48 protein-coding genes and 2 pseudogenes are annotated in these 49,736 nt (G+C 64.0%); 33 read left to right on the top strand and 17 right to left on the bottom strand.

The features are described 5' to 3' along the window. Positions 1-187 precede the first annotated feature (187 nt). Positions 188-655, bottom strand: coding sequence for a YaiI/YqxD family protein (locus M3I53_RS33485; protein ID WP_254320078.1), 468 nt, complete (start codon positions 653-655; stop codon positions 188-190). Between the two features lie 186 nt (positions 656-841). Between M3I53_RS33485 and arcD the strand changes: the two genes are divergently transcribed. Then, complete coding sequence (gene arcD, locus M3I53_RS33480; RefSeq protein ID WP_254320077.1) at positions 842-2,305, top strand: arginine-ornithine antiporter; 1,464 nt, start codon at positions 842-844, stop codon at positions 2,303-2,305. Between the two features lie 184 nt (positions 2,306-2,489). Here the strand turns inward: arcD and fghA are convergent, their stop codons facing one another. The 3 genes from fghA to frmR all read right to left on the bottom strand — a co-directional run bounded on the left by fghA (position 2,490) and on the right by frmR (position 4,936). After that, a complete protein-coding gene (gene fghA, locus M3I53_RS33475; RefSeq protein WP_254320076.1) occupies positions 2,490-3,320 on the bottom strand; it encodes an S-formylglutathione hydrolase in 831 nt (276 codons plus the stop codon). Between the two features lie 176 nt (positions 3,321-3,496). Continuing rightward, the gene (locus M3I53_RS33470; RefSeq protein WP_254320075.1) at positions 3,497-4,606 is read right to left on the bottom strand and encodes an S-(hydroxymethyl)glutathione dehydrogenase/class III alcohol dehydrogenase; all 1,110 of its coding nucleotides are present in this window, start codon (positions 4,604-4,606) and stop codon (positions 3,497-3,499) included. Positions 4,607-4,663: 57 nt separating this feature from the next. Then, positions 4,664-4,936, bottom strand: coding sequence for a formaldehyde-responsive transcriptional repressor FrmR (frmR, locus tag M3I53_RS33465; protein ID WP_028203886.1), 273 nt, complete (start codon positions 4,934-4,936; stop codon positions 4,664-4,666). Positions 4,937-5,186: 250 nt separating this feature from the next. On the opposite strand from frmR, the gene M3I53_RS33460 reads away from it, so the two are divergent. Together M3I53_RS33460 and M3I53_RS33455 are read left to right on the top strand one after the other, a co-directional pair. Further along, positions 5,187-5,810, top strand: a complete 624-nt coding sequence (locus M3I53_RS33460; RefSeq protein ID WP_254320074.1) for a hypothetical protein — start codon at positions 5,187-5,189, stop codon at positions 5,808-5,810. A gap of 173 nt (positions 5,811-5,983) precedes the next feature. After that, positions 5,984-6,280 (top strand): hypothetical protein, encoded by a 297-nt coding sequence (locus M3I53_RS33455; RefSeq protein ID WP_254320073.1) that lies wholly within the window; start codon positions 5,984-5,986, stop codon positions 6,278-6,280. Here M3I53_RS33455 and M3I53_RS33450 read toward each other — a convergent pair whose 3' ends face one another. After that, positions 6,281-8,143 carry a PAS domain S-box protein gene (locus tag M3I53_RS33450; RefSeq protein ID WP_254320072.1) on the bottom strand — a complete coding sequence of 621 codons (1,863 nt, stop codon included), beginning with the start codon at positions 8,141-8,143 and terminating at the stop codon, positions 6,281-6,283. Next, on the bottom strand, positions 8,143-9,264 hold the full coding sequence (locus M3I53_RS33445; protein ID WP_254320071.1) for an ABC transporter substrate-binding protein: 1,122 nt from the start codon (positions 9,262-9,264) through the stop codon (positions 8,143-8,145). The genes M3I53_RS33450 and M3I53_RS33445 overlap by 1 nt, the downstream gene beginning before the upstream one ends. Positions 9,265-9,550: 286 nt before the next feature. On the opposite strand from M3I53_RS33445, the gene M3I53_RS33440 reads away from it, so the two are divergent. The 5 genes from M3I53_RS33440 (at position 9,551) to M3I53_RS33420 (ending at position 12,735) form a co-directional block, all read left to right on the top strand. Further along, the gene (locus M3I53_RS33440) at positions 9,551-9,859 is read left to right on the top strand and encodes a hypothetical protein (protein ID WP_254320070.1); all 309 of its coding nucleotides are present in this window, start codon (positions 9,551-9,553) and stop codon (positions 9,857-9,859) included. Between the two features lie 136 nt (positions 9,860-9,995). Then, positions 9,996-11,501: an ATP-binding protein gene (locus M3I53_RS33435; protein ID WP_254320069.1), complete on the top strand. Its 1,506-nt coding sequence runs from the start codon at positions 9,996-9,998 to the stop codon at positions 11,499-11,501. Next, positions 11,476-12,108 carry a response regulator transcription factor gene (locus M3I53_RS33430; RefSeq protein ID WP_069263858.1) on the top strand — a complete coding sequence of 211 codons (633 nt, stop codon included), beginning with the start codon at positions 11,476-11,478 and terminating at the stop codon, positions 12,106-12,108. The genes M3I53_RS33435 and M3I53_RS33430 overlap by 26 nt, the downstream gene beginning before the upstream one ends. Before the next feature lie 105 nt (positions 12,109-12,213). After that, positions 12,214-12,492, top strand: coding sequence for a hypothetical protein (locus M3I53_RS33425; protein ID WP_254320068.1), 279 nt, complete (start codon positions 12,214-12,216; stop codon positions 12,490-12,492). A 30-nt stretch (positions 12,493-12,522) separates the two neighbouring features. Further along, positions 12,523-12,735, top strand: coding sequence for a hypothetical protein (locus M3I53_RS33420; RefSeq protein ID WP_028203895.1), 213 nt, complete (start codon positions 12,523-12,525; stop codon positions 12,733-12,735). A 30-nt stretch (positions 12,736-12,765) separates the two neighbouring features. Here M3I53_RS33420 and M3I53_RS33415 read toward each other — a convergent pair whose 3' ends face one another. The 3 genes from M3I53_RS33415 to M3I53_RS33405 form a co-directional block, all read right to left on the bottom strand. Further along, positions 12,766-13,101 (bottom strand): hypothetical protein, encoded by a 336-nt coding sequence (locus M3I53_RS33415; RefSeq protein WP_254320067.1) that lies wholly within the window; start codon positions 13,099-13,101, stop codon positions 12,766-12,768. Positions 13,102-13,360: 259 nt separating this feature from the next. After that, positions 13,361-15,676, bottom strand: a complete 2,316-nt coding sequence (locus M3I53_RS33410) for a sigma-54 dependent transcriptional regulator (RefSeq protein WP_254320066.1) — start codon at positions 15,674-15,676, stop codon at positions 13,361-13,363. A gap of 141 nt (positions 15,677-15,817) precedes the next feature. Further along, positions 15,818-16,849 carry an AraC family transcriptional regulator gene (locus M3I53_RS33405; protein WP_254320065.1) on the bottom strand — a complete coding sequence of 344 codons (1,032 nt, stop codon included), beginning with the start codon at positions 16,847-16,849 and terminating at the stop codon, positions 15,818-15,820. A gap of 205 nt (positions 16,850-17,054) precedes the next feature. Between M3I53_RS33405 and M3I53_RS33400 the strand changes: the two are divergent. Then, positions 17,055-18,986: pseudogene (locus tag M3I53_RS33400) on the top strand (beta-glucosidase); the annotation flags it as partial. Positions 18,987-19,159: 173 nt separating this feature from the next. Here the strand turns inward: M3I53_RS33400 and M3I53_RS33395 are convergent. Continuing rightward, complete coding sequence (locus tag M3I53_RS33395; RefSeq protein ID WP_254320063.1) at positions 19,160-19,747, bottom strand: N-acetyltransferase; 588 nt, start codon at positions 19,745-19,747, stop codon at positions 19,160-19,162. 237 nt (positions 19,748-19,984) lie between these two features. Here M3I53_RS33395 and M3I53_RS33390 point away from each other — a divergent pair, with 237 nt between their 5' ends. The 4 genes from M3I53_RS33390 to M3I53_RS38330 are packed head-to-tail and all read left to right on the top strand — an operon-like array spanning position 19,985 to position 23,018. Next, entirely contained in the window at positions 19,985-20,806 is an 822-nt protein-coding gene (locus M3I53_RS33390) for an ATP-binding cassette domain-containing protein (RefSeq protein WP_254320062.1), read from the top strand. After that, positions 20,803-21,843: an ABC transporter permease gene (locus M3I53_RS33385; protein WP_254320061.1), complete on the top strand. Its 1,041-nt coding sequence runs from the start codon at positions 20,803-20,805 to the stop codon at positions 21,841-21,843. The genes M3I53_RS33390 and M3I53_RS33385 overlap by 4 nt, the downstream gene beginning before the upstream one ends. Before the next feature lie 29 nt (positions 21,844-21,872). Further along, a complete protein-coding gene (locus M3I53_RS33380; protein WP_254320060.1) occupies positions 21,873-22,877 on the top strand; it encodes a substrate-binding domain-containing protein in 1,005 nt (334 codons plus the stop codon). Positions 22,878-22,892: 15 nt separating this feature from the next. Then, positions 22,893-23,018 carry a hypothetical protein gene (locus M3I53_RS38330; RefSeq protein WP_302057946.1) on the top strand — a complete coding sequence of 42 codons (126 nt, stop codon included), beginning with the start codon at positions 22,893-22,895 and terminating at the stop codon, positions 23,016-23,018. Positions 23,019-23,095: 77 nt separating this feature from the next. Here the strand turns inward: M3I53_RS38330 and M3I53_RS33375 are convergent, their stop codons facing one another. From M3I53_RS33375 to M3I53_RS33365, 3 genes are all read right to left on the bottom strand, one after another. Next, positions 23,096-23,416: a hypothetical protein gene (locus M3I53_RS33375; RefSeq protein WP_254320059.1), complete on the bottom strand. Its 321-nt coding sequence runs from the start codon at positions 23,414-23,416 to the stop codon at positions 23,096-23,098. 212 nt (positions 23,417-23,628) lie between these two features. Further along, positions 23,629-23,808: a hypothetical protein gene (locus M3I53_RS33370; protein ID WP_254320058.1), complete on the bottom strand. Its 180-nt coding sequence runs from the start codon at positions 23,806-23,808 to the stop codon at positions 23,629-23,631. Positions 23,809-24,180: 372 nt separating this feature from the next. Next, positions 24,181-24,729, bottom strand: coding sequence for a carboxymuconolactone decarboxylase family protein (locus tag M3I53_RS33365; RefSeq protein WP_254320057.1), 549 nt, complete (start codon positions 24,727-24,729; stop codon positions 24,181-24,183). 379 nt (positions 24,730-25,108) lie between these two features. On the opposite strand from M3I53_RS33365, the gene M3I53_RS38530 reads away from it, so the two are divergent. Next, positions 25,109-25,492, top strand: coding sequence for a BON domain-containing protein (locus M3I53_RS38530; protein WP_309249563.1), 384 nt, complete (start codon positions 25,109-25,111; stop codon positions 25,490-25,492). 104 nt (positions 25,493-25,596) lie between these two features. On the opposite strand, the gene M3I53_RS33355 is transcribed toward M3I53_RS38530, so the two are convergent. Then, on the bottom strand, positions 25,597-26,493 hold the full coding sequence (locus tag M3I53_RS33355; protein WP_254320055.1) for a LysR family transcriptional regulator: 897 nt from the start codon (positions 26,491-26,493) through the stop codon (positions 25,597-25,599). A gap of 98 nt (positions 26,494-26,591) precedes the next feature. On the opposite strand from M3I53_RS33355, the gene M3I53_RS33350 reads away from it, so the two are divergent. The 12 genes from M3I53_RS33350 to denD all read left to right on the top strand — a co-directional run bounded on the left by M3I53_RS33350 (position 26,592) and on the right by denD (position 38,261). After that, on the top strand, positions 26,592-27,896 hold the full coding sequence (locus M3I53_RS33350; protein WP_254320054.1) for a CitMHS family transporter: 1,305 nt from the start codon (positions 26,592-26,594) through the stop codon (positions 27,894-27,896). A gap of 18 nt (positions 27,897-27,914) precedes the next feature. After that, complete coding sequence (locus M3I53_RS33345) at positions 27,915-29,288, top strand: acyclic terpene utilization AtuA family protein (protein WP_254320053.1); 1,374 nt, start codon at positions 27,915-27,917, stop codon at positions 29,286-29,288. Beyond that, positions 29,275-29,589: a hypothetical protein gene (locus M3I53_RS33340; RefSeq protein ID WP_254320052.1), complete on the top strand. Its 315-nt coding sequence runs from the start codon at positions 29,275-29,277 to the stop codon at positions 29,587-29,589. Before M3I53_RS33345 ends, M3I53_RS33340 begins: the two co-directional genes overlap by 14 nt. 396 nt (positions 29,590-29,985) lie before the next feature. Then, a complete protein-coding gene (locus M3I53_RS33335) occupies positions 29,986-31,416 on the top strand; it encodes a cytochrome ubiquinol oxidase subunit I (protein ID WP_254320051.1) in 1,431 nt (476 codons plus the stop codon). A 28-nt stretch (positions 31,417-31,444) separates the two neighbouring features. Continuing rightward, positions 31,445-32,452: a cytochrome d ubiquinol oxidase subunit II gene (cydB, locus tag M3I53_RS33330; protein WP_254320050.1), complete on the top strand. Its 1,008-nt coding sequence runs from the start codon at positions 31,445-31,447 to the stop codon at positions 32,450-32,452. A gap of 8 nt (positions 32,453-32,460) precedes the next feature. After that, complete coding sequence (locus M3I53_RS33325) at positions 32,461-32,625, top strand: DUF2474 family protein (RefSeq protein WP_254320049.1); 165 nt, start codon at positions 32,461-32,463, stop codon at positions 32,623-32,625. A gap of 96 nt (positions 32,626-32,721) precedes the next feature. Continuing rightward, the gene (locus tag M3I53_RS33320) at positions 32,722-33,426 is read left to right on the top strand and encodes a FadR/GntR family transcriptional regulator (protein ID WP_254320048.1); all 705 of its coding nucleotides are present in this window, start codon (positions 32,722-32,724) and stop codon (positions 33,424-33,426) included. A 61-nt stretch (positions 33,427-33,487) separates the two neighbouring features. Then, positions 33,488-34,378 carry an L-threonate dehydrogenase gene (gene ltnD, locus M3I53_RS33315; RefSeq protein WP_254320047.1) on the top strand — a complete coding sequence of 297 codons (891 nt, stop codon included), beginning with the start codon at positions 33,488-33,490 and terminating at the stop codon, positions 34,376-34,378. 19 nt (positions 34,379-34,397) lie between these two features. After that, entirely contained in the window at positions 34,398-35,723 is a 1,326-nt protein-coding gene (gene otnK / locus M3I53_RS33310) for a 3-oxo-tetronate kinase (RefSeq protein WP_254320046.1), read from the top strand. Further along, a complete protein-coding gene (locus M3I53_RS33305; protein ID WP_254320045.1) occupies positions 35,720-36,382 on the top strand; it encodes an aldolase in 663 nt (220 codons plus the stop codon). Before otnK ends, M3I53_RS33305 begins: the two co-directional genes overlap by 4 nt. 22 nt (positions 36,383-36,404) lie before the next feature. Beyond that, a complete protein-coding gene (gene otnI / locus M3I53_RS33300) occupies positions 36,405-37,193 on the top strand; it encodes a 2-oxo-tetronate isomerase (protein WP_254320044.1) in 789 nt (262 codons plus the stop codon). Positions 37,194-37,271: 78 nt separating this feature from the next. Continuing rightward, on the top strand, positions 37,272-38,261 hold the full coding sequence (gene denD / locus M3I53_RS33295) for a D-erythronate dehydrogenase (RefSeq protein ID WP_254320043.1): 990 nt from the start codon (positions 37,272-37,274) through the stop codon (positions 38,259-38,261). A gap of 101 nt (positions 38,262-38,362) precedes the next feature. Here denD and M3I53_RS33290 read toward each other — a convergent pair whose 3' ends face one another. Then, a complete protein-coding gene (locus M3I53_RS33290) occupies positions 38,363-40,096 on the bottom strand; it encodes an alpha-keto acid decarboxylase family protein (protein ID WP_254320042.1) in 1,734 nt (577 codons plus the stop codon). Between the two features lie 320 nt (positions 40,097-40,416). Here M3I53_RS33290 and M3I53_RS33285 point away from each other — a divergent pair, with 320 nt between their 5' ends. The 6 genes from M3I53_RS33285 (at position 40,417) to M3I53_RS33260 (ending at position 47,573) form a co-directional block, all read left to right on the top strand. Continuing rightward, positions 40,417-41,094: a heavy metal response regulator transcription factor gene (locus M3I53_RS33285; protein WP_254320041.1), complete on the top strand. Its 678-nt coding sequence runs from the start codon at positions 40,417-40,419 to the stop codon at positions 41,092-41,094. Beyond that, entirely contained in the window at positions 41,091-42,497 is a 1,407-nt protein-coding gene (locus tag M3I53_RS33280) for a heavy metal sensor histidine kinase (protein ID WP_254320040.1), read from the top strand. The genes M3I53_RS33285 and M3I53_RS33280 overlap by 4 nt, the downstream gene beginning before the upstream one ends. 147 nt (positions 42,498-42,644) lie before the next feature. Continuing rightward, the gene (locus tag M3I53_RS33275; RefSeq protein WP_254320039.1) at positions 42,645-42,932 is read left to right on the top strand and encodes a hypothetical protein; all 288 of its coding nucleotides are present in this window, start codon (positions 42,645-42,647) and stop codon (positions 42,930-42,932) included. 1 nt (position 42,933) lies between these two features. Further along, positions 42,934-43,986: a multidrug transporter subunit MdtN gene (mdtN, locus tag M3I53_RS33270; protein ID WP_254320038.1), complete on the top strand. Its 1,053-nt coding sequence runs from the start codon at positions 42,934-42,936 to the stop codon at positions 43,984-43,986. Then, the gene (locus tag M3I53_RS33265) at positions 43,967-46,003 is read left to right on the top strand and encodes an FUSC family protein (protein ID WP_254320037.1); all 2,037 of its coding nucleotides are present in this window, start codon (positions 43,967-43,969) and stop codon (positions 46,001-46,003) included. The genes mdtN and M3I53_RS33265 overlap by 20 nt, the downstream gene beginning before the upstream one ends. Next, positions 45,990-47,573, top strand: coding sequence for a TolC family protein (locus tag M3I53_RS33260; protein ID WP_254320036.1), 1,584 nt, complete (start codon positions 45,990-45,992; stop codon positions 47,571-47,573). The genes M3I53_RS33265 and M3I53_RS33260 overlap by 14 nt, the downstream gene beginning before the upstream one ends. Positions 47,574-47,603: 30 nt before the next feature. Here M3I53_RS33260 and M3I53_RS33255 read toward each other — a convergent pair whose 3' ends face one another. After that, positions 47,604-47,957 (bottom strand): DUF4148 domain-containing protein, encoded by a 354-nt coding sequence (locus tag M3I53_RS33255; RefSeq protein WP_254320035.1) that lies wholly within the window; start codon positions 47,955-47,957, stop codon positions 47,604-47,606. Between the two features lie 344 nt (positions 47,958-48,301). Between M3I53_RS33255 and M3I53_RS33250 the strand changes: the two genes are divergently transcribed. Continuing rightward, the gene (locus M3I53_RS33250; protein ID WP_254320034.1) at positions 48,302-49,081 is read left to right on the top strand and encodes an alpha/beta hydrolase; all 780 of its coding nucleotides are present in this window, start codon (positions 48,302-48,304) and stop codon (positions 49,079-49,081) included. Between the two features lie 170 nt (positions 49,082-49,251). Here the strand turns inward: M3I53_RS33250 and M3I53_RS33245 are convergent. Beyond that, positions 49,252-49,410, bottom strand: a pseudogene (locus M3I53_RS33245) (IS110 family transposase); the annotation flags it as partial. Positions 49,411-49,736: the final 326 nt, after the last annotated feature.

The following is a 49,736-nucleotide window of genomic DNA, read 5'->3' as shown; positions in this document are numbered from 1 at the left end:
GCGGCGGGGGGCGCGGTCACGCGGCCCCATTTTTGGCTTCAAATCACCCGACGAAAACCCTGCTCTGTGCAGGGGTTAGCGGCGCGCTGGGAGTTTTTCGGCTCTAATCGCGCGCGGTTCGCGCCTGCGGGGCCACGGCTTGGGGCAGTCAGGACGGACGATCCCAAACGTCTCGCGCCTTCCATCATCACTCAGTCTTGCGCGGCGGCGGGCTATGCCGCGCGAGAAATCGATCGAGTTGACCGGCGAACGTCTTGCTGTCACGCGCGCTGAATGGCGCCGGACCGCCCGTTTCGATGCCTGCATTGCGCAGTTGATCCATCACGTCGCGCATCGTCAGCCGTTCCTGAATATTTTCGCGCGTGAACCAGTTGCCGCGCGGATCGAGCGCCTGCGCGTTCTTTTCGAGCACGGCGGCGGCAAGCGGTATGTCGGCGGTAATCACGAGGTCGCCCGCCTCGACCAGTTCGACGATGCGGGCGTCAGCCGCGTCGAATCCCGCCGGCACCTGAATCGACTTGATGAAGGGCGACGGCGGTGTGCGCAGATATTGGTTTGCCACCAGCGTCACCTGGACCTCGGCACGCCGCGCGGCCCGAAACAACATGTCCTTGATGACGGCGGGGCAGGCGTCAGCGTCGACCAGCACTTGCATGTAGGGAATTCCGGCACAGTAAAGCGCGATCATATCGCAATGCCGGCGATGCGCCGCGCATTGCCCGACGTTTCCTGTCGTTTCCTGTCGCACTGCGTTCTCCTTGCATTTGCCTGCATACCTGCCAACATTGATTTCGCAACGGAGCCGGATACCCCGACCTGACACTGCGAAGACGGAGCGGATATGAGCGACGCCACCCACGGGTTCGATGCAGCCGGGGAACACAGGGAGGCAAACGGGCTGCGGCTGGGCGCGCTCGTTGCCCTCGTCGTGGGCTCGATGATCGGCGGCGGCATCTTTTCGTTGCCGCAGAATATGGCCGCTTCCGCGGGTGTGGGCGCCGTGCTGATTGGCTGGGTCATTACGGCCTTCGGCATGCTCGCGCTCGCGCTGGTATTTCAGGCACTCGCGAATCGCAAGCCGAATCTCGATGGAGGCGTCTACGCTTACGCCAAGGCCGGCTTCGGCAATTACATGGGTTTCGCCTCGGCTTGGGGTTACTGGATCAGCGCGTGGCTCGGCAACGTCGGATATTACGTGCTGCTATTCAGTACGCTCGGTTATTTTTTTCCCATCTTCGGCGAAGGCAATACCTTACCCGCAATCGCCTGCTCCTCGGCGCTGCTGTGGAGCGTGCATTTTCTGGTGCTGCGCGGCATAAAAGAAGCGAGCTTCATCAATCAGATCACGACGATTGCGAAGATCGTTCCGCTCGTCCTGTTCATTCTTATCTGCATGCTCGCGTTTCGGCTCGATGTCTTCTCGGTCGATATCTGGGCACGCTCGAATCCGGCGCTCGGCGGTGTGCTCGATCAGGTCCGGAACATGATGCTCGTCACGGTCTGGGTGTTTGTCGGCATAGAAGGGGCGACCGTTTTCTCGGCACGCGCAGCGGATCGCAAGAGCGTCGGCAAGGCCACGGTGATCGGTTTTTTCGTCGTGCTTCTCGTGCTGGTGCTCGTCAACGTGCTGGCGCTCGGCATCATGACGCAGCGTCAACTCGCCGGGCTGAAGAATCCCTCGATGGCAGGCGTGCTCGAACACGTTATCGGACATTGGGGCGTGGTGCTGGTGAGCGTGGGGCTCGCCATTTCGCTGGCTGGCGCACTGCTTTCGTGGGTCATGCTATGTGCAGAGATTCTGTTCTCTGCGGCGCGTGACCGCACGATGCCCGCGTTCCTGCGCAAGGAAAACGCGAGACAGGTGCCGGCCAACGCGCTATGGCTGACCAACGGCATGGTGCAGCTGTTTCTGCTCATCACGCTGGTGTCGAAAGGCACCTACCTCTCGCTCATCTATCTCGCCACCTCGATGATTCTCGTGCCTTACTTCTGGTCGGCGACCTATGCGTTACTGCTTGCCATTCGCGGCGAGACTTACGAACTGTCGCAAAAGGAGCGCCGCAGGGATTTGCTGATTGCTGCGGTTTCCGTGCTCTACGCGGTCTGGCTGCTTTACGCGGGCGGCGTGAAATACCTTCTTCTTTCGTCTGTGCTTTATGCGCCGGGCGTCGTCCTGTTCGCCAAGGCGCGGCGCGAGGCCGGGCAGCAGGTGTTTACGCATCTGGAGAAATTCGTGTTCGCAGCCGTACTCGTTGCCGCGATTGTGGCGGGCTACGGCTTGTATCGTGGGCTGCTGAGCCTTTGAATGACCGGCGGGCAGCCGATATGCGCGCTCATGCCAGCAGACACCACAGCGCGAGGAGCGGAATGGCGCCCGAGCGTATGGCGTGCATGCTGTTGGGCGGATCGCGAGCAGCGAAAATCCGAGTTGCAAGTCATAGGAAAGCGCGCCCGTCCGCCGAAACCAGCGGACGGGCGCCGGGCGCGTGTCAAGCCAGCGCTTTGGCGTGAAAGGCCAAGTGCTCGCCGATAAAGCTGGCGATGAAGTAATAGCTATGGTCGTAGCCTTCGCGAACGTTGAGCGTCAGCGGTTGTCCCGCCTCTGCGCAGGCCGCCTGCAGCAATTCCGGCCGTAGCTGCGTCTCGAGGAATTCGTCGCCGCCACCTTGTTCGACGAGTAGCGGCAAGCGTTCGCTCGCGTTGCCGACCAGCTCCACGGCGTCATACTGCTTCCACGCCTCGCGGTCGTCGCCGAGGTAGGCGGTGAGCGCCTTCTCGCCCCACGGCACCTGGCTCGGTGCGACGATCGGCGAGAATGCGGAGACGCTGCGATACCGGCCCGGATTGCGCAGTGCAACGACCAGCGCGCCGTGCCCGCCCATCGAATGTCCGCTGATCGAGCGCGCCTCGCTCGCGGCAAACCCGGCCTCGACGAGGGCGGGCAATTCGGAGACCACGTAGTCGTACATGCGGAAATGCTTCGCCCACGGTTCCCGCGTGGCGTTCACGTAGAAGCCCGCGCCCTGGCCGAGATCGTAGTCGGGCGAATTGGGCACATCGCTGCCACGCGGACTGGTGTCCGGCGCGACGACGATGATCCCGTGCTCCGCCGCATAGCGTTGCACGCCCGCCTTGGTGATGAAATTCTGCTCGGTGCAGGTCAGGCCCGAAAGCCAGTACAGCACGGGACATTTCTGCCCGCGCAGCGCGGCCTCGGGCAGATAGATGCCAAACTTCATGTCGCCGCCAACGGTGGAAGAGGCGTGCTTCCAGACCTCCTGGCTTCCGCCGTGGCTCACGTGTCGTTCGATGCGCTCCATAAGCGTTTCAGGCCTCCCTATAAGTGCCTTTGGCTTCGCAGCCTGGGTGGAGAGAATGTCCATTGAGCGCGGGGCTCAGGCAGTCGTACGGATCGAGGCGCTTGTCGCGCTGCGTCTGTGCACGTCGGCCGTGCTGGGATGAATGGCTGAGGCCATGCTCTCTCTCCTTCCGCGTATCAGTAGTGAACGACGGTCCGGATCGATTTGCCCTCGTGCATCAAGTCGAACGCTTCGTTGATGCCCGAGAGCGGCTTCGTGTGGGTAACGAACGGCGCGAGCTGGATCTTGCCCTCCATCGCGTCTTCGACCATGCCCGGCAATTGCGAGCGGCCCTTCACGCCGCCGAAGGCCGTGCCGAGCCAGCGGCGGCCGGTCACGAGCTGGAAGGGGCGCGTGGAGATCTCCTGACCCGCGCCGGCCACGCCGATAACGACCGACTGGCCCCAGCCGCGGTGCGCGCATTCGAGCGCCGCACGCATCACGTTGACGTTGCCGATGCATTCGAAGCTGTGATCCACGCCCCAGCCCGTCATGTCGACGATCACCTGCTGAATGGGCTTTTCGTGATCCTTGGGGTTCACGCAGTCAGTCGCGCCAAAGGCGCGCGCCAGATCGAACTTGCCCGGATTGGTGTCGATGGCGATGATGCGGCCGGCCTTGGCAAGCTTCGCGCCCTGGATCACAGCAAGTCCGATGCCGCCCAGGCCGAACACGGCGACGCTATCGCCTTCCTGCACCTTGGCGGTGTTCTTCACCGCGCCAAGACCCGTGGTCACGCCGCATCCCAGCAGGCAGACCTGCTCGGGATTGGCTTGCGGATTGATCTTCGCGAGCGAGACTTCGGCCACCACGGTGTACTCGCTGAACGTGGAGCAGCCCATGTAGTGATAGAGGGGCTCGCCGTTGTAGCTGAAACGGGAGGTGCCGTCGGGCATCACGCCCTTGCCCTGGGTCGCGCGCACGGACACGCACAGATTGGTCTTCCCGCTCTTGCAGAACAGACACTCGCCGCATTCGGCGGTGTAGAGCGGGATGACGTGATCGCCGGGCTTCACGCTGGTCACGCCTTCACCCACTTCCACGACGATCCCGGCGCCCTCGTGGCCGAGCACGACGGGGAAGAGGCCTTCGGGGTCGTCGCCGGAGAGCGTGAAGGCATCGGTGTGACAAACGCCGGTATGCGTGATCTTGACCAGCACCTCGCCCTTGCGAGGCGGTTCGACGTCGATCTCGACGATCTCGAGGGGCTTGCCCGGCGCAAACGCAACTGCAGCACGCGATTTCATAGTTGTCCTGTAAAAAAATAGAGTCGGCCAAATCGGCGCGGGAATCCCGAGGTGCGCTTAGCGCAAATAGGTGCGAACGAGGGTCACGACATCGTCGATCGATCCCGGGGACTCCGCTGATCCCGCAAGGTGGGTAAATTCTTCGCGCAGGTGGCTTTCGAGTACACCGGCCATCACGCCGTTGATCGCGCCGCGAATCGCCGCCAGTTGCTGGAGCACCGGCGCGCAGTCCGCGCCTTCCTCCAGCGCGCGCTCGAGCGCGTCCAGCTGGCCGCGAACCTTGCGCACGCGGGTCAGCACGCGCTTCTTTTCTTCGGGGGAATGAGGCATGACAGCATCGATGGAGGATACTGTGGGGCAGTATAGGCGAATACTAGACGGGAGTATACGTTTGCATCGATGTCGCCAGCGTGACGCCAGCTGAATAGCGGGCTGTTCCCTCAGCGCATGCGGCGCATAATGAGCCGATGTCAGCGGGATCAGTTTCAACTCGTCGCTCATGCGCGAAATGCGCGCGATTGCGTTTCGTCACCGAGTCGATCCAGGCATTCGAGCACCGCGCAGTGCGCAAAGGAGCAGGGTGAACCGCACGCAGGGACGCTTCGTCGAGCTATGGTCGCGCAGCGGGGGCGCGCGCGCAGAGACCGTCTATGCCGATCTCGAGCGCCGCTATGGCGAAGCGGGGCGGCACTACCACACGCTGCGCCACGTGCGCCGCTGCCTGCGCGATTTCGACCGGGCGCGCGAGACCATTGCGCACGGCGATCTCGTGGAGCTTGCGTTATGGTGCCACGACGTGATCTATGTTCCGGGCGCCCAGGACAATGAGGAGCGCAGCGCGCAGTGGTTGCGGCGCTGCGCAGACGATCGTATCGCGGCTTGCGAGCGCATTTGCGAAGCGATTCTCGCGACCCGGCACACCCGCGCCCCGGATGAACTGGTTGCGCGCTTCACTTGTGACATCGATCTCGCGTCACTCGGCGCACCGCGCCGCCAGTTTCAGGACAACGGCCTGCGCCTGAGAGCCGAACGCCCGGACCTCGACGATCACGCCTACGCCATGCACGAGCGGCGGATTCTGGAAGCCCTGCTCGCACGGCCCCGCATCTACCTGACCGATTACTTTCATTCGCATTGCGAGGCGGCGGCACGCGCCAATCTCGCGTGGCGGCTCGCGCAGCCGGCGCCGCGCGCCGGGACATGAGACCTGGCGGGCAATTGAGGATTTCCTGACGATAGATTCAGCAAACCCGCACGCAAATTCGCGGCTTAATCGCATGTAGCCGTGTCGTACCCATGCCGTTATGCCGGTCATGACGCAGACGAGCGGGAGAGGCGAATGCGTACCCATTCCACGAATCTGGAGCACGCGTGATCATGACCGATAGCAAAGACCTGCTCAGCGTGCTCAAGTCACAGGTGGCGGAAACGACCATCAAGATTTCGCACCTCGCGGCGAGGTCGCTCGTCATGCAGAAGTTCATCGAGCTGGCGTTGCCGAAACTGACACCGGCGCAATGCGGCGAAATGCATGGATCGCTCAGGCAGGTGCTAAAAGACGTCATGTCGGTCATGGACGACGTCACGCTGCCTGCCGCCTACCACGCCGCGTTTCTCGACAAGACCAACGAGATGCTGCGTGCGCTCGAAAAGCGCCAGGCGGATGAGGCATGACTACCGGAGTTCGTTGGCGGCGGGCAGGGCCCGATTGACGTTTTCCGTCGTCTCGTTGAAGACGATGTGTACCGTCGATCCCGGCCCGTCGCGGCTTTCAATGTGAAACTGTGCGCCGATCATCCGTGCGCGCTCCTGCATGCCCTGCAGTCCGTACGAATCGCCACGGATTGCTTTCGCCACGTCGAATCCTTTGCCGTCGTCATGGACCTCGAGTTCGAAATGGTTGTGGATGCAGCGCAGGACGACCTCCGCATGCGAGGCCTGCGCGTGCCGGCTGACGTTGGTGAGCGCCTCCTGGACGATGCGGAACACCGCCGTCGCGCGGTCGTCGCTCAATGACGGTTCGCGGCCTTCGAGCCGGAACGTGCAGACGGTTGCGCTGTGGCGCGCGAAGTCCTGAACCAGCCATTCGAGCGCCGAAAGGAGGCCGAAGTTCAGCGCGGCCGGCCGCAGGTGGCTCGCGACGTTGCGCACGATGTCGATGGTGCGTTCAGCCAGCCCGCCGATGTCGCCCACCTTTTGTTGCCACTCGGCGCCCTGGCTCAGCGCGAGCTTGAGCAGCGACACGTTGATCTTGATCGCGGTGAGCAACTGGCCCAGTTCGTCGTGGATCGTCATGGCGATCTGCCGCCGCTCCTCTTCGCGGATCGACTCCTGATGGGACGAAAGCTGGCGCAACTGTTCGCGCGAGTGCCGAAGCAGCTGCTCGGTTCGCGTGCGTTCGCGCACTTCCTCCTCGAGCTGATCGCGATGGCGTGTGAGGATTTCCATCGCCTGCTTGCGGCCGGAGATATCGGTCAACTGTCCTTCGATGCATTGGGGTCCCTCGACGTCGTAACGTATGCCGCGGGCATTGAGCTGACACCACACCGCGGTGCCGTCGGCGCGGGTCAGCTCGATTTCCAGCCCCCCGATCTTGCCGGTCAGTTGCAGCATCGCAAAGAGTTGGGCGGTTTTGCCGCTGGTGAACGGCTGTAGCGGAGCATGAACTACGCTCGCGTCGTTGCCTCGCGCCGTCATCATGCCCCGAACGTCGCGATAGCCGAGCAGTTGCGCCATCGCGGGATTGGCGTCGCAGAGCTTGCCGTTGCGATCGAGGACGAAAAACCCTTCGAGTGAGTTCTCGATGATGCTGCGGTACTTGCGCTCGCTCTCCCTGAGCGATGCCGTCGACTCGCGCAGCCGCTCCGCCATCACGTTCACGCGCGCGGCGAGCCGGCCCAGTTCTACACTGGATTCGATGGCGCAGCGGCTATCAAGATCGCCGCACGCGATGCGGTCGACCATTTCCTCCAGGCGCCGGATGGGCTCGCGCACCAGGTGTTTGATGAGCAGAAAGGTCGTGACGTACACCACGGCGAGCACGAGCGCGACTGTTGCCAGCACCGCCGCGCGCGCGGCCTCGAAACCGCGATCGGCGGCGGCACTCGTCAATATCACGCGTACCTCGCCGATCTTTTCGGGCGGCGCGGCGCCGGGCGGCGTGTATTCTATCGGCCGCACCCGAATCACGCGCTCCTGCGGGGCAGGCATCGGCGCGTTGTTCGCGTCGGCGAGCACGCCATAATTGGTCGCGGTCACGGTGAAGCTCACCACCTCCGGATTCGGTTTGAGCACATTCAACTGCCGCGCGATCGCCTCGCGGTCGACATTCCAGAGCGGCTGCGCAAGCGACTGACTGAGGAGGTCGGCAATGCGGTTCGCACGCTCGTCGAGTTCCGCGATCCGGCGTTCGCGCGCATGCTCCAGCAGGAAGAAAGCCGACGTGCCCGCCACCAGCGTACAGAGCACCAGCAGCGAGAGGATGAGCTGCGCATGCAGGCTGCGTGGGAAGCGTGCACGCAAAAGGGTTTGCAGCATCACGCGGCCTTTGAAGCGGAATTGAGCAGGGTGTCGAGATCGAACGCGTATGCGCCGGCACGCCCGCTTTGAATGCGTGAGAAGCCGCTGAAGTCGGGGGACGTGCGGCCTTGAAAGGAAATCTCGGCGTAGCGCCCGGCGTCGCTGCTGTCGAGCACTTTCAAATAGTCGAGCCGCTGACGCGGACCGCCCACTTGCGCAAAGTCCGCGCCGTAATGGTAGTCGTGAATGAGGACCATCGCGCAGGCGCCGATGAACTGGTCGCCTGCAACGATCGCGGCCAGCTCGCCGCGAATCACCGCAGCCACGGCTTCGGGCAGCGCACCGAGGCCGCCGACGATGGTGGACAGATGCCGTTCCTGCACCGCACTCAATGCGCCAAGCGTCATCGTATCGTTGGCAGCCCAAAGGATATTGGCATCGGGGTAGCGCGAGAGCAGCACGCGCGCCTTGTTGCGGCCGTCGGAGAAACTCCAGTCGCCATAGACGAGCTGATCGATGCGGTCCTGCGGCCGGCGCGTCAGCGCGGCTTGCACTCCGGCGGCGCGTTCAGCGGAGACCGGCGTGGCGGGGTCGCCGGTGATGCCGATCACGCGGGCGGGCCCGCTGCCGTTCAAACGGATCAGGTAATCCATGAGGCGAAAACTGCCGTGGCCGGCATCGGCGATAACGGTACCGATCCAGTTCGCGATCCGTTCGCGCTCGTTGCCAGTCTGGGCGCGCTGGGCTTCGGTCAGATCGTTGTGGATCAACAGCACTTTGGCGGCCGAGCGCGCCAGCGTTTTCAGCATCTGGGGCGCGGCCATCTTTTCGTTGACGATCACCACATAGTCGGGCGCCGCTGCACGCGCCGCTATTGACTCGGCCTGGCGCAGCATCAGCAGATGATCGCGCTCCGCGTAAAGCACTTCCAGCTGCATGCCGAAACGTCTTGCAGTCGCTGCCATGAAGCGCGAGACGAGTTGCCAGTGCTGGCCCGTATCGTGTTCCACGCTTTCGCCGGGATTCAGGAATACGACGCTTGCTGGCGCTCGGCTGACCGGCAACGCCATGGTCGCCCGCATCGTTATGAGGCTCACGCCTGTACCGACGCATTGCGCGATCATCTGTCTTCTGTTCATACGAAATCAGCGTATGCCATGCGCGGCATTGTGTGGAACCGAAGCGGCAGTCGCGCAGCATAACGCGACGTAATCTCGCCGACAATCCGCTTTACTTCGGGCGAGGAGCGTAATGCGCGGCGGACATTCAAGGGTGCGCTTGCCGGTCGAAGTCCGCCATTCAGGATTTCCTGACGCGAAATTCAGGAATCCCCTTTACCGTTTGCAGTCGAAGACGACTGCACGCGATCATTGGCGGGCTCATCATGAGGTCAGCATAATTTCGAAGCTGCAGAGGCGATGCGCGATGATTTCCGAGTGGGGCGACCGTAAGGCGCGGGTGCAGGACGTGAACTCGATCTGCATGCGCCTGTTCGATACGTGGTGCGAATCCCGCAATCTCATGCCGCTGGCTTATCTGATGCACTGCTGGCCGTTGCCGGACAGCCGCGCGGACTCGATACGGCGATTGCAGGAAAGCATGAAAGACTTGCGCCGCAACCATGCGGAGAAACTCGATCTATACGCATTATCGGCGCTCGGCGAACTCGCACGCAGTCTCGACGAACTGATCGACCGTGCGGAAATTTCCGCGGGGCATTCGTTCGCTACGTAGGGCACCTGGAGCATGGAGGGCTAACCGGGCGCGCAATCCGTATTACCTGCATACGTGATAGCGGGTTGCCGAAGGGCCATGGCTTTGGCGACGAGGACAAAACTAAGTAACCAGGGCCGGAGCAACGGTGGGCAAGATGACTGACTCGCAGGCCACGAACCCCTGCACGATATTGGTCGCGGGCGGTACGCCGAACGAGACCCGTTTGATCTCCGATCACCTCGTATGGGAGGGTTTCGAGGTGCTCGCCGCGAACAGCGGCCTCGAGGTAGTGGAGCGTTCGAGCGTCTCCCAGCCCGAACTGATTCTGCTCGATTCAGAGGCCGCCAGCGTGGGGGCCCTGGCCACCTGCCGCAGTCTGAAGTCGGACGCGCGCACGCGCGATATTCCCGTGGTCCTCATGGTGCCGGCAGGCCATCATCGAAACCTGGCCGATGGCCTCAGCGCCGGCGCAGCCGACCATGTTCGCAAGCCTGTGCAAGTCGAGGAACTGATGGCCAGGGTCCGCACCCACATCGCGTTGCGTTCGGCCCACCGGCAACTCGTCATGCAGCAGCGCGGCCTCAACGCGTGCGAAACGCGCTTTCGCGCGATCGTCGAATCGGGCCCGGTGGCCATGGGCATTACCTCGATGCCCGACGGCCATCTGCTCTATGCCAACGCCCAGTTTCGCGAACTGCTGCGCCTCGATGAGGCGGCCCGCGCGAACGTCAATATCGTCGACTTCTACGTCGATCCGCTGGAGCGCGAAAGACTGCTGCGCTGTCTCGCGGCCCAAGGCAGCTTCGGCGACGCGGAAGTGAAACTGCGCCGGCCGGACGGGACGCAGTTCTGGGCCATGGCGACGGCACGGCTGTCGAACTACGATGGCGCACCGGCCATTTACGTGGGCCTGCACGATATTTCCGGACGCAAGCGCGTGGAGGACGAACTCGTGCGCTCGCGCGAGCAGCAGCGGGCGCTGTCGGCTTATCTGGAGGGGATTCGGGAAGACGAGCGCAAGCGCAGTGCACTGGAGATTCAGGACGAACTCGGGCAGTTGCTGACCGCGCTGAAAATGGATGTCTCGCTGCTGCGGATGCGGCTCACTGACGACCCCGAGGCCGTCGGCCGGGCCGACGACATGCGCGAACTGGTCGAAGGCACGATCTGGATGGTCCGCAACGTGGCAAGCCACTTGCGGCCCGCTGCGCTCAACTTCGGCCTCGTTTCGGCGCTCGAATGGCTGACCAGCCAATGGAGCCGGCACAACGCGACCCCGTGCGAGCTGCACATGACAAGCGGCGAGCCCGTCTTGTCGGACATGCAGGCCACGGCGCTCTTCCGGATCGTCGAGGCGGCGCTGGCGAACGTCGCGCGCCACGCGGCGGCGCAGCGCGTCGAGGTCACGCTCACCACCGGGCCAGGCTCGCTCGACTTGCGTGTGCGCGACGACGGCCGCGGCTTCGACGTCGCCGCCGCGTATGCGAGGTACGCATACGGTCTACTTGGCATGACTGAGCGCGCGAGGCTGATTGGTGGTACGTTGAGCATCGACAGTCAGCCCTGCAAAGACCTGACCATAGGCATTGCGACGGGCACCACGATTTCGATCCACGTTCCGCTTGAAGACCCCCATGATCAGAATACTCATCGCCGATGACCATGCCATCGTGCGTGGCGGACTCAAGCAGATCCTCGCGACGACGGCCGACATGGTCGTGACGGCGGAGGCCGGGCAGGGTTCGGAGGTGATCGAAAAGCTGCGGACCTGCGAAGTCGATCTCTTGCTGCTGGACATGACGATGCCTGGCATCAGCGGCGTCGATCTGATCCGCCGCGTGCGCGCCGAGGAACCTGCGTTGCCGGTGCTCGTGCTCAGCATCCACAACGAAGCCCAGGTGGCGTCGCGAGCGCTGCGGGCCGGCGCGACAGGCTATGTGACGAAGGATAGCGATCCTGAAGTGCTGCTGGCCGCGATTCGCAAGCTCGCGGACGGCGGGCGCTTCATCGACCCAAAACTCGTCGACGCCATGGTGTTCGAGAAGCATTCGGGCGACGTGCCGCCGCACGAGGTGCTCTCGGACCGCGAGTTCCAGGTGCTGCAGATGCTGGCGTCGGGCAAGAGCATCAACGATATCGCCGACGCGTGCGCGCTCAGCGCCAAGACGATCAGCACGCACAAGATGCGGCTGATGCAAAAGCTCGGGCTGGGCAACAACGCGGAGGTGATCCGTTATGCGATCCGGCATGGGCTGGTCGGCGAGTGACGCGCGGCCACGCACGGCGAGAAGGAAATCCTGACAAACGAAACAGACAATCCCGAGGGATCTATCTACCCGTCCCGATGGCGGCCGGTTTAACGGCTGTCTACGATGATTTCACATGAAGGGGGGACGGCGATGGCGGTGCGGCAGTCGTTGGGGGCAGCAGTCGTGAAGTGGCTGAACCCCACCAGCAGGCAGACAGTGCGGGTCGTGACGGTGCATCGTTCGCAGTCCGGGCGGATCGCGAGCGTGTTCATCGAGGCGCAGACAGCGGACGGACCGCGCGCGCTGTTTTTCTTCCGCCATCCCGACCGTGGATGGCAAGTGTTTCCACCCGATATCCTGCGTCCTTCGATGGGCGCAGCACGTGTCGCCACAAGAATATAGCGGCAGGCAGGCCGCGAGCGGAGATTGCGCATGGAAGAGATCGCGCCAGACGAATTGCCGTCCCCCTATGAAACGAAGCTGCGCGAGTGGATGAGCCGGTGGTACGACCACGCCATTGCGCAAGGGCTCGTGCGTCCGCCGTTCCTGCTCGACGACGCCAAGGCCGAGCGCCTCGAAGGCTATTTCGCCGCCGGACTGACCCCATCGGAAGGTGCGCAGGCCTTCTTCGGACCTGCCCATTGACTGACGCCTGCGTCAGGGTGGTTCGGGCGCTCATGCGTGCTCGAGCTGATCCAGCAAGTGCCGAAGCCGCCGGGCCTGGGCGGGCATGATCTCCGGTGTGGACGCAATGCGCTGGACGCGATCGAGCCAGTAGCGACGGCCGAACACGGCGATGTTGCCGTCGAAGGCGATGGCGATTTCAAGATGCGTGATGGCGCCGTCGAGATTTTTCGCCGTATACGGACTGTCTGGCTGTGCCCCGTTTTTCGCGTCCTCGCGTGTGGTCACACGCATCGTATTTTGACTGGCGGACTGCGGATGCTGCGATGTTTCCTGTTCAATTGCAGGTGTCATTGTTTTTGCCTTGCCGTCGAATTTATTCGCCATCCACGCGGATTGCGTACTGCGCTCCACAGCGCCACCCCGGCGTGATTTGATGAGCGCGTCGGCGTTCTTTCTGGTCCCGAATGTTCGACTGCAAGCAACGATCGCGCCAACGCTGCGCGGCCCCGTCGTGACGGCTCAGGGCTGCGCGCAACAGGGCGGCACAGGACGATTTCGACCGCGTAAATCGCCGGGAATGGACGATTCCGTCCAGTTCCCGGGGTGGCTTGGCTTCGGTCAGGTCGTGGCGCGACTTGCGGGCTTAGCGGGCTGCAGCGGGCCCGTGGTCGCCCGGGCCCGAAAACGCTTCATGGCGCAGTTCGGCCAGCAACGCGATAGCGTCCGCGACGCGGCGGGTCGAATCGGCCGATTGATCGCGCAACGCGCGGGCGAGCGTGTCAATCGCTTCGCTCGTGCGACCCGTGGCGCGCAGGAGGTCGGCGAGATAGCGCGCGGCGTCCACGCGCGCGGGCACCGAACCGAACGCGAGCGCCGTCGAAAGGGCGGTGCGCAATCCCTGCTCGGCAGACGTCAGATCGCCGAGCGCCCACTGCGCCCGCGCGCGGGTGACCAGCAGCTCGCCAAGGTGGGCGCGCTCCTGGCGCGCGAGGATTTCGTCGACTGCGGCGGCCAGCATCGTTTCGCATTGCTTCGCGCGGCCGGATCGCAGCAGCAGTTCGCCGTGCTGCCACATCTTGAAGGAATGGAACAGCGCGCCGCCGTTGCAGACCATGTGGTTGTCGTAACCGTCGAGCATCACGGCTTCGGCTTCCGCGTTCAAGCCTTGCGCGCTGAGATCGACGCCGCGCAGGATCTGACCCATGCCCCGATAGAAAGGGAAGCCGTTGGCGATCGACACCGATTCGAGTTCGCTCGCGAGCGGCCGCCGCCGCTGATCGTCGAACAGGGAAGCCAGCCACGCGGCGCCCTGCAGGTTGAGAACGTGCGCCAATGCGTGCGCGCCCGGCTCGCCCGCGCGCAGGATCAGCATATCCATCGCGCGCCGGGCTTGCCCGAACTCGCCGATCTGGTAGGCGGCCAGCCCCTCGAATGTCAACGCGAGGCTTGCCAGATCGATGCTCTGCGAACCCGTGCGCACATCGTCTCGCGTCACGTTGAGCAGATTGCCGCGCGCGAGGCAGGCAAGGGCTTCTTCGCTGTCGCCTAGCCAGTAGAGCGTGTTGGCCATGGCGACGTGCGCTTCGTCGAGCGACACGCGGTGCCCGCTGTTCTGGGCCCGCTGCAGCATCTCCTGTGCGCTCGCTCGCGCCTGCTTGAGCTGGAGCGTCGTCAACTGGGTGGTCCAGACGCCGAACTGGATTGCCGCGATTTCGCCCGGCTCGCAGATCCCTTCTCCGACCTCTAGCGCCGCCGCGTAGCAGGCCGAGGCTTCTGCGTACAACCAGCCGTGCACGCTGCGCAGGCAAATGCCGAGCAGCCGGTAGGCATCGAACTGGGCGCGGCGCGCGCCGGCCTCTTCACGGCTCGTCCGCAGCACGTCGAGGCAACGCCGCAAATGAGGAATAGCCTCGGCGAAGCGCGCGGCATCGACCAGCGCCATCGCATGTTCGAGACTCTTGTGCGCTTCGCGGTGGTGTTCCTCGCGCGACTTCAGGCGGCGCTCGACCGTCTTGCGGCCCACCCCGAGCAAGGTCGCGGCGGCGCTCTTGTTCCCCGTGGTCCGCTCCAGCGCGCGGTCGATGAGGAGGTCTTCGGCGGCGGCGAGTTTGTCGCCTCCCTCGAGTTGCAGCAGCATGTCCGCGAGCGCGGCGCGCGAAACCGATCCGGCCGTTTCGCTGAGCAGAAACGGTTCGAGCGTGTCTTCCTCGATCAGCGGCTTTTCGGCAAGCACGCTCAACTGGCTGACCAGGTTGCGCAATTGCCGGATGTGGCCTGGCCAGACGTGCCGGCCGAGCCGCCGCAGCGCAGCCGGCGAAAACTCGATGCGGCGCTCCTGTTGCGAGGCGAAATGGGCGGCGAGCGCAGGAATGTCCTCGACGCGCTGGTCGAGCCCGGGCACGGCCAGCACGAACACCGCGAGCCGGTAGAACAGGTCCTCCCGAAACAGCCCCTGGCGGGCCAGTTCGCGCAGATCGCGGTGCGTCGAGGCGACCACGCGCCCCTCGAAACGCACGCTCGACGAGGCGCCGACCGGGCGGAACGTCCGCGTTTCCAGCGCCCGCAGCAGCTTGGGCTGCAGCGCGAGCGGCAGCTCGCCGATTTCGTCGAGCAGCAGCGTGCCTTTGCCGACCTGCTGCAAGAGTCCGGAACGACTCTCGCCCGCGCCGGTGAAAGCGCCTTTGACGTGCCCGAACAGTTCCGCTTCGACGAGGTGCTCGGGAATCGCCCCGCAGTTGACGTCAACGAACGGTTGATCGCGGCGCAGGCTGCGCGCGTGCACGCGCCGCGCGACCAGTTCCTTGCCCGAGCCCGTCGGCCCGATGATGAGCAAGGCGTGATCGGTGGGCGCGACGCGATCGATCATCCTGACCAGTTGGCGAAACACCGGCGCCTCGCCAATGAACGCGTCGCAGTCCGCTTTTTCTCCCGAAAGGGGGACGAAGGGAAAAGTACTCATTGCCTCGTGGACTCCAGATTGACGCGTGGCATGCTTTTATGTTTGTCCCGGAGACCGCAGCCGGTGACCGCGCATCGATCCCGCCCATCGCCTTTCGGTTCGATGGCGGGCAGCGCAGGCGCAGTCTGTCCAGAAAGCTCACTAGAACCTGCAGTTTTCCAACTTGTAGCGCGAAGGAGACTTGCCGCTGTTCTCGAGAAAGAAACGTGAGAACGCGGAGGGAGAAGAGAAGCCGAGAAGATCGCTCACCGCGGCAACCGAATAATCGGCCAGCGGCAGCAACCGCCTTGCCTCCTCGAGCCGCGCATGGGACAGGATCGCCTGGAAGTTCGTCCCTTCACCCTGCAAGCGCCGGTGCAGGGTCGAGCGTGAAATGCCGAGGCGGCCGCAGACTTCCTCCATGGGGTTCGCAAACGGCAGGCCGGCATGCGCCTCGCGAATCATCTTCGTCACGAAATCTTCAATTCTCGAAGAAAACGAATGGCCCACAACGAAGCGTCGGATATCGGCATCGGCCTGCCCGCAGAGAATGTTTTCGGTGATCTCGTTGTACTTGCGATACGGGAGGTCCGCCACCCCGGTTTTCATCAGCATGCGGTTGCGGCTCTGCCTGAATTTCACCGTCGCGCCACACAGGTGCGAGAGTTGGGAGACGGGCGCAAACGCGTCGCCAGTCAGCTCGATCTGAATGGGATAAGGCTCGTCGTCGTTGTACTGCTCGGCGAGGCGAATGAGCAGCAGAAAATTGTAGAAGGCGCTGGATGAGCTTTTGCGGGGGCCGTCCAGGACGTACTCGAATTCGAACGTGTGGCCTGACCGCTTGACCTTCACGGTATCGACATTTCCGATCAACACCCGGTAGCGCAGAAACTGTTCGAAAGCTTTCATCAACGTGGGGCTGTTCGTGACGATGGCCAATAACGTGCTGATAGGGGCGCGAAAGGAATAACTGGAAAAAATTTCGAGCCGCTCCGAAGCCTGGTAGCCAGGCTCCAGCAGATTGAGCATCGCAATGTGCTTGTGAGCGGGGATGCGCCCGTCCGGATGGGCAAGTTCGGCCTCGGTGATGCCGGTGAGGCGCGTGAAATCGTGCGGCGACATGCCGTGTTCAACGGCGGATTTGAGCGAGAGTTGGGCAAGGACGTTTGAAACGGTCTTTTGATCGGTCGTCATGGGAGACACCATGGAACGGAGAAACGTCGCCTAGGCTAACCGCTGGTAGCTGGTGACTTTAGCATCCTTGCTGCAATCCTCAAACGGCCCGGTGGGGCCGGATAGCGAATCGGCATGAAGCGCTGCCCGGGCGACGTGAGCCGGCGCGAAGATTCGTAAACTGCCTGCAAGGTAACGGCGAAACGGCACTCGGCGCAGGGCTAAGGCAAACCCCACGGCGTTTCCCGCACCGATCGGGCTCGCCTCGAGTTGGGACGCGTCGCGCTCGCGGGGGCCTACGGGGCGCGCATTGCCCGCGAACTGCGGGTGCTCGGCTATGCGGAAGGACTGGGTGGCGGCGTCAATCTGGCGCGTGAACCGCGCGACGGCCGCACGTTCGAGTACATGGGCGAAGACCCGGTCCTGACCGGCACGATGAGCGCCGCGCGCACCCATGGGCACGCAGTCGCAGAACGTGATCGCAACGGTGAAGCACTACGCGATGAACGATCAGGAAACGAACCGGATGACGAGCAATTCGGTGGTCGACGAAAGGACGATGCGGGAAACGGAGCTGCTCGCCTTCGAGATTGCCGTGCGCGAGGGGCATCCTGGCAACGTGATGTGCTCGTACAACCTGGTCAACGGCGTGTATGCCTGCCAGAACCCGGAACTCCTCACGACCATCCTGAAGCAGGAGTGGGGATTCAAGGGCAAAGTCCAGTCGGACTGGACGGCGAACCATAGTACTGTCGCGTCCGCTATGGCGGGTCTCGACGAAGAGCAGCCAGGCGATCTCGGCACGGCTGGGGCGGGCTTCGGCATTCAGTCGTATTTCAGCAGCGCGCTCAAGGCCGCGGTCCAGGCCGGTACCGTTCCGGTCGCTCGTCTCAATGACATGGTCTTTCGCAAACTGCGCACCATGATCGCCCTCGGTGTGATGGACAATCCGCCCACCCCCGGCGGCTCGGTCGACCAGACGGCAGGCAATCGTGATTCCCTGGCGGTGGCGCACGAGTCCATCGTTCTACTGAAGAATGGCACGGCATCCGGCAGCAACCAGCCGGTCCTTCCGCTCGCCGCTGGCGGCCTCCACTCGATCGTGGTGATCGGGGGCCATGCCGATGTCGGCGTGATGTCCGGAGGCGGGTCGGGAGGCGTGCCCGCGGCCGACGGCAATGCCGTGTCGGGGTGCCAGTCCGGCAATCCGCTGCTTTCGAGCTGCGCGACCTGGTACAAGTCTTCGCCGTACAACGCGATCAAGGCCAAGGCGCCTCAGGCCACGGTGACGTATTTCGACGGCACGAACGCCTCCGCCGCGGCCGGCGCGGCCGCCAGCGCCGATGTCGCGATCGTGTTCGCCACGCAGTGGGAAAGCGAGGGCACGGATCTGGCGAACCTGTCCTTGCCGGACAACAAGGCGGACCCGAGCAATCAGCTTTACGACCAGAATGCGCTGATCAACGCGGTGGCTGCGAAGGCCAAACGGATCATCGTCGTGCTGGAGAATGGCAGCCCCGTCACGATGCCGTGGCTCGGTAGCGTTCACGGCGTCGTGGAAGCGTGGTATCCCGGTGTGCAAGGCGGCCAGGCGATCGCGGACATTCTGTTCGGCGACGTGAATCCGTCCGCGAAGCTGCCGATCACGTTCCCGCGCCAGGAAGCCGATCTGCCGCAGCCGACCATCGACCCCAACAACCTGAACGTCGTCTATAGCGAAGGACTCCTGATGGGATACCGTTGGTACGATGCGAAAACCATCGATCCGCTGTTCCCGTTTGGCTATGGTCTTTCCTATACGACTTACTCGTACTCGGGGCTCAGGACGCGTACCGATCAGGGCGGCAACGTGATCGCCACGTTCACCGTCGCCAACACGGGCTCGCGTGCCGGCGCCGAAGTCGCCCAGGTGTACGCCACGCTGCCGCCGGGACTCGGCGAGCCGCCGCAGCGCCTCGTGGGATGGACGAAGGTCGCCTTGCGGCCTGGGCAATCGCAACAGGTGAGCGTCGTCGTCCCGGCGCAGCGCCTCGCGACCTGGAACGTCACGACACACTCGTGGCAGGTGCATGGCGGAAGCTACGAGATCCGCGCCGCGTCGTCGTCGCGCGATACGAACGCGTTGTCGGCACGTGTTGCCGTTGGCGATATGCACTGAAGTGGGGGCGGCCTGGGCGGGCTTGGGGCCCAGGCCATGTGGACACTGCCGGCTTGCGCCCGATACCTTCGGCCGGCAACCGACCGCATCGCAGGTGCTCTCGGCACGCGACCGCCATCGGCCTGTCGGGGCGACGCTGCAGGAAGCGGACGCAAGTGCCTCTTTGGGCGGCGTTACCGCCGCCTCATCTGCAACGACGTGTCAGTCGCATCGACCACCTGAAACCCGAAGCGCTGGTAAAGGCTTATCGCCCGATTTCCCTTCAGAACGCTGAGCTTGACGGGTACGCGAGCGTCGTCCGCCTGCCGTAGAAAATCACCGAGCAGATGGGCCGCGATACCGCGACCCTGATGTTCGGGGAGGATCTGGATTTGCACGATGGTCCATGCGTCCGGGTCGCGAAAGAATTTGAAGAGTCCGAGTTTTTCCGACCCGCAACAGATGACATAAGCGTCGTTGTAGCGGTAGCGCAGACGCTCCCAATGCGCGTGCTCGTCGGTGGATTCCCCAGCACGTTTCAGGTGCTCGGTCATCGTTGCCCTGCGCAATTCGAACAGAAAAGGCTCGTCGGCGGGCGTCGCTGCGCGAAGCGTGAAGTCAGGTTGATTCATTCGTGGCGGTGGAAACTGGCATAGGCGGCCCCGGTGATTGTTGACCATCTCAAACTCGTTGTCGACCTCGATGCCGATGTAGCGAACGGTGCTGTCGTGCCTCCTGCACCAGCCGCCGTATCGAATCGCATGCGCGAAGTTTGCTATCAATCGTGGGCGTGCCTGAATCCCTTACATTCCGCTCATTGGATGCCCAGGACTAGTAATTTCCCGATGAAATAAGCGGTCTCGCGAGGCGATTCTTGAACTAGACTTTGACTGTTAGTCTTACTATATTCCAGAGACTTTCCAATGTAAGTTGATGCGGCGATCGATAAGCAAAGGGGAAAGTTTTATGGCTATCGTCGTACACAACATCCCGGTGGATCGTTCGCGCTGGAGCGTAGCGTGACAGCGAGCGATGCCGCGCGCGCTGCGAGCGACTGGCGGCATATCGTACGCGCGCAGGGCATCAGCCTGTCCTACGGCAAGATACGCGCGCTTTCCGGCATCGACCTCGCCATCGGCCGCAATGAGATCGTCGGCCTGATCGGCGATAACGGCGCGGGTAAATCGACGCTCATCAAGGTACTGACCGGTGTCGTGCGGCCGAGCACGGGAAAGCTGTTCATCCGCGACGAGGAGGTCGACTGGAGCCGCTTTTCCGTGCGCGAGGCGCATCGGTTGCGCTTCGAGACGGTCTATCAGGAGAAGTCGCTCGGCGAGAAGCAGCCGCTGTGGCGTAATTTTTTTGTCGGCCGCCAGATCACCAACCGGTTCGGATTTATCAATGTCGCCGAAGAACGGCGCATCGCCAACGATATTCTCAAGCAACAGCTCGGTTTTCGCGGCGTCGGGATCGATGCGGATTCGTTGATTGCGAAACTTTCGGGTGGCGAGCGCCAGGGCATCGCGATCGGACGGGCGATGTATTTCGACAGCGATCTCATCATTCTCGATGAACCTACGGTGGCGCTTGCCATCAGCGAGGTGCGCAAGGTTCTCGACTTCGTGCGCTTCATTAAGGAGTCCGGCCGCGCCTGCATCTACATTGAACACAACCTGGCCCATGTGCATGAGCTTGCCGATCGGCTGGTCGTGCTCGATCGTGGCCGGATCGTCGCGGATATCAAATCAGGCGAGATGAGCCTCGAAGCCCTCACGCGATTCCTGATTTCGCTACAGCAAAGCGGGCACGGACCGGCGCCGGTTGCGGGGACAAGGACGTGAGCGATCCGGTCAAGGAAAAGCGCGCGGTGCGCCTGGTGGGTTTGCGCCTGCCGGGTTTTGCGCGCATGGAGGGATTGCCGAGCCTCGTCGTGTTCGCGCTGGTGGTCGGTCTGTTCATGGCGACTGCACCGCGCGTGTTCTTGGGCTGGCCAATCTACTTCTCCTTCCTGACCACCGTGCCGCCGCTGGCGGTGCTGGCGATCGGGTTGACGCTGGTGATTGCTGCGGGCGAGATCGATCTGTCTTTCCCCTCAGTGATGGCATTTTCGGGCTTTCTGTTCGCCTGGTGCGTGAACACCACCGGATCCGCCTGGCTCGCCATTATTGCGGCGTTGGCGGGTGGCGCGCTCGTCGGCGTGGTGAACGGGGTGTTGGTCGCGGTGGTCGGCATGCCGTCCATCATCGTGACGATCGGCACGCAGTTCCTCTGGGCCGGTGTGGCGTCGATCCTTTCCGGCGGGCTCTCCTATGCGCTGCAGCAGCTCGCCAGCGGTTCAGCCTATGCCGTATTCACGGGCACGCTGTTCGGTTTGATCCCGATGCAAGCGCTCTGGGCACTCGGCCTCGCCGTATTCATGTGGTTCATCCTCAATCGCCACCGTTTCGGCGAGCACGTGCTGTTCATCGGAGACAACCGCAACGTGGCGAAGGTCGTGGGCATCAACGTGCTGCGCGAGACGGTGAAACTGTTCACGCTGATGGGGGTGCTGGCCGGTTTCGCCACGGTCCTGCTCACGCTCGAGAATCTGAACTACTTCTCGACTCAGGGGCAAGGCTACCTGCTGCCGGCGCTGGCCGGTGTGTTCATCGGCGGAACCTCGGTGTTCGGCGGCACGGCGACGATCGTGGGGACTTTCTTCGGCACGTTCGTGATTGGCATGCTGGAGGCAGGAATCGTTGCGACAGGTATCGCCGGTTTCTGGGTTCAGGCGATCGAAGGGGTGGTGTTCATCGTCGCCGTGATCCTGCATCTGTTGGTCGAGAATCCCGCCAGGCTGCGCGCATTGCGCGAAAGATTGAGGCTTGGGCGGCGCTAAAGCCGTTAAATCAGGAGATAGGAGCGGAAATGAACAAGATCATGACTGGGTTCCTCCTGGGGGCGAGCGTGCTTGCGTTCGGCCTCGCGCCGACTGCCCGTGCCACTGAACCGACCACGCCGGGCCAGCTCGGCGCCGGTATGACGATGTATATGCAGATGGGCGGAAATCCCGGCGACGGCGCGACGCTGCCGCGTCAGACCGGGGCTGCCGATGCGGGGCACGCCTTCGGCATCAAGGTGATCGAGCAGTTCTCGGCATGGAGCCCGGAGACGATGCTTGCGCAGTTTCGCCAGGCGATGGCGGCGAAGCCGACGTGTATAGGCATCATGGGCCATCCGGGCGATCCGGCCTTCGCCCCGCTGATCAAGCAGGCGGTAGACCAGGGCATTATCGTAACGGTCGGCAATACGCCGCTTCCCGACAACCAGAAGCTCTACGACGCGAAAGGCTTCGGCTACGCCGGCGTCGAACTCTACGTGGGCGGGCAGATCACCGCGCAGGCCATGCTGGGGGCCGGGCTCAAGAAGGGCGACGAGGCGCTCGAATACGGTGTCTTCAACGAGAGTGTGCGCAGCCAGTCCGACCGCGGCCTTGCCGAGACGCTGGAAAAGGCAGGCGTGAAGGTGACCCGGCTCAATATCTCGCCGCAGGTGGATTCCGATTCATCGCTCGCCGTGCCGATCCTGGTCGCCTTTATCCAGGCGCATCCTGATCTGAAGGCGATCGGCACCCAGCACGGCGGCGTGACCGGGTTCATTCCGCAGGCGCTCCAGCAGGCTGGCAAGAAGCCGGGGCAAATCGTCGTGGGCGGCATCGATCTGGCGCCCGCCACGATTTCCGGGCTGCAGAGCAAATTCATCACCGCGACACTCGACCAGCAGCTTTATCTGCAGGGCTTTCTGCCGGTCACGCAGTGCGTGCTCTCGGCGGCTTATCACTTCGCGGGGCTGACCATCAACACCGGTGCCGGTGTGCAGACACCCGCGACGATCGACTCGCTCATTCCGCTCATCAAGCGGGGGATTCGCTAAGTCCGTGGAGCTCGTTTGGGGAGAGCCTGCAATCCCGTCGCGTGGACCCACGAAGAGGGCTCGCGTTTCACGCCGGGCCTGATGGGCTCCGCGGTCTACGCCGGCACGCTGGATCTCGATACGGCACGCGAGCGGCCCTGACTGGGTAGCGCGGCCTTGCATGGTGAACCGTGACGCCATAGCGGCCGTATGCGGCGAGGCTGAATCGCGTCTGGCGGTCAGTGAAGCTTTGCGGTTTGGCGACGGGGCGCCGTCGCGAGGAGCGCATTGTCCGCATGGTCGACGCGGCGTTCCTGCGCGCCGGATTCGGTAACGACCACCCGCACGTCCTGCGCGAACGCGTCCTCGAACCGGATGCGCGCCACCGTAAGGCAATCCGCAGGCGTGCCGGCCCCCAGACGTACCGCGGTCTGCGCGGTGGCCTTCGCGGCAAGGCCAAATACAGCGACCGCCTCATCCCACGTGAGGCCCGTCGTCATCACTTCCTGAATGAGCCTGCCCGCCACCGCTTCAATCTTCGCTCTGCGTTTCTGATTCATCACACCACTCCCGGTTTTGAGCGTAGTCGCTTGAGGTTTGGAAAAGCGCAAATTTCAGGCCCGGTGCGCAGTAGGGCTTGCCGGTATTGATTTCAGGGTGCTCTGCCGCGGCCCCGAGGAGGCGCGATGCGTTTTCACTCTGGAATGTTTAAGTACGGAATGGATACGTTGTGATAAGAATACTTATCGAAATAGCAGCACTGTGTGATGCGTTACTCGACGCGGCAATTGCATCGCGTGAGCTTGCGATAGATCTGAAGCGCTAGCCCGCCGATCACCACGATCAACGCGCGCCCGATACTCGAGTCGACACTCGCCATCACTTCCGTGAGATAGATCGCGGCTCCTGCTACCAGGGGATGAAAGAGCCCTTTATCATGAAGTTCATCCATTTGAACTCTCCAACGTATTGAAAGCGGCCGGACCGCCCGCGCAATGCCTTCCCACTTCTTACCGAAGGCGGTTTTCCCACTGATTCGCTGCAATGCTTCGCATACCTGATTTTGTCTTTCCACGATCGATCACTCGTCCTGTTTAGCTAATGCAACCGTTGCTGTTCCTGTTTCCCGAGGATGTAGGCGAATCTTAGCGATCGCATGTGCGCGATTCAATTACCTCACGGGTAATCGAGAAGCTCCGATGTGGTCTATACCTGATCTAGAGGAACCGGAGGATCAAAGACCCTCTCCCGACGGGGAAAGGGCTTGAACAAGGCGTTCAGCGGCGGCGGGTCGGGGTGGTGCTCCCCGCCGCTCAAACTTACTTCACGCCTTCCATGCGTAGGGCTGGAAAACTTCTTCGAGGGGCGGCTGGGTGACGCTTGCGGTGTAGTTCGTGATCGTCGAGGCGGCGACAACGAGGATGACGTCAAGCACGAGTGCCCGGTCGAAGCCAGCTTCGGTGAACGCAGCGATGTCGTCGTCGTCGACATGGCCGCGCTTTTCGATCAGCGTGCGTGCCAGGCGCGACAGCGCCGCGAGCTTGGGGTCCTCGGGGAGGCGGCGTTCGCGGATCGCCTGCACGTCGGCTTCGCTCAGGCCCTCCTTGAGACTGAGGCACGAGTGGAATGCGACCGGCCAGGTGGCGCCATTGGTCACTGCATTGGTGAGGAGCAGCGTCTGGACGTGCGCTTCGGAAAAGTTGCCGCCATGCGCCTGCTGAAACAGGCCGACGAGGCCATTGATCAGCTTCGGCGAGCCGGCAATTGCGCCAGCGATATTGGGCACCATGCCGAAAGCCTGGGCGAGCCCGTTCAGCGCGGGCTTCGATTGTTCAGGGGCGGATTCGAGCGTATAGATGGGGAAGTGAGCCACGGTATTTCCTTGAGAGTTGAAGGTATCGCTGATATCGACCAGGCGACAACCGCAGATTAGTGAGAGAAACGAGCCTCGCCAATTACATGGCTGGTAATCAGCGAAGCGAATCAGTCTCGGGACGCGTCGAACAGGGCCATGTGCCGCGCTTTGCTTTGGTCGCCATTTCGAGCGATTACGTCGCATCTAATCGTCGCTGCAGCACGCCAACTGCCGATCGGCCTCGCGTGTGCGGCACGAGAAGCTATATTGGGCAGTGACGATATCCACACCTGAGCACGCTGGGTGTCCGTCGTATAGTTGCGCGTTGCGCGCGCTGTTGGGCTCGCGCGAGAACGTTCGTCGCGAGTTGCCGTCAGGAAGCCGACACGGAGGGAGCATGGGAAGTCGCCTTGGAGGACAGGTCGTCGGTGCCGCGCTGGCATTTGCCATCGCGGGCGGCGCGCCTTGTGCCAGCGCTCAAACACCGGTAAGTCCAGCTGTCGACACGTCCGCGCAAAAGGCGGCGGTTGCGCCGACCGCGGCGCGACGGAGGTCCGATACCATGCTGGCTGGCGACGTCCGTCGAGCCCTCGTGCGCAATCCTGGGCTGAATTCCATGAATATTCACGTACAGGTGCGCGGCGGCATCGTTACGCTGACCGGGTGGGTACCACAGCGCTCGCAGATCGAGCGGGCCAGTATCGCGGCAAGGTCGGTTCGCGGCGTCAGAGCGGTTTCGAATCGTTTAACGGTACGAACGGGTCACGGCAGCGGTCGTTGAGCCGCACCGGTTGTGACGGCCCGCCTATACCGGACAAACGCGAAAGACTGCTCGCCATTTTCGGAGCGACTGTGCAGAGGGCGGACCGCTACGTCCAGGCCGCGTCACACCCGCACCTTGCCCCCAAGAGCGACCATATGGACAAAATCCTCGGTCACACGTGGCAGCGTCCGCCCGCGCTTCTTGACGAGTGCAATCGGGCGCACGAACGCCGGATCGTCGATCGGCCGCATGACGAGGCCACGCTCGGCATGCACTTCGCGCGCGGACTCCGGGAGAACGGAGATCCCGAGGCCGCCGCGCACCATCGCGACGGCGGTCATCATGTACATCGGCTCGCACGCAATATTGGGCGTGCAGCGCGCGTTCGACAGCGCGGCGTCCACGACCGCGCGCACACTGGTTCCCGGCGCGGTCAGCACGAGCGGCAGCGACGCGAAGTCGTCGACCGTCACCGTGCGCTTGCGCGCAAGCGGGTGGGTCTTTGGACACACGATCACGAGGCGATCCTCGCCGGTCTGCAGGATATCGAGTGTCGCATCGACGCTGTGGCCGCCCGTCAGGCCGATATCGACCTCTTCATTGCGCACGAGCGCGTTGACGGCGCTCGCGACGACATCGCGAACCTGAAACCGCGCCTGTGGCACGCGCTTGCGAAACGCCTGGATGAGTTCGGGCAGCGCGCTCGCGGCGAAGGTCGGCAAACATGCGAGCCGCACCGTGCCGCTCGACCCGTCGCCGAGCGCGCGCGCATCTCTGAGGGCCTGCTCCATATCGCTTAGCGATCGCGTCAGGATAGGCAGCAATTCGCGGCCCGTCTGGGTCAGCGCAACGCTGCGGCTGTTGCGATCGAACAAACGCGCGCCCACCGTTTCCTCGAGGCGTCGAATCTGCACGGTCAGCGCGGGTTGCGACAAATGCAGCCGGGCCGCCGCGCGCGTGAAGTTGCCGGCGTGCGCCACGGTCACGAAAGCACGAATATCGCGGAGATTGAGATCCATAATGAACTGTGATTGCTGCGATCAATTCATTTCAATTGTCTTATTGCAGCGCCGAACTTACGCTGGTCTGCACTAAAAGACAAGACTGGAGACACAACATGCTGCCGTTGCTGGGGCTCGTGACGATCGTGGTGTTGCTGGCCGCGATTCTTTCAAAACGCATGTCGCCGCTCGTCGCGCTCATCATCGTGCCGATCGTCGCGTCGCTGATCGGCGGATTCGGCTTGCACACGAGCAAGTTCGTCATCGACGGATTGAAAGGCCTCGCGCCTGTCGTCGGCATGTTCGTGTTCGCGATTCTCTATTTCGGCACGATCACGGACGCGGGCACGCTCGATCCGATCATCGACCGCATCTTGCGCACGGTCGGCACGAAGCCGACGCGCATCGTGGTGGGCACGACGCTGCTCGCGCTGCTCATTCACCTCGACGGCTCGGGCGCCGTGTGCTTTCTCGTCACCATCCCCGCCATGCTGCCGCTGTACGAGCGTCTTAACATGGACAAGCGCGTGCTGGCGGCGGCCGTTTCGATGGCGGCGGGCATCAACTTCCTGCCGTGGACGGGGCCGATGATCCGCGCATCGGCGTCGCTGCATCTGCCGATTTCGGCGCTTTTCAATCCGCTGATTCCGGTCCAGGCGATCGGCCTCGTGTTCGTGTTCGGCATGGCCTGGTGGCTCGGCCGGCGCGAGGAAAAGCGCCTCGGCTATTCCTCCGCCAGCGGCATGATTGCGCCGCCCAAACGCGAACTCACGCCCGAGGAACAGGCGCTGCGCCGGCCGAAGAACTTCTGGTTCAATATCGTGCTGACGATCGTCGTGCTCGGCACCATGGTCGTGATGGGCGAGAAAATTCCGCCCGCGATCATGTTCATGGTGGGCTTGTGCATCGCGCTGATGGTGAACTACCCGAACGTCGACATGCAGCGCAAGCGCATCGACGCCCACGCGCGCGCCGCGCTGATGATGGCGGGCATTCTGCTCGCAGCGGGCGTGTTCACCGGCATCATGCAGGGCAGCGGCATGCTCAAGGCGATGGCGCAGGCGGCGGTCGGTTTCGTGCCGCCTGCGCTTGCCGGGCACATTCCGGTCGTGCTCGGCGTGCTGTCGATGCCGCTTTCGATGCTCTTCGACCCCGATTCGTTTTATTTCGGCGTGCTGCCGGTGATCGCCGAAGTGGCGTCGCAGCTCGGCGTGCCGGCGGTGCACATCGGCCAGGCCGCGCTGCTCGGCCAGATGACCACCGGCTTTCCCGTGAGCCCGCTCACGCCGGCGACATTTCTCGTCGTCGGCCTGTGCGGAATCGAGCTTGCGGATCATCAGAAGTTCACGTTTCCGCTGCTGTTCGGCGCGTCGATCGTCATGACGATCGCGTGCGTCGTGCTGGGCGTGTTTCCGCTGTAGAGAGGAGTGGTAGAAGTCATGAACCGGACCGAATCATCGAAGCGCATACGGATAGGCGCGGGCGCCGGCTATTCGGGCGACCGCATCGAACCCGCGGTCGAACTCGCGGAGCACGGCGCGCTGGATTACCTCGTATTCGAATGCCTCGCGGAGCGCACGGTCGCGATCGCCCAACAGACGCGCCGCCGCGATCCCGCACTCGGCTACGATCCGCTGCTCGACGCGCGCATGCGCGCCGTGCTGCCGGTCGCCGTGCGCAACCGCGTGCGGATCATTTCGAACATGGGCGCAGCCAATCCGCGCGCAGCCGCGATCAGGACCGCGCAGATCGCGCAGGAGCTTGGACTCAGCGGACTGAAGATCGCCGCAGTCACCGGCGACGACGTGCTCGATGTCGTCCTGCGTTCCCAACTGCGCTTCGAAGAGTCCGGCGACGATGTCAGCCGCTACACGGAGCGCATCGTTTCGGCGAATGCGTATCTCGGCGCCGCGCCGATTGTCGATGCGCTCGCGGCGGGCGCGGATATCGTGCTGACGGGCCGCGTCGCGGACCCATCCTTGTTCACGGCGCCGCTCATTCACGAGTTCGGCTGGCGCATGGACGACTGGAACACGCTCGGGCAGGCGACCGTCGTCGGCCATTTGCTCGAATGCGCGGGGCAGGTCACAGGCGGCTATTTCGCCGATCCAGGCTACAAGGACGTACCGGATCTCGCGCGCCTGGGCTTTCCGATCGGCGAAGTGAGCGCCGATGGCAGCGTCGTCGTAACGAAGGTGCCGCATGCAGGCGGGCGCGTGACCGAGGCGACATGCAAGGAACAATTGCTCTACGAGATTCACGATCCGCAACGCTACTTTCAACCCGATGTCGTCGCTGATTTCAGCGGGGCATGTGTCGTGGAAGAGGCGCAAGACCGCGTGCGCGTGACGGGCGGACGCGGCAGCGCTCGCACTGGAACGCTGAAGGTGTCGGTTGCGTATGTCGACGGCTACATCGGAGAGGGACAGATTTCCTATGGCGGCCCGGGCGCGGTCGAGCGCGCGCGACTCGCCCTCGACATCGTGCGGGAGCGGCTGGCGATCACGGGCATCGACACGACCGAATCGCGCTTCGACGTGATCGGCATGAATGCCCTCTATGGCGATGCGCTCTCGGCGCATCACGACGAGCCGTACGAAGTGCGTATTCGCGTGGCGGGGCGCACAGCGAACGCGAAGGAAGCGGCGCGCATCGGCAACGAGGTCGAAACGCTCTACACCAACGGACCTGCGGGCGGCGGGGGCGTAACGAAGACGACTCGCGAGGTGCTCGCCGTGCAGTCCGTGTTGCTGCCACGCGAGCAGGTGGATCCGGGTTTTCAATTCGTCGAGGCAAGCGATGAAACTGCGTGAACTGGCTCACGGCCGCACCGGCGACAAAGGCAATACGCTGAATATTTCCGTGATCTGCTACGAAGCTAAGCACTACGCCTATCTGCGCAACGTCCTGACGCCGGAGCGTGTCAAGGCTCATCTCGCCGACGTGGTCAAAGGCGAGGTGGTGCGCTACGAACTGCCGCTGCTCGGCGCCTTCAATTTCGTGCTCGGCAACGCGCTGGGGGGAGGCGTCACGCGTTCGCTGGCGCTGGACGCGCACGGCAAGTCGATGAGCATGGCGCTGCTCGATATCGAAGTGGATGACTTTGCCGAATGAACGGCAGGTTGAGGCTGCGGGGTCGGCAGGCAGCCCACCCCGCTCGATGCGAAACGAGACGATTCCAAACCTTGAGCGGAACTGCAGTTGTCGATCGATATTGAAGGTGAATGCGGCGGGCGCAACGGTCACCAAGGTGAACAGGGCGGGCTTGACGCCGGCGCGCAACCCCACGCGCGCTTGCCCACTTTATCGCCGGTTCATCGGAAGCCGCGTATGCTGTGATGACCGGCGCGGCCCACGTCGCCGACGACTTTGTCGTACTTTTTGCTGCCCACTCTCGTCGCAGGTGTGGGTGTCCTCAACGAATCAGTGAACACTAGCTGTGCGCACCGGCCATGCGGCGGGAACGCAGGATGCATGCCAGGGCGCATACGTTGGCATTGGGCACCTGGCATGGATACTTCGAACACGACGGCCTTCATTCTTGCGCGCATCCAGTTCGGCTTCACGATCGGCTTTCACATCATCTTTCCGGCCATTACGATCGGGCTCGCGAGTTTCCTGACCGTGCTCGAGGCGCTCTGGCTCAAGACCGGGCGCGAGGCTTACCGCGATCTTTACTACCACTGGTCGAAAATCTTTGCCGTGAACTTCGGCATGGGCGTGGTTTCGGGCGTCGTGATGGCGTGGCAGTTCGGCACGAACTGGAGCCGCTTTGCGTACTTTGCGGGGGGCATCACCGGGCCGCTGCTGACTTACGAAGTGCTCACGGCCTTTTTTCTGGAAGCCGGCTTTCTCGGGGTGATGTTGTTCGGCTGGAACCGCGTGGGGCGGGGCCTGCATTTTCTTGCCACATCGATGGTTGCGCTCGGCACGCTCGTTTCCATGTTCTGGATACTCTCGTCCAATAGCTGGATGCAGACGCCGCAGGGTTACCGGATCATCGATGGCCGCGCGGTGCCGGTCGACTGGCTCGCCGTCGTCTTCAATCCCTCGTTCCCGTTCCGTCTCGCGCATATGGCCATTGCCGCGTTTCTCGCCACCGCGTGTTTCGTGGGCGCGAGTTCGGCGTGGCATCTGCGCCGCCGCAACGACAACACGCCGATCCGCACCGCGCTTTCGATGGCCATGTGGATGGCGGTGATCGTCGCGCCGATCCAGGCCGTGGTAGGCGACGCGCACGGCCTCAATACGCTCGAGCATCAGCCCGCGAAAATCGCGGCGATCGAAGGTCACTGGGAGAACATTCCGGGCCAGCCTTCGCCGCTCATCCTCTTCGGCTGGCCCGACATGAAGGCCGAGCAAACGCGCTTCGCCGTCGAGGTTCCCGTGCTCGGCAGCATCATCCTCACGCACAGCCTGACGCGGCAAATTCCGGCGCTGAAATCGTTCCCGCCCGAAGACCGCCCCGATTCGACGATCGTCTTCTGGAGCTTTCGCGCGATGGTGGGCATGGGCCTCCTGATGATCGCGATGGGCCTGTGGGCGCTCCTGCTGCGGCTGCGCGGCAAGCTGTATTCGTCGCGTCCGTTCCTGGCTTTCGCTCAATGGATGGGCGCGGCGGGCCTCATCGCGCTGCTTGCGGGCTGGGTCACGACCGAAGTGGGGCGCCAGCCGTGGGTGATCTACGGCGTGATGCGCACCGTGGACGCCACTTCGCCGACGCCTCCCGCACAGCTCGGCCTGAGCCTCGCGCTTTTCGTGGTCGTTTATTTCGCGCTGTTCGGTACGGGCATCCTCTATATCCTGCGGCTCGTGCGCAAGGGGCCAGAGCTGCACGAGGGCGAGCGCGTGACCGAAGGCGGCGCGGGACGCTCGCGTACGCCGGCGCGGCCGCTTTCGGCGGCCCCCGAGCGCGTCGAGCGGGCGCCGACCCAGGAGTGACCCGAAGAACGGAAATGGAGGGGATTCAATGGGCGTCGATATCACCTTGATCTGGGCCGCGATCATCGCATTCGGCATCATGATGTATGTTGTGATGGACGGCTTCGACCTCGGCATCGGGTTGCTGTTCTTCACCGTGCGCGACAAGGAGGAGCGCGACGTGATGATGAACACGGTGGCGCCCGTGTGGGACGGCAACGAGACCTGGCTCGTGCTGGGCGGCGCGGGGCTTTATGGCGCGTTTCCGCTTGCGTATTCCGTCGTGCTGAGCGCGTTGTATCTGCCGCTCATCATCATGCTCATTGGGCTGATCTTTCGCGGCGTGGCCTTCGAGTTTCGCTTCAAGGCCCACGAGCACCGGCGGCATTTGTGGGATCTCGCATTCATCGGCGGTTCGCTCGTCGCGACATTCGCGCAGGGCGTAGTGCTCGGTGCATTTATCGACGGTTTTCCGGTGCGCGACAACGAGTGGGTAGGCGGCTCGCTCGACTGGTTGCGACCGTTCCCGCTTTTTTGCGGCGTCGCGCTGCTCGCGGCTTACGCGCAATTGGGCTGCACGTGGCTCATCATGAAGACCGAAGGGCCGTTGCAGACGCACATGTACCGGCTTTCGTACATGCTTGCGTGGGCGTTGCTGATCGCGATCGGTCTCGTGAGCCTCTGGACGCCGCTCGCGCACCCGGCCATCGCGCACCGCTGGTTCACGATGCCGAACCTGCTTTTCTTTCTTCCTGTACCGGTGCTTCTCATCCTCGGTTTTTTGGCGAAGCTGCGCTCGCTCGCGCGCCGGGCAACGGTCATGCCCTTCATCATTACGCTGATGGTCATCTTCCTCGGCTACAGCGGCCTCGCCATCAGCCTGTGGCCGCATATCGTGCCGCCCTCCATTACGCTGTGGGACGCGGCTTCTCCGCCGCAGAGCCAGTTGTTCTCGCTCGTGGGCGCGCTTTTCATTCTGCCGTTCATTCTCATGTACACGGCGTGGAGCTATTACGTGTTTCGCGGCAAGGTTCGGCCGGGCGAAGGTTATCACTGAGCGCTGCCATGACGACGACGCAATCGGAGAAGGCAAGAGGCCTGGGCGTGCGGGTGTGGCGTTCGCGCGTGCTGTGGCTCATGGGGATCTGGACCGCCAGCGTGTGCGTGACGATCGGCGCCGTCGAGATTCTGCGCCTGGCGATGAAGGCCGCGGGTCTCGTGACGCATTAACCATTCGGTCCCGCATGCCGTCTTCAGGGTGGACCCTGGTGCCTTCCCACGCATCGAATTTGTATGATGACCCTATGACATGGCAAATCTGCTGAGATGTTCGAGAAAATCCCCAGTCGTGCTTTGAGCGACACCGTCGCGCAACAGCTGCTCGCACAGATCGACAAGGGCACGTTCGCGCGTGGCGGCAAGCTGCCGACGGAAGCCGTGCTCGCCCAGGAATTCGGTGTCAGCCGCACGGTGATCCGCGAGGCCATCTCGCGTTTGAAGAACGAAGGCGTGGTCGAGCCACGCCAGGGCAGCGGCGTGTACCTGGCCGCGCATGGCGCGATCCGGCCGCTGCGCATCGACTATGCGCAAGCGATGGAAGGCGGCTCGGTGCTGCAAATTCTCGCGGTGTGCCGTGCGATCGAAGCCGAAGTCGCGGCGGAGGCCGCCATGCGCCGCACCGATGCGGACATGATGGCCATCGACGGCGCGCTCAAAAAGATCGATGAGGCCGTCGCCGAAGGCCGTGACGGCGTTGCCGAAGACGTCGCGTTTCACCGCGCGATCGCCATCGTGACTGGCAATCCGTACTTTCTAAAGACGCTGACGTTTCTCAATCAATACCTGGAAGCGGGCACGCTCATCACGCGCCGCAACGAGGCGCTGCGCGAGGACTTCTCGCGCCAGGTGCGCGACGAACACGCCGCAATCGCCGCGGCGATCCGCGCAGGCGACCCGCTGGCCGCGCGCAATGCCGCGCAAACCCACATGTACAACGCGGCGCGCCGTTTGGCCGAAGCCGGTATCTGCTGAATTTGCAGACGCGTTCGCCCGCGCGATGCGCGGCGCACTGCACTGTTCGTAGAGGAAAAGTATGTCGAGAAATGTCGGAGTGATCGGTCTGGGCGCGATGGGCATGGGTGTCGCGCGTTCGCTGCTGCGTGGCGGTTTCGACGTTCATGCATGCGACGTGCGCCGCGAAGTGCTCGACGCGTTCGTCGCCGCTGGCGGCACGGCCTGCGCGAATCCCGCCGAACTCGGCGCGCAGTGCGATGTGGTTGTCACGCTTGTCGTCAATGCCGCGCAAACGGAAACAGTGCTGTTCGGCGAGCAGGGCGCGGTCGAGGCGATGAAGCCGGGCGGCGTCGTGATTGCGTGCGCGACGGTCGCGCCCGACTTCGCGATCGACCTCGGCCGCCGCGTGGAGGCGGCCGGCCTGCAACTGCTCGATGCGCCCGTATCGGGCGGCGCGGCGCGCGCGGCATCGGGCGAAATGACGATGATGACGTCTGGGCCAGCCGCCGCGTATGCCGCGTGCGAGGACGTGCTCGCCGCGATGGCTGGCAAGGTGTACCGGCTGGGCGAGCAGCACGGCGCGGGCTCGAAGGTGAAGATCATCAACCAGTTGCTCGCGGGCGTGCACATCGCTGCCGCCGCCGAGGCGATGGCGCTCGGCCTTCGCGAAGGCGTCGACCCGGACGCGCTCTACGACGTGATCACGCACAGCGCCGGCAACTCGTGGATGTTCGAGAACCGCGTGCCGCACATTCTCGACGGCGACTACACGCCGCTGTCCGCCGTCGACATCTTCGTCAAGGATCTCGGCCTCGTGCTCGATACCGCACGACGCTCGAAGTTTCCGCTGCCGTTGTCGGCGGCTGCGCATCAGATGTTCATGATGGCCTCGACGGCAGGTCACGGCGGCGAAGACGATTCGGCCGTGATCAAGATCTTCCCGGGCATCGACGTGCCCGCGAAGCGCTAAGCGGGAAGGGCGCAACGACATGACGAACACGAACGCCTCTGCCGGCAAGCCGCTGCTCGGCTGCATCGCCGACGATTTCACGGGCGCGACCGATTTCGCGAACATGCTGGTGCGCGGCGGCATGCGCACCGTGCAGACGATCGGCGTCCCCGGCGCCGACACGCACATCGAAGCCGACGCGCTCGTGGTCGCGCTGAAGTCGCGCACGATCGGCGCCGCCGACGCCGTGGCGCAGTCGCTTGCCGCTCTCGAATGGCTGCGCGCGCAAGGCTGCCGCCAGTTCTTTTTCAAGTACTGCTCGACCTTCGACTCGACCGATCAAGGCAACATCGGACCCGTCGCCGACGCATTGCTCGACGCGCTGTCGCCCAATGGAGGCGATGCGCCGTTCACGATCGCCTGTCCCGCGTTTCCGGAGAACGGGCGCACGATTTATCGCGGGCATCTGTTCGTCGGCGACGTGCTGCTGAACGAGTCAGGCATGGAGCATCATCCGCTCACGCCGATGACGGAGGCGAACCTCGTGCGCGTGCTGCAACGGCAGACGCGCTCGAGAGTCGGGCTCGTGCGGTACGACGCCGTGGCGCGAGGCGCTCAAGCCGTGCGCGCTTCGATCGAGGCGTTGCGTGCCGACGGCGTGCGCATGGCAATCACCGATGTCATCTCGGACGCCGATCTCTACACGCTCGGCGAGGCGTGCGCGGACCTGCCGCTGATCACGGGCGGCTCGGGCGTCGCGCTCGGGTTGCCCGCGAATTTCCGCCGCGCCGGTCTGCTCGCCGAGGCCGCCGATGCGGGCGAGTTGCCGCGTATCGACGGCGCGTCGGCGGTGCTGGCGGGCAGCGCGTCGAAGGCGACGAATGCCCAGGTTGCCGCATGGCGCGAAACGCGTCCCGCGTTCCGCATCGATCCGCTTGCGGCGGCGCGCGGCGAGCCTGTCGTCGAGCACGCGCTGGCCTTCGCGCGCGAGCACATGCACGCGGCGCAGCCGCAGCCCGTGCTGATCTACGCGACGGCATCGCCCGACGAGGTGAAGGCGGCACAGCGCGAACTGGGCGTAGCGCGGGCCGGCGAGCTGGTCGAACGCACGCTCGCGTCGATCGCGCGCGGTCTGCGCGATCTCGGCGTGCGCAAATTCGTCGTCGCGGGCGGCGAGACCTCGGGTGCGGTGGTGCAGGCGCTAGGCGTCGAGATGCTGCGCATCGGCAAGCAGATCGATCCGGGCGTGCCCGCAACCGCCACCATCGCTGCCGAGCCGCTTGCGCTCGCGCTCAAGTCCGGCAACTTCGGCGCAGTCGACTTCTTCGCGAAGGCGCTGCGTATGCTCGACGGAAGCGCGCAATGACGGCGGCCATTCGCACCGGCAGCGAAGCGAAGGTTCGCGAAGAAATCTGCTTGACGGGCGCGAGTCTGTACGAGCGCGGCTACACCGTCGGCAGCGCGGGCAACATCAGCGCGCGGCTCGACGACGGCTGGCTCATCACGCCGACCGACGCCTGCCTCGGCCGGCTCGATCCCGCGGAGATCGCGAAGGTCGATCTCGACGGCAACGCGGTTTCGGGCGGCAAGCCGTCGAAAACGCTGGCGCTGCATCGCGGTGTTTACGAGCGCAATCGCGACGCGCGCGGCATCGTGCACACGCATTCGACCCACCTCGTCGCGCTGACGCTCGCCGGAGTATGGAGCGAAGCCGACGTGCTGCCGCCCATCACGCCGTACTACGTCATGAAGGTCGGGCACGTTCCGCTGATCCGCTACCGGCGCCCCGGCGATCCTCAAGTCGCGCAACAGATCGCCTCGCTCGCGGACCGCGTGCGCGGCGTGCTGCTGGAGCGGCTCGGGCCGGTCGTATGGGAGCGTTCCGTTTCGCAGGCTTCGTACGTGCTCGAAGAACTGGAAGAGACGGCGCGCCTGTGGCTGATGACGAACCCGCGTCCCGCGCCGCTCGACGACACCGCGCTCGAAGAATTGCGCACGGTGTTCGGCGCGCGCTGGTACCGCTAACCGTATTCCAGGAGTCGCTTCGATGCCACGCTTCGCCGCCAATCTTTCGATGATGTACAACGAACACGCGTTTCTCGACCGTTTCGCTGCCGCTGCGCGCGACGGTTTCGAGGCGGTGGAATTTCTGTTCCCTTATGAGTTTCCGGCCGCCGACATCAAGCAGCGCCTCGACGACAACGGGCTCACTCAGGCGCTGTTCAACGCGCCGCCCGGTGACTGGGCGGCGGGCGAGCGCGGCACGGCGTCGTTGCCGGGGCGCGAGGATGAATTTCGCCGCAGTATCGAAACCGCACTCGACTACGCGCGCGTACTCGGCAACGACAAGCTGCACGTGATGGCCGGGTTGATCAGGCCGGAGCAATCGCGCGCCGCGCATCGCGAGGTATATCTGAAGAACCTTGCCTATGCGGCGCAGGCGGCCCAGGCTCATGGCATCACCGTTGTCATCGAGCCGATCAACACGCGCGATATACCCGGTTTTTTTCTGAACCGGCAAGACGACGCGCAGGCCATCTGCGCGGAAGTCGGCGCGCCGAACCTGAAAGTCCAGTTCGATCTCTATCACTGCCAGATCGTGGAAGGCGATCTCGCCGTCAAGCTCAAGCGTGACATGAAGGGCATCGGGCATATCCAGATTGCGGGCGTGCCCGAGCGGCACGAGCCGGATCTTGGCGAAGTGTACTACCCGTATCTGTTCTCGCTGATCGACGCACTCGGCTACGACGGCTGGATCGGCTGCGAATACCGGCCGCGCTCAGGCACTTCCGATGGGCTCGGATGGATCAGGCCGTACGTGAAAGCGCGTAACTGAGGGCACGTAACTGAGGGCACGAAACTGCGTGCACGAAACTGAGCGCATTCGACCGACACGCTGAGGAACCACAGCAACATGAAAGTACTGATCACGGGCGGTGCGGGATTTCTGGGCCAGCGTCTCGCGCGCGAACTGCTCGCACGCGGCGAACTCAAGGGCGCGGATGGGCAGCGTGAGGCGATCACCGAACTGGTGCTGCTCGACGTCGTCGCCGCGCCGGGGCCGGCTGACGAGCGCGTGCGCGTCGAAGTCGGCGACATTGCCGAACGCAGCGTGCTCGAACGCGTCATCGACGACAGGACGGCGGCGATTTTCCACCTCGCGGCGATCGTCAGCGGGCAGGCGGAAGCGGACTTCGATCTCGGCATGCGCATCAATCTCGACGCGTCGCGGCTGCTGCTCGAAGTGTTCCGCGAGCGCGGGCACCGGCCGCGCGTCGTGTTCACGAGTTCGGTCGCCGTCTATGGCGGCGATCTGCCCGAGGTCGTCCTCGACGACACCGCCTTGAATCCGCAGTCGTCGTACGGCGCGCAAAAGGCCGTCGCCGAGTTGCTGCTCAACGATTTCTCGCGACGCGGTTTCGTCGATGGCCGCGTGCTGCGTCTGCCGACCATCAGCGTGCGCCCAGGCAAGCCCAATGCGGCGGCGTCCTCGTTTGCCAGCGGCATCATTCGCGAGCCGCTCAACGGCGAGCCGGCCGTGTGCCCGGTGAGCGGTTCGACGCGGCTGTGGCTGCTCTCGCCGCGTAAGGCCATCGAATGTCTCGTCGCCGGATGCGAAATCGACGGCGCGGCGCTCGGCAACCGGCGCACGGTGAATCTGCCGGGCGTGTCGGTGACGGTCGACGAAATGATCGCCGCGCTGCGCGACGTGGCGGGCGATGCTGTCGCGGCACGGATCGAATGGAAGGCGGACGAGCGTGTCGAGAAGATCGTCGGCAGCTGGCCCGCGCAGTGGGACGTTGCACGCGCGACCCAGCTTGGCCTGCACGGCGACGCGTCGTTCAAGGATATCGTGCGCGCCTTCGTCGACGATGAACTCGGGGGGAAGATTCCGCAGCATTAATGGCCTGCGCTCGAGCCTGCTTGCCCACGCCGGCTTGTTGCGCGAGAAATTGCACACGCCGCCGTCGCAGACCCGAGTCTTTGCGAGGCGGCGTTCTTGCTCTAGCTCTGTGTTGCGCCGGTCCGAAGCTGGAGACCCTCACGGTGCTGCGGGCCGCGTGGACCGTAGTCGAGTTCGGCGCCCAGATTGCTGCTGCGTGTGATTGGCGCGGGTGCATCACAGGCGTCCATGATCGATTCGACAAAAATCAGTTTGTCGTTCTGCGCGGCGAGGGCGTTTTGCAGATCCCCGCAGGTCCTGGCCACGAACGACTGCACGGAGGCGCCGGGATGGAGCACTTTCGGCAGGTCGGCGTAGGCCCAGTTCGCAATGTCGTTATAGGGCTCGGTCTTGCCCAGGTAGCCGCGTTCGATGGTGTAGCCACCGTTGTTGATCAGCAGGATCGCCGGCTTGTGGTCGTGGTGCAGAATGGTCGACAACTCCTGCGCCGTGACCTGGAACGAACCATCGCCGATGAGCAACACGTGGCGGCGCTCGGGCGCCGCAGTCAGCGCGCCGAGCAGGGCGCCGACCGAGTAGCCAATCGATCCCCAGTTGATCGATCCTATGAAGGTGCAGCCCGGCGGCAGCTTCAGTCCGAGAAGCGAAAACGACGTGCCGTTGTCGACATACAGGACGTCTCCGGGCCGCAGATAATCCTGGACAGCCTGCCAGTAGGCGGCTTGCGTCAGCTTCGCGGCAGCCTCGACTTGCATGCGGGCGGCTGGCGCATCAACTGGGCGTTGCATGCGCGTCGCCGCCTGGGGGATTGCATCGATCACGCCGCGTAGCACTTCCTTGAGCGTCACCGCCTGATAGTTGACTTCGCCGATGTCAACGGCGTGGGCACGCGCGTGGATCGTGCGGGCCGGAAGCGTTGCCGAGAAGTCGCCAGTGGTCACCTCGATCGGCCGGTAGCCCACGGCGAGCAGGCAGTCGCTGCTCTCGATCGTCTCCTGCACGCCCGTCTCGCTGCCCTTGCCGGCATAAATGCCGAGGTACTGCGGGTGCGACTCGTCGATCACGCCCTTGGCGGCGTTGATCACCGCCAGCGGGGCCTGCAGCTTTTCCGCCAGCGCGACGAGTTCGGGGACGACGCCGAACCGGTCGGCGTCTGTGTCCACCAGGATCGCCGGTGCGGTTGCAGCGGACAGCTGTTGGGCGAGTGCAGCGATGCACGATTGCAGCCGTTCCGGATCGCCGGGAACGTGGGCAAGAACGAGCGGAGCAGCCGGCACCTCGATCTCGAGATAGGCGATGTCGGAAGGCAACTCCATATAGACCGGGAGCTTTTCCCGCCAGGCGGTGAAGATCAGCCGGTCGATCTCGACGACGGCGTTGCGCGGCGTAATCCTTGCCTGGGCCACCGTCACCGGCGCATAGGCGCGCAGAAAGTGATCGAAGTTGCCGTCGGCCATGGTGTGGTGCATGCCGAGGCCACGATCGATGGAGCGCAGCGGGATCGACCCGCTGATGCAGATGATGGGCACGTGCTCGGCATAGGCGCCGGCAACACCGTTCAACGCGCTCAAGGCGCCGACCCCGTTCGTGACGAGCAGCGCGCCCAGGCCGTTGAGCCGCGCATAACCGTCCGCGGCATAGGATGAGGTCAACTCGCCCGTGGTGCCGACCCATTCCAGCGCACCGGTATCGTGGAGTTGCTGCAACAGCGCGAGATTGTAGTCGCCAGGGACGCCAAACAAATGACGAATACCGGCTTCCTCGAGGCGGCGCAGCAGGAAGTCGCCAATCGTCATGCGTTGGGTAAGGGTGGTCGTGCTTTGCGTGGTTTCCATGGAGGACTCCTAATCTGGGCCATTGGCGGAATGTGCGGTACCGGTGATCGCTCGCAGTCAGCGGAAATGGAGCCGAGTAAGTCGGTCTGCGGTACAACGGATTCGCAGTCTAGGCGCGCGGCCAAAACAGCAGCGTGACCGGGCCATTACAAAAAAATATCAGGGAGGGACCATGATGCACTTCGTCATTTCTCTGTAATGATTGAGTAACGGCCCTGTTGGAACGCGGTGCCTAGACTGCTATCACGTCCGGCTGGTATAGGGGCGCAAACGAGCACAGAATCAGTGACATGCGCATGAAAGTGCAGGGAACGGACGCCATGAAAATCCTCGTCATCGAAGACGAAGCAAAGACCAGCGAGTACATCCAGAACGGCTTGACGGAAGCCGGCTACGTGGTGGACGTGGCCACGAACGGCATCGACGGGCTGCACCTCGCGCAGGAGATGGGTTACGACCTGATCCTCCTCGACGTGATGATGCCGGAGATGGACGGGTGGACCGTCATGAAGAAGCTCGGTGCCCGCATCAAAACTCCGGTGTTATTTCTGAGCGCACGCGGCACGCTCGAAGACCGGCTGAAGGGCCTCGATCTCGGCGCCGACGACTATCTCGTCAAACCTTTCTCGTTTGCAGAGTTGCTGGCGCGCATCCGCATCATACTGCGGCGCGGCCAGCCCCAAAAGCAGGAGGAGCAGGTCTTCGAAGTCGGGGATCTGCGGGTCGATGTGCCCAAGCGGCGAGTCGACCGGGGCGGCGTGCGCCTCACGCTCACCAACAAGGAATTCAACCTGCTCGCGTTCTTTCTGGAGCATCAAGCTCAGGTGCTGTCGCGCGCCCTGATCGCTTCGCGCGTCTGGGACATGAACTTCGACAGCGACAGCAACGTTGTCGATGTTGCGGTGCGCCGGCTGCGGCAGAAGATCGACGACCCGTTCCCGGTGCGCCTGATTCATACGATTCACGGCGTGGGATACCGTTTCGAGTACGAAGCATGAAGCGGCTTTCGCTCACCACGCGCCTTGCTGTATTGTATGCACTCATCGTATTTACCGCGATGGCGTTGCTCGGCACCTTGCTGTATCGCGGCCTGGAGCGGCAACTGACGGTGCGCGACGATGCGGCGCTGGTGACGCGGGTGGACCAGCTTCGCACGCTGATGAACGATGTCGACGTGCGTGAGTTGATACGCGACAAGCCCCATCTGTTCGCGAACATGCTCGGCAATACGGAATCATTGCTGATCGTGGGGTTTCCCGGTGAAGCGCCGCTCATTACGGTGAATCCCGGTCACAGGGCGGTGCCGGACATGAAGCCCGTGCCGGTGGACGCGCCACTCACGCTCGGCGCGGTCCAGCATACGGTTTCGGCGGATGGGACGCCGTTCATCTACGTCGCCGCCGCGGCGCACGACGTCGCCGGGAAACAGAATCTGCAGATCATTTCAGGCCGCTTGCTGACCGAGCGCACGCAATTGCTGCGGGCATACCGCAATCAGATACTGCTGTTCGCCTCCGCTGGCGCGACTATCGTCGCCTTGCTCGCTTTCGTCCTCGCGCGCCGCAACATGCAGCCGTTGCGTGTTCTCGCGGCGCAAACCGGGGCCATCGGCATCAGCACGCTTTCGACTCGCATCGAGCAGCGCGCCGCGCCGCCCGAGCTCGACGCACTGATCGCGGCGTTCAACGGCATGCTCGATCGGCTCGAGCGCGGCTTCACCCAGTTGAAACAGGTGTCGGCCGACATGGCGCATGACCTGCGCACACCCATTGGCAATCTGCTCGGACAGACCGAAGTCGGCTTGAGCCAGACGCGCGACATCGCGTATTACCAGCGGCTTCTCGGCTCGAATTACGAGGAGCTGCAACGCCTGTCGAAGATGATCGACAACATGCTATTTCTCGCGCGTACCGAGCAGGCGGATAACGCCATCGAGCGCAAGGACTTGCCGCTCGCCGTCGAGTTCGAGCGCATGCAGGAGTACTTCGAAGGTCTAGCGGAGGACCGCAACGTGAGCCTCGAATGGCACGGCGAGGGTCACGTATGCGCGGACCCGGATCTGCTGCGCAGGGCGTTGGGCAATCTGCTTGCGAATGCTCTGCGGTACGCGCAGCCGGGGACGGCCATCTCGACCGTGGCGCAGCAAGGCCCCGAGGCCACGACACTCCATGTCGAGAATCGCGGACCGACAATCGAGCCGCATCATCTCGAGCGGATCTTCGATCGATTCTATCGGGCCGATCCGTCACGGCACCGCTCGTCGGAGTCCAGCGGGCTAGGGCTTTCGATCGTGCGCAGCATCATGTTGCTGCATGGCGGCTCGTGGCACGCATCGAGCAGCAACGGCGTGACGCGCTTTACGCTCGTGTTTCCGCGGCAGCGCGAGCGGCGCACCCAGTAGGCGCCCCAGGGGCGGCGGTGCGGCAAACCGCGCTATGATGGATTGCCTTGAATTGGAATGCGGGACGGTAACCCATCGGTGCGCGCATGGGTTGTTCGTACGAGTGGAATTCAGCGTTTATTCCAGTCATGAAGCGTAGAAGACGCGATGAAACAACGTACATGGCCCACACTCGCTGTCGTTTGTTCATTGCTGGCTTTCATGCCGCTTGCGGGTTGCGCGGCCCGCGGTGCGCCGTCCTGGTCGCTATTCGGTGCGTACTTTCCGTACTGGCTCGTGAGCGCCGTGATCGGCATCGCGGGCGCGCTCGTCGCGCATCGCGTGTTCATCTCGACCGGCTGGGTTCGCGTGGTGCCGTACCAGCTTTCCGTCTGCACCGCGATCGGCATCGTTGCCGGGGTGCTCGTCTGGCTGTGGGGAACGGGGCAGCTCTGACATGAAAATGGCCGGCCAGAATCCTCGACGTGCATGGAAGGGCCGCGCGATCGCCGTCGTGATCGTCCTGCTCGGCGCCGCGGCGCTCTGGTACGCGTACGACCGCTCGTCGCGCTATCCGTCCACCGACGACGCGTCCATCGACGCGGACGTCGTCCACGTCGCCTCCCCAGTGGGCGGCCGCATCATACGTGTTCCCGTTGAGGAGAACCAGCATGTCGCCAAGGGCGACGTGCTGTTCGAAATCGATCCGGTGCCGTACCGGCTCGCGGTCGCGCAGGCGCAGGCCGAAGTCGAACTGGCGCGCGCCTCGCTCGCCACGCGCCGGCGCACGCTGATCGGCGAGACCTCGAACGCGACGATCGCGGCCGACCAGACACGTCGTGCGACGCACAACTACGACCTCGCGACGCGCAGCGTCGAGCGCCTGCGGCCGCTCGAGGCGCAAGGCTATGTGTCCGCGCAGCAGCTCGACCAGGCGGTCGTGGCGCAGCGCGACGCGAGCGTCTCCCTCGCGCAGGCGAAGGTGCAGCAGCATTCATCCGCGCAGACGGTAGGCGACGACACCGATGCAATTGCGGCACTGCATGCACGCGAGGCCGCGCTGGCCATCGCGCAGCGCGGCCTCGACGACACGGTTGTGCGCGCGCCGTTCGACGGCTACGTGACGGGACTGACGATCCTCGCGGGCGAGACCGTCGCGCCGAACCAGTCCATCTTCACACTGGTTCACTCGGGCGAATGGTTTGCCGTGGCGAACTTTCGCGAGACGGCGCTCGGCGCCATCGAGGTGGGCGACTGCGCCACCGTGTACTCGATGATCGACCGCAGACAGCCGATGAGCGGCAAGGTGATCGGCATCGGCGCCGGCATCATGGACACGGACCGCGTGAACCTGCCGCGCAGCCTGCCTTACGTGCAGCAGTCGGTGAACTGGGTGCGCGTGGCGCAACGCTTCCCGGTTCGCGTGCGCATCGACGCGCCAGTCAACAGACTGGTGCGCATCGGCGCCAGTGCGATCGTCGAGGTCCGGCATGGCCAGTCTTGCCGGTGATATCAGAAGGCCCGGTCCGCGGGAAATCGCGAAGCTGCTTGCGCCGTTTCCGGGTCGCGCCGCGATCGTCACACGCATTGCGCTGATCTGTGCTCTCACGGTGCTCGTGACGGCCGGCTACGGCACGCCCGATGCCGCGACTGGCGCGTATATCGTGTTCTTCCTGAACCGGCCCGACCGCATGACGAGCGTGGTCATGTCGATCGCCTTGATGCTGCTCGTGACCGTGATCATCGGCATCGTCATGATCTTCGCGATCTTCACGATCGACCAGCCGCCGCTGCGGGTGGCGAGCATCGCTCTCCTGTCGTTCGGACTGCTATTCGCCACGTCGGCAAGCAAGCTTCGGCCGATCGGCGCGATCCTGGCGATGATCGTCGGCTTCGGGCTCGACGAACTCGGCCTCGCGCCGCTTGGCGAAGCGGCGACGCGCGGCCTGATGTACGCATGGCTGATGGTCGCGATTCCGATTGGCGTGGCGATTGCCGTGAACCTCGTGATCGCACCGTCGCCGCGCCGGCTCGCCACCGCGCAGCTTGCGCGGCGCCTGAGGCTCGCTGCGCGCCGCGTGACCGGCACGGCGACCGACGAGGAGCGGGCCGCATTCGACGCGTGCATGCGGGAGGGCGATCGTCAGATCCTCACGTGGCTGAAGCTCTCGAAGCTCGAAGGCACTTTGACGCCGGCCGACGGCGCGGCGCTGCGCCAGGCGGCGGCGTCCACCACGGCGGTCCTGATCGCGACGGATTTCGCGGCGAGCGAGCCCGGCGCGCGCCTGCCCGACGCCTGCGCGGCGCAACTCGCCGAAACGATGACGCAGATGGCCGCGATGCTGGAGGCGGGCGGCTATCCAGTGGATGTCACGCTCGCAGCGCCCGAGCTGCCCGAGGGAGCCGTGCTACCGGCGCTCGTGCTCGCCGACCTGCGTGCCGCGCTGGAGGGCTTCGCGGTGCCGCCCGCGCAGGGCGCCGCCGCGCCGGTTGCCGCTCCGGAAAAAGCCGCCGAGCCCGCCGGACGCAGCGGCTTTTTCGATGCCGATGCCTTCTCGAATCCCGATCATGTCCGTTACGCGCTGAAGACCACGGCGGCGGCGATGTTCTGCTACGTGCTGTACCAGCAGCTCGACTGGCCTGGCATTCATACGTGCTTCATCACCTGTTATATGGTGTCGCTCAGCACCACGGCCGAAACCGTCGAGAAGCTGACCCTGCGCATTGCGGGCTGTCTCGTCGGCGCGCTGCTCGGCACGGCGGCGATCGTGTTCGTCACGCCGCGCTTGACCTCGGTGGGCGAATTGATGGCGCTGGTGTTCGCGGGTGCGTGGCTGGCCGCGTGGGTGGCGATGGGTTCCGCTCGGATCGCCTACGCGGGCATGCAGATCGCGTTCGCCTTCTTCCTGTGCGTGATCCAGGGCGCGGCGCCCGCGTTCGACCTGACGCTCGCACGCGACCGCGTGATCGGCATCCTGATCGGCAACGTCGTGGTCTATCTGGTCTTCACGCGCGTCTGGCCCGTGAGCATCGCCAGCCGGATCGACGCGACGTTCAAGTCGCTCGTTGCACAGTGGAGCCGCATCGCGCGCGCGGCGGACGCCCGCACGCGCAGCGCGCTCGCGGCAGGCGCGCTCGCCCAATACGGCGGACTGCGCCAGGATATCGGCCTGATTCACTACGAGCCTTCGTGGGTGCGCCCCGAGCCGGAATGGGTGGCGAGCCGGCGGCGTGCGCTTGCGGAACTCGAGGCGCTGGAGGCGCCGCTCGTCCTCGCGGCCGGGCGCGCGGGCGCGGCGCGGCTGGGAGAGATTGCCCAGCGCCTCGCTGCCGGCGACGACGCGCCCGTGCAAGCCGCACAACATGCCGCGGACACGCTCAAGCCCAGCGCCGAGGCCGCGGGGGACCACACGGCCGACCCCGCACTCGATGCGCTCCAGAACGTCATCGTCAGGCGGTTCGGACAGATCGCCGAGATCACGCGCCCAGCTTCGGCCACGGAGACGACGACCGATGCGCGCCACTGAACCGACGCCCCGGCTCATCGTCCTGGCCGCCGCGCTGGCTGCCGCATTGGCTATCTCGGGATTCGAGGGATGTGCGACGTCGTCGATCGAACTCGCGCCTGCCGCGCCGGACCGTCCCTGGCAGCCGCAGACCGACGCCGGCGGCAACATCGTGCCCGGGCCGCCGCACAGCGCCAGCGACGCGACGCAGGCGGGCTACATGCTGCCGCGCAGCGCCGCGCTCGCTTCGATCGAGCCCGCGGCGACGCTCGATGCGAACCACGCGTACACGCTGCCCGAGTTGATCGATCTCGCAGAGTCGACGAACCCGCTCACGCGAATCGCCTGGAACGACGCGCGCAATGCGGCGCTCGCAGCGGGCATCGCGAAGACCGCCTACTTGCCGCAGCTCACCGCCACCGCCATGGGCGGATACCAGGCGGCGAGCGGCGCGGCATCGACGCCGCTGCTCGGCACCACATCGACCAACTCGAATATTCACGGCACGGTTTCGGTGCTCTCGCTGCAATGGCTGTTATTCGACTTCGGCGGCCGCCGTGCGCGCGTCGATGCGGCCAAACAGCTTTCCGTGGCGGCCAACGTCGCCTTCACGTCCGTTCACCAGCACGTGATCCATGACGTGAGCATCGCGTACTACACGTACGCAGCCGCGAGCGCGAGAGAGCATACTGCGCAGCAGGCGCTCGACAACGCGGACGGCATTCTCAGCGCCGCGCACGCACGGCGAAAGCAGGGCGTGGGCACCGTGGTCGAGGTCGCGCAGGCCACGCAGAACCGCGCCCAGGCCAATCTCCTGAAGGTGCAGGCGGACGGCGCGTTGAGCGACAGCTATCTGAGCCTCGTCTCCGCGCTCGGCATTTCGCCGTTGTCGAAACCGCTGATTGCCCCGTTGCCGGCGCGTATGCTCACGCCGGCGCTGCACCAGAGCGTCGATGAAATCGTGGCCGATGCGATTGCGCGGCGGCCGGACGTGCAGGGCGCCTATGCGCTGGAACAGGCCAACCAGGCGAGGATCCGCGCGGCTGAATCCGCCTTCATGCCGAAGATATTCCTCTCCGCCGCGGCCGCGTACGGCACCGGCACGACGTCGATCACGGCGATTCCCCCGGTCGGCGATCAGGCGGCGACGGTGAATCTGAACGGCAGCCGCCGCAGCGGCAGCATCTTCCTCGGTGTGACGATTCCCCTGTACGACGGCGGCCTGCGTTCCGCCGTGCTGATGCAGGCGCGCAACGATGCGGACAGTGCGTCCGCGCAATTGACCCATACGAGGCAGGAAGCCGTCCGGCAGGTCGTTGCGGCGCAGAACGGGCTTTCCACGAGCCTCGCCTCGAACGACGCCGCGAAGGCACTGGTCGAAGCGGCGCAGACGACTTACGATGCTGCGTTCGCCGCGTACCGGCACGGCGTCGGCACCATCACCGATGCGCTCCTCACGCAGAATCAGCTGCTCGCCGCGCAGAACGCGTATGCCGACAGCTACAGCGCCGCGCTGTCCGCCGCTGCAACGCTCGCGCTTGCAACGGGCGAGATCGGCTCGCCGTCCATGGAAGGCGAGCCGTCTCAGTAGGTAGGGCCACTAAATACGCTGCGCCGGGGTTCAGCTGCCGAAATACGTCATGCAGAAGCTGGCCGGGCCAACACACGTGGTCGGTGCGGGCGTATGCGAACGAGAACCCGCGGCCGAGCTGCCCGCCATCGATACCCCACCCATATCGTGTTGCGCCGAAGCTTGCACGTATTGTGCCGCTGCGACCTTGGCCTCGGCTGCCTGAATGTCAGCCGGATAGTCGATGTCGTCGCCGCGGCCCGGGCTGTATCCGGCCTGCTCGACGCGCACGAGATCCGCGCGCACTTCGGCGCGCGTCAGGGGTTGAGTGGACTGCGCGAAGCTATATGCCGGGACGGCGACCGCAGAAGCCGCGACGAGAATGCTGAGAAGAAGCCTGGACATGATCAATACTCCTATATATCCGCAGAGCGGATGAGTCGGGAAGGAAAGCCGCAGCATCGACTGTGCATGGACGCGAAGACAGGCTTAGGAACGAGCGACTTGAAACATGGCTAAGCGAGGCAAGGCGTTACTGCGTGGTTGCAGTGTAGGTAGGCGCTCCGGTCGCCAAGGTTACCCAGTCATTACAAGAAAATAACGAATCATCCGTCCCTTTGATTCGATGCCCCGGCGCGGGCACGTCATTTTTTCGTAATGACTGGGTAACCCTCCCGTTCGAGGCGGCTTTTTAGACTGGCCGTGTTGTCAATCGATTCGTTCACATCGCGTCATTCCTAGGAGCTGCCATGTCTTTCCCTTCCTTCCGTTCTACCGTTGCCCACGCAGCAGCGGCCCTTTGCCTGATTGCCGGCGCCGCTACGACAGCGCAGGCCGCGCCCATCAAGAACGTCGTCCTCGTGCATGGCGCGTTCGTGGGCGGCGCCGGATGGCGTCCGGTCTACGACATTCTCACGAAGGACGGCTACAACGTGACGCTCGTGCAAGAACCGCTGACGTCATTCAAGGACGACGTGACGGCTACGAAGCGCGTTATCGATAGCCTGGATGGCCCGTGCGTGCTCGTCGGCCATAGTTACGGCGGCGCGATCATCACGGAGGCGGGCAACGACGAACACGTGAAGTCACTCGTCTACATTGCCGCTCACGCGCTCGATGTCGGCGAAACCGAAGTCTCGAATGGCAAGCGCTATCCGAATGCGACGCCCCATGAGGACATCGTGAAGACAGCCGACGACTATCTGTACCTGAATCCCGCCGACTATCCTCGCGATTTCGCCGCCGACCTTCCGATCGCGCAGGCTGAATTCGAGGCCCATGAGCAAATGCCGACCGCGGCAGGTGTATTCGCATCGCAGATCCCGGATCCGGCATGGAAGATCAAGCCTACGTTTTATCTGGTCGCGAAGTCGGACAAGATCATCAACCCGGACCTCGAACGCATGTACGCGAAGCGCGCACACGCTCAGACGGTGGAAATCGACGGCGCCAGCCATTCGGTGTACGAGTCGCATCCGAAGGAAGTCGCCGCGCTGATCGAGCAGGCCGCTCAGCAACAGGGGCAGTGAGTCGGCGCGCGCGCCGGTCAGGTTTCGGGGCCGGCGCGGGGCGGTTGGAAACACGACATTTCTTATATGGTTGATCGCGCTTTAAAGAGAGTAACCCCATTCACCGTTGCATAGGTGTACTGAGTGACGGCAAGACAGGTTGGACCGCCCAAAGGCAAGCCTGAGATGCCCGGACGCTGGGCGGCTTCCCAGATCGCCGCAGCGTCGGCCGCGCCATTCTCGTTCGACCTCACGAACGGCCGCACGAACTGGGCAGCGATGAGCCGCACGTCGTGCCCAAGCCGCGCCAGGACCCGGGCCCAGTGATGGGCGCTGCCACAGGCGTCCAGCACGCAGGCGTTGAAGGTGATTGTGGTGATGCGGTGATGCGGTGATGCGTCGGATACGAATGTTTGCGAACAATATATGTCAAAGCCATTTTCAGATGTCCGCTTCCCGGCCAAGTTCAAGTGTCCGCTTTTGCGGGGTTCAGGTTTTGTCTTTCACGGGTTGCAGCTCACGCAGTGTCGAAGATCGGATCATGAACGGGCAGGGCATTCGCCCCTGTTCCATTAACGCCTGCTGATCGATGACCTGGTTTGCGCTGGGCCTGCGAAGGCTGCTTTTGCCCGGCCAGGTCGACGATCACCTGCTCGATGTCGGCCTGTGTAAATTC

The sequence above is a fragment of the Paraburkholderia sp. CNPSo 3272 genome (genome assembly GCF_024206495.1).
GTDB lineage: Bacteria > Pseudomonadota > Gammaproteobacteria > Burkholderiales > Burkholderiaceae > Paraburkholderia.
Note: the sequence above shows the minus strand (reverse complement) of the source record. Positions and strands in the feature narration are given on the sequence as shown.

Bases quoted from the DNA above. Each gene is read 5' to 3' on its own strand.
- M3I53_RS33485 (WP_254320078.1), bottom strand. From the start codon at position 655: ATGCAAGTGCTGGTCGACGCTGACGCCTGCCCCGCCGTCATCAAGGAC.
- arcD (WP_254320077.1), top strand. From the start codon at position 842: ATGAGCGACGCCACCCACGGGTTCGATGCAGCCGGGGAACACAGGGAG.
- fghA (WP_254320076.1), bottom strand. From the start codon at position 3,320: ATGGAGCGCATCGAACGACACGTGAGCCACGGCGGAAGCCAGGAGGTC.
- M3I53_RS33470 (WP_254320075.1), bottom strand. From the start codon at position 4,606: ATGAAATCGCGTGCTGCAGTTGCGTTTGCGCCGGGCAAGCCCCTCGAG.
- frmR (WP_028203886.1), bottom strand. From the start codon at position 4,936: ATGCCTCATTCCCCCGAAGAAAAGAAGCGCGTGCTGACCCGCGTGCGC.
- M3I53_RS33455 (WP_254320073.1), top strand. From the start codon at position 5,984: ATGACCGATAGCAAAGACCTGCTCAGCGTGCTCAAGTCACAGGTGGCG.
- M3I53_RS33450 (WP_254320072.1), bottom strand. From the start codon at position 8,143: ATGCTGCAAACCCTTTTGCGTGCACGCTTCCCACGCAGCCTGCATGCG.
- M3I53_RS33445 (WP_254320071.1), bottom strand. From the start codon at position 9,264: ATGAACAGAAGACAGATGATCGCGCAATGCGTCGGTACAGGCGTGAGC.
- M3I53_RS33440 (WP_254320070.1), top strand. From the start codon at position 9,551: ATGATTTCCGAGTGGGGCGACCGTAAGGCGCGGGTGCAGGACGTGAAC.
- M3I53_RS33435 (WP_254320069.1), top strand. From the start codon at position 9,996: ATGACTGACTCGCAGGCCACGAACCCCTGCACGATATTGGTCGCGGGC.
- M3I53_RS33430 (WP_069263858.1), top strand. From the start codon at position 11,476: ATGATCAGAATACTCATCGCCGATGACCATGCCATCGTGCGTGGCGGA.
- M3I53_RS33425 (WP_254320068.1), top strand. From the start codon at position 12,214: ATGATTTCACATGAAGGGGGGACGGCGATGGCGGTGCGGCAGTCGTTG.
- M3I53_RS33420 (WP_028203895.1), top strand. From the start codon at position 12,523: ATGGAAGAGATCGCGCCAGACGAATTGCCGTCCCCCTATGAAACGAAG.
- M3I53_RS33415 (WP_254320067.1), bottom strand. From the start codon at position 13,101: ATGGCGAATAAATTCGACGGCAAGGCAAAAACAATGACACCTGCAATT.
- M3I53_RS33410 (WP_254320066.1), bottom strand. From the start codon at position 15,676: ATGAGTACTTTTCCCTTCGTCCCCCTTTCGGGAGAAAAAGCGGACTGC.
- M3I53_RS33405 (WP_254320065.1), bottom strand. From the start codon at position 16,849: ATGACGACCGATCAAAAGACCGTTTCAAACGTCCTTGCCCAACTCTCG.
- M3I53_RS33380 (WP_254320060.1), top strand. From the start codon at position 21,873: ATGAACAAGATCATGACTGGGTTCCTCCTGGGGGCGAGCGTGCTTGCG.
- M3I53_RS33375 (WP_254320059.1), bottom strand. From the start codon at position 23,416: ATGAATCAGAAACGCAGAGCGAAGATTGAAGCGGTGGCGGGCAGGCTC.
- M3I53_RS33370 (WP_254320058.1), bottom strand. From the start codon at position 23,808: ATGGATGAACTTCATGATAAAGGGCTCTTTCATCCCCTGGTAGCAGGA.
- M3I53_RS38530 (WP_309249563.1), top strand. From the start codon at position 25,109: ATGGGAAGTCGCCTTGGAGGACAGGTCGTCGGTGCCGCGCTGGCATTT.
- M3I53_RS33355 (WP_254320055.1), bottom strand. From the start codon at position 26,493: ATGGATCTCAATCTCCGCGATATTCGTGCTTTCGTGACCGTGGCGCAC.
- M3I53_RS33350 (WP_254320054.1), top strand. From the start codon at position 26,592: ATGCTGCCGTTGCTGGGGCTCGTGACGATCGTGGTGTTGCTGGCCGCG.
- M3I53_RS33345 (WP_254320053.1), top strand. From the start codon at position 27,915: ATGAACCGGACCGAATCATCGAAGCGCATACGGATAGGCGCGGGCGCC.
- M3I53_RS33340 (WP_254320052.1), top strand. From the start codon at position 29,275: ATGAAACTGCGTGAACTGGCTCACGGCCGCACCGGCGACAAAGGCAAT.
- M3I53_RS33335 (WP_254320051.1), top strand. From the start codon at position 29,986: ATGGATACTTCGAACACGACGGCCTTCATTCTTGCGCGCATCCAGTTC.
- cydB (WP_254320050.1), top strand. From the start codon at position 31,445: ATGGGCGTCGATATCACCTTGATCTGGGCCGCGATCATCGCATTCGGC.
- M3I53_RS33325 (WP_254320049.1), top strand. From the start codon at position 32,461: ATGACGACGACGCAATCGGAGAAGGCAAGAGGCCTGGGCGTGCGGGTG.
- M3I53_RS33320 (WP_254320048.1), top strand. From the start codon at position 32,722: ATGTTCGAGAAAATCCCCAGTCGTGCTTTGAGCGACACCGTCGCGCAA.
- ltnD (WP_254320047.1), top strand. From the start codon at position 33,488: ATGTCGAGAAATGTCGGAGTGATCGGTCTGGGCGCGATGGGCATGGGT.
- otnK (WP_254320046.1), top strand. From the start codon at position 34,398: ATGACGAACACGAACGCCTCTGCCGGCAAGCCGCTGCTCGGCTGCATC.
- M3I53_RS33305 (WP_254320045.1), top strand. From the start codon at position 35,720: ATGACGGCGGCCATTCGCACCGGCAGCGAAGCGAAGGTTCGCGAAGAA.
- otnI (WP_254320044.1), top strand. From the start codon at position 36,405: ATGCCACGCTTCGCCGCCAATCTTTCGATGATGTACAACGAACACGCG.
- denD (WP_254320043.1), top strand. From the start codon at position 37,272: ATGAAAGTACTGATCACGGGCGGTGCGGGATTTCTGGGCCAGCGTCTC.
- M3I53_RS33290 (WP_254320042.1), bottom strand. From the start codon at position 40,096: ATGGAAACCACGCAAAGCACGACCACCCTTACCCAACGCATGACGATT.
- M3I53_RS33285 (WP_254320041.1), top strand. From the start codon at position 40,417: ATGAAAATCCTCGTCATCGAAGACGAAGCAAAGACCAGCGAGTACATC.
- M3I53_RS33280 (WP_254320040.1), top strand. From the start codon at position 41,091: ATGAAGCGGCTTTCGCTCACCACGCGCCTTGCTGTATTGTATGCACTC.
- M3I53_RS33275 (WP_254320039.1), top strand. From the start codon at position 42,645: ATGAAACAACGTACATGGCCCACACTCGCTGTCGTTTGTTCATTGCTG.
- mdtN (WP_254320038.1), top strand. From the start codon at position 42,934: ATGAAAATGGCCGGCCAGAATCCTCGACGTGCATGGAAGGGCCGCGCG.
- M3I53_RS33265 (WP_254320037.1), top strand. From the start codon at position 43,967: ATGGCCAGTCTTGCCGGTGATATCAGAAGGCCCGGTCCGCGGGAAATC.
- M3I53_RS33260 (WP_254320036.1), top strand. From the start codon at position 45,990: ATGCGCGCCACTGAACCGACGCCCCGGCTCATCGTCCTGGCCGCCGCG.
- M3I53_RS33255 (WP_254320035.1), bottom strand. From the start codon at position 47,957: ATGTCCAGGCTTCTTCTCAGCATTCTCGTCGCGGCTTCTGCGGTCGCC.
- M3I53_RS33250 (WP_254320034.1), top strand. From the start codon at position 48,302: ATGTCTTTCCCTTCCTTCCGTTCTACCGTTGCCCACGCAGCAGCGGCC.